This window comes from Stygiolobus azoricus, from assembly GCF_009729035.1.
GTDB lineage: Archaea > Thermoproteota > Thermoprotei_A > Sulfolobales > Sulfolobaceae > Stygiolobus > Stygiolobus azoricus.
Genome location: NZ_CP045483.1, coordinates 452313 through 508582 on the forward strand (window position 1 = coordinate 452313; position 56270 = coordinate 508582).

A 56270-nucleotide genomic window follows, 5' to 3' on the forward strand; every position below is an offset into this window, starting at 1 on the left:
TTTTCTTTAAATGATATACTATTAAGTTAGTGGATTTTCCTAATTTCTTCGCGATCTTATATATTGGCTCTCCGCGCTTATACATATCTTCGATCATCTTTATTTCACTGTCCTTTAGTTTTCTCACTCTCCTACCTAAATTGTGTTTTTGTAGTATCCTCAGAACCGTTGATTCACTAATTTTCAGTTCCTTACTAATAGCTCTCGCACTCTTTCCTTGTTTTGCAAGTTCAATAACCTTATTTTCGTCCGCTTTGTTACTTCTAAGTTTTATCCCAGATTTAATAAGTAAATTCCTTACCTTACCGTAACTGAGACCAGTAAGTGATGCAATATTCCTTATTGAATATCCTCGCTCGTAAAGAGACCTAACTTTTTCCTCCATTTCATTTTGCATGATGATTACAAAATCATCACTTAAAATAAACTTTTTCCAGATTTACCGTATATTATCTAAGGTGAGAAAAGATTACGTTAAGGTGAAAAACTGAATTGATTGTGTCCCTTTGGCATAGTTCAACTTTAAAGCGTGTTTCAGTTTAATTAAATTGATGGACATTTTTTACATTATATTGATAGGTGCTGTTATGGGCCTTTCAATCGCCGCACCACCTGGTCCCATAAATGCTATGATGGCACACGAATCTTTAAGATCCTCGTTACATGGAACCAGTGTAGGGGCCGGGGCAATGACTGCTGACTTCATATTTTTCTTATTAACGTTCTTTTTTAAATCTCTAATACCTCAGAACGTCTTATTTATCTTTTACATAATCGGAGGAATTTACATGTTATATCTCGCCTACGGTGTTTGGAAAGCGAAGACTTTTAACACGAGCATTAAGGGCAGTTACGTTAAAGGTCTTACCACAGCCCTCGTTAATCCTTACCAGATAGGATGGTGGCTAACCTTTGGGATATCTATGCTCGATCAGTTTTCCATCTATATAGCGCCAGGCTTTTTCCTTAGGTATACTCATCTGGATATTTTCATTTCCTATGGTTATCAGTAAATACGGAAAGGATTACATCTTATATGTTAAGATATTTTCTTTAATTGTCCTAACGGTATTTGGAGTGTATTTTCTTTATCAGGGGGTAAGTTATGTTATCAAAATGTGAAATTAGAAAAAAGTTTGGAGTCTATTGGAGGAAACTAATATAGCCGCATTTCCTAGGCCAGTATTTGGTAGAATCCCTAATTTCAAGGGGGCAGAGAAAGCGGCGGAAAAGCTTTTAAGTACTCCTGAATTCCAAAAAGCTAAATTCATCAAGGTAAATCCAGACTCACCGCAAAGATATGTAAGAGAGCTAGCTTTACGCCAAGGTAAAATTGTTCTAGTACCGACTCCTAGGCTTAAAGGGGACTTCTATCTATTAGATCCCTCCAAAATTAGAGACTTCAGGGAAGCATCTAAAATCTCAGGGTTTGCCAAGTATGGAGAGGTCGCAGATATATATTCTATTCCAAATATAGATTTAGTTGTAGTTGGTAGTGTAGCGGTTACACTATCAGGAGACAGAGTAGGTAAAGGAGAAGGGTATAGTGAGTTAGAATTTGCAATACTGAGAGAATTAAATAAGGTTAATGAAAAAACTCCAGTTGTTACGACAGTCCATGATATTCAGATAGTGGAAAGTATACCCGTAGAGCCTTACGATGTGCCCTTAGATATAATTGCAACTCCGACTAGGGTTATAAGAGTAAATAGGACTAGAGAAAAACCACCTGGTCTTTTACTGGAATATTTAACTAAGGAAAAGATCGAAGACACTCCCTTTCTGAAAAAATATTTAGGCCAGAGAAAGCGAAATAACACCCTTTAATTCTCTGCAAAGTTCTTCAGCTTTTCTGGCTAATTTCTCCTTAAGCTCTTCTCTATTTACATTGTAAATATACTTAGGTCTTCCTCCTTTGCTATTTCCTCCCTTCTCTTTTTCTATCAATCCCGCGTCAGCTAATTTCTTTAACACGAGGCTTGTCCTACTTTTGCTTATTCCTAGTTCAGTAGATATTGTGTCAACGTCCTTTCCTCCTTTACTTTCAAGGATTTTCAGGAATGCATCTATTTCGGCTTCAGATAGACCGTAAGCTACGGCGAGAAATCTTTTGAAAATTGTAATTTTTTCATTAATTTCAATGCTCATTTTTTCACACCTTACATCTTTTATATTTAATATTCATTTTTTTAAACTTAACTACTAATTCACCTTTACACTTATTATTTTTAAATTATTGTATAATCCGATAGTATGAACAAGGATGAGTTAAGGGAAGTAATACTTCAAATACTTGAAGAAAAGAAAGGTGAAGGTTTAACTTCAACTGAAATCAGAAATATTCTAATTGAGAAAGGTGTGGAGTTTAACATGATAGAATTTAGAGAAGCACTAGCTGATTTAGTAAGGGAAGGGAAAGTTAAAAAAACTCCTGATTATAACGTTAGAAAGTTTAAGTTTTCTTTACCCTGATTGGGGCGTTTCTTGTTGGCTGTTCTCTACAATATGAATAACTTTTTCTGCTATTTTTATAAACTCCTTCGATGCAGGATCATCTGGATACTTTAAGAAGAAGGGTTCTCCTAAATCATTGGCCTGAGCCACTACTGGGTCTAGAGGTATTTGTCCCAATAGAGGTACTCCCATCTCCTCTGCCATTTTCTTTCCTTTACCCTCTCCGAATATATAGTAAGGTTTGTTGTCACTCGGGCATAGGAAGTAGCTCATGTTTTCAATTACACCTAGGATCCTAGCGTTTATAGTCTTAGCAAAGGTTATAGATCTTTTGACTGCTAGTGTAGAGACTTCTGAAGGTATTGTAACTATGATCATACCAGTTAAGTTAGGGACTAGCTGTGCTACTGAGAGAGCCTCATCACCGGTCCCGGGCGGCATATCTATTATTAAGTAGTCTAACTCTCCCCATTTGACGTCTCCTAAGAATTGTTTAATTGCAGTGTGTTTTATTGCTCCTCTCCAGGCTACAGGTGTATCGTCCCTTGGTAACAAGAAGTCTATTGAGACCACCTTTATACCAAAAGGACCTACTACCGGGTTTATATCGCCCTTATCGTCAGCTGTCAAGTATTGTCCCCTTACTCCTAACATCTTAGGGACCGAAGGACCGTGGAAATCTACATCAACTATTCCTACACTTCTTCCTGCTGCCGCTAATGCCATGGCTAAGTTAGATGATACAAAAGATTTTCCTACCCCTCCCTTTCCGCTAAGCACGGCAATTTTATATTTGACGGTCTTCATTTTCATTTGAATTTTCAAGTCTGCAGCTTGAGGGGCTTGAGGGGCTACTTTTCTCAAGTCTCTTGGTTGTTTGCTTGGCTGAGGAGATGAAATTCTGAATGGATTATTCCCAGTACTCAAAATTTATTCCCTATTCTCATAATCCTCGTATTCACTAATAATCTTATCTAATTCAAATAATAATGACTGAACTCTCTCATCCCCTAACCAGTCCACTCTCTCGCATACATAATTCTCTACCATCTCCAGTATGCGATCTATAGTCTTATCAGTGACGTCAATTTCACACACATTACTGAAATTCTCATATGCTTCTGAACTTACCACACCTAATATTTCAGCTTCAACGTTCTCAGCTACCTTTAGCTCGTTCCATCCCCTCTTTTTCAATTCTTCATAAAGGGATAAGGGGTGGCGTCGTAAGACTATAACCTTATCGGCTTTGCTTACTAGCGCTGGATATACCGTCTCTATTACTAAGTTATTCTCAGCACTCAGGAGCTCTCTAATTGCACTCTCTGCTTTCTCTTCATCTAAAATGTAAGTTTTTCTATTCTCGTCATATTCAGAATAAGCCTTCTTTTCTATAAGAAAAGAAGATAGATTAATTAGCTTAAAGTTAAGCTTTTCCGATAATGCCTTCGCAACTGTAGACTTGCCTACTCCCGGAGTACCAGAGATTACTATAATCAATGTGATAAGAAAATCACCAGAAGGCTAAAACTGTTTCTATCACGTATAAAGCTATTGATAAGCCTATAAGCAAGAGTTTGATATCTCTATCACCACTACCTTTCCATATTTCATATACTCCATAAGGAAACATGGCAAGCCCTATAAAGAATAGAACAAGTTCTATTATGTTCATATAATAGATCTTTGTTCGTGTCTTACCTTAAAAAGCAAAAGGGAAAGTAGTAATCCACCTATGGTACCACCTATGTGGGCTAGAACGTTTACTTGGAGGAATGGAATAAAATCACTTAGAATTAGTGCTACTACAAGGAGTATTAAACCACCTTTTTCGTTCTTCTTTAGATATTCATAAACTGCATAGAACGATAGAAGCCCAAAGATACCGCCAGAGGCTCCAGCAGAAGGTAAACCGTTAGGGTAAACGAGTAGGTACAATATGTTACCGAAAACGCCGGTGATAAAGAAAATAGCGATCTCTACAACTCCTTCTTTCGACCTGAATAAATAGTACACTATATACAAGGCAATTTCATTGAATGCAAAGTCAATGAAACTCGGTGTAATCAATATAGACGTTATTAATTCCCAATAGAAATGATAGTAAATTATTAACGGGTTATATTGTACGACAAAGAGGAGGTAATAAGGGTTCAATAACTCTAGAACTTGTCCTATAATATAACCCGACCCAACAAGTATCATAATCAAAACGGTAATTGGTATTCTCTTCATTATTGATTTTTCCTCCTAAGGAGAATTAAGATCTCCTCACTAGGAATGTTAGGAGGAAGGAGATAAGTATTGCAACACCCCATGCCAGTTTGTTCCACCTTAACACTTTGATTCCATCTAGCGGTGGTATCGGGATCAAGTTAAAGAAAGCTACATAACTATTAAATGCAAATATTTCTAGAAGAATTGTATTTACAAGAGGGTTCCCGAATAAGAAGGCTCTTGTAAACAAGGAGATTATTGCAATTATTATATTTGTAACTGGACCAGCAAAAGCTGTTTTACCCGTTAATTCTTCTCCCATTAGACCGAATCTACAAAGTATGGCTGTATATCCTGAGACAAAGATTAGAATGCCAAGTTTGAAATATCCGCTAAGGAAGTTTATTAGGAATGTTACAAGAAAGCCTTTAAAACTTAACACAAACCTGGAATTACATCCGTAATTTCTTGCCGTCTGTCTGTGAGCCAATTCGTGAGGGACAACTGCTGTAGTTGCTGCTAAAACTGTTATTCCTAAATAAAGTGGATTAAAAGATATGAAAGCTACCGCAAGAGAAAGTATTGCTAGAACGAAAGAAAGAGCCTCATTTAATTCTCTGAATTTCATTTCAAGTTCATTAATAAAGCTCAATGTTATCTTCCAAGTTATCTCGGCTATTGGCTAAAAACTTTATTGAATGCTTATATCAGTGGAATAATCAAAATTTGGAGACTCAATACGCCAAACTAATCCTCTCTTTTTATCATCTATCGATATCATCTTCTCTCTAACTATTCCCTCAAAGCTTACGTTTGATAATTTTCTGAAAGCATTAAACGCTTCGAATACCGCAAACTTGTATGGATAAGGCATTTTTATTTTTACACAATCTAGAGACAATATATTTCTCATTGTGGTGAGCATAGCGTCGTTGAAAAATTCAGGTTTACTAAAAGTAACTTGTGCAGTACCATTGTAGTTCACGATGGTTACAAAAGTGTGGAGCTCTTCGCTCCCCTTTATAATCCAAAGCTCAAATATAGTCCCTAGATTACAGGGTTCCCCAACCTTACTCTCTCCTCCGGTATAGGAGGTAAACAGAGGGGTCTTATCAGTTACGAACTCTGATAAAGAGTTTGCAAAAGCCTTAGGTTTTATACCTACCTTTCCAAGCTCTTCTACAACTGATTTTGTCAAACCGATTACGTTATTATCTTCAGTTAAAAACTTGATATCTCCTTGTATTCTATTTATGTATGCTTCATACTTCACAATATTTATTTATTTAGAGTTTCCGTTTAAATACTTTGCATATAATTCGGCTTCTATGTTCATATTCTTTATAAGTATAAGTTGAATTAGTTCTCTATCCTTCTCACTTATCTCTGAATCTTTTATCATGTGTTCTATTTCTTCTAATTTTTTCACTATTTCACTTAGGCTATGCATGGTAATTATTCAATTATGACTACTACTTAAATGATAACTAATAATAGAACTAGTATTACTAAGGCTTAATTAATTTTCAGTTATCTCTCTATAAGCCCTCCCAATCTCTATAATTTTTTTCACAACCTCTATGGGGTCTCTACCGAAAACGTAGGTGTTAGCCTCAATCCCTTTACCACCAAGGTGTACAACACAATCGAGATCAGGACTATAGACCTTGAGAATGTCATTTATTATCTCGTCGTCACTTACGTAGCAATCTCTCGGTCCTATGTATGCTACTTTAAATCCGAGTTTTCTTAACGCTTTTCCTACACCTTCGTCATATTTTATATTCATCACAGACCTTATTTCACTGTTCTTACCCATAACGTTTAGAAGGATCTTAGATAAGTGTTTACTTGCTCCCCACATGGGCTTTGAGGCAGGAGTTGGTAAACCCATAACTTTGGTTATCCTCCCAGCTACAGCGATTACATCGTTTTCGTTTTTTGCATTCTGTCTCGCGTAAGCTAAATTACTTAGTACCTCCGGAATGAGGGGGGTGATCAAGGGATTTTGGATCATTGAAAGGGCTACCTCCATCTCGTTTTCCTCTTTAGTTCTATATAAGTTCCTACAGATTTCACAATCTGGCGGGACATACTTGTCCTTTTCTTTATGATATTTACAGAACTTAAGTTCGCTCAATTCCTTCAAACCGAAGTCTGTGAGGTAGTAGATAGCCCCCTTTACGTCACTATTGCTTAATAAGTCAACTAATGTGGAGAGTAATGACTCTATGTCGTCTTTAGAGAGACCCATTTCGGTTAATTTTTCGTACCCCTTTTGTTCGTCCTCATCCAAGTATTGTTTCACAGCAGGTTGAGTAACACCTAAAAGGGCAGATATTTTACTTTGGCTCATTCCGTACTCTCTAAGTTTTTTAGCTAGTAACATCCTAATAGTAGGAGTGAGCTCATCCGTAATCAAGGATAAAGGTGTTTTAACCACGATTATCACATTATCAGAATTAATAAAAAATAAACAGTTCACATTTAAAGCTATAGATGGAAGTTTTCACGAGGTAAAAACGAGAGAGGGAATTTTTGCTTACATAACTCTAGGCATAGTAAAAGGGAAGATACTCAACTCTTCTTTCACGATAGACGAATTAAGTTATAAGGAAAAATTATGTGAGAACTGTAACTCGGAAGAGGTAATGAGGGAAATGGAATACGAAGAAGCGTTAAAAAGCCAAAATGATGTAGACTTGATCTTTATGGATAGAAAGCTGAGTTATGATAAATTAAGTTTTCCCGTAAACGTAATTGCAATAGTTAAAGACCCTCAAATAGTTGATCTCAATATAGAGAAAAGCGAACCGTGGTTAGTCGAGGTATATAACGAAGGAAAGATTAGAGGGGCTTACTTTAAGCTCTTTAATTTCTCATGGATATTCCTCGTAGAGACTTCGAGTAACTTACCGTGGGAAGAGATTCTAGCCATCCTCTATATTCTAGGAAGGGAACCGATACCAGAGGCTTTAGGATATAATTATCCCCTCTTCCTTGCTGACAAGGTTGCTAAGTATTACCGCGACAAAGAGGGTAGGATATTAAACTTTGTTACCAGAAACTCAACATATAGGTCTTTCAGGAGTTTGGTGGAAAAAAATAGGAAGGGGGTGTAGGTTACATTATCTTTTCGAATATTGAGGGAAGGTTAAGAGAAATAAGAACGTTTACCAGACCTACTGCTGACGGTAGGGGGACTATAACTTTCAGAGTCTTCGTGATAGAGATGCCATTTTCTAGAGATACTCCGATAGATGCGGGTAAACTTCTAGCTGTTGAAACCATAAGGAAGGAGTATTACTTGCTTCTGGAGGTAACGGACTATTTCCCACAACATTACGGTATGGTCAACCTCGATGGGAGCGTCCCTCCAGAACTTAGAGAGGAGATAATGAAAAGGGTTGAGGAGAAATGGGAGAGTAAGGAGTCGTGGATAGAAGTATATGCTTCATCTGTAGGCTACGTTATGAGAGTCAACGGCGGGGTGGAATTCAAACGCGGATATATCCCACCGCTACCTGGTTCTAAAGTCAAGCTCTTTACGGACGAGACTTTCGAGAAATTTGTTTTCTACGAAAACGGGGTTAAAATAGGTAAAGTAGTTAATGAGAACATCGACCTAAAACTGAACATTGAGAAGGCTATAAAGTATCATATAGGTGTTTTCGCATATACGGGCTCTGGTAAATCAAACCTTACTTCAATGTTAATAAGAAAATCCTTAGAGAAGATGAAAGATCTGAAAGTCATAGTCATAGACGTTTCAATGGAGTACGGGATTCTCCTTCTCGATCAGCTCCTAACTTACGAGTCCAGGCTGGTGACACTGGATAGGCTACCCGATAACCAAATAGATGCGGGTAGGAGGCTCCTTAGGACCCACGTTATTCCTGAGGAACTTAACGAAGACCGAGATCTTATCAGAAAAGCCTTCGAGACTCTCTATAACCAAGGTAAGCTAAGAAAGCTCTACATACCTCCACAAGGAATTAGTTTCCTTACATACGGTATGCTAATTGATATGGTTAGAAGCCAGACCGAAGACAAGTATGTAGCAACTGCGCAAAAGCCGTTTTTCATGATGTTACTTCACGAACTCGATAGATTAATGAGGGAAAACAAGTTAAGTAAGGACGATGTAGTTGATGAGGCTGTACTACACTCACTTGACGAAGTTGAGATGAAGGCTAGAGAGGCTGGAATTAAGGAGAACGCTACAATATTTTCGTTTATTTCTGCAATAAAGCAATATATTGAGCTTAAGCCGATAGAAAGTGAGGAGTACGATGTCGAAAACTTAGCTATTGAGTTGTTGGATCAAGATCCAGCATCTCCAAGGTTATTTATAGTTGAAACACCTAACATGGATGACGCAAGGCTGGTAATTTCCTTGCTTATAGACCAAGTCTTTATGAGGAGGAAAAGGTCGTATTCGTCTATTCCCGTAGTTCTTTTCGTTTTGGATGAGGCACAAGAGTTCATACCTTTCGAGTCGAGGCAAAAGGACTATTCAGAATATTCCTCTATAGCTGTGGAGAAACTTTTGAGACATGGAAGAAAATATCACCTTCACGCACTGATAAGCACTCAGAGATTAGCTTACTTGAACACTAACGTCCTTCAGCAAATTCACACCTACTTTGTGAGTACATTACCCAGACCATACGATAGGCAGTTAATATCTGAGACTTTTGGTATTTCGGACTCGCTAGTAGACAGAACCCTTAACTTTGACATAGGTCAATGGCTCCTCATAAGTTTCAAAGCAGCCCTCAAGGAGGATATTCCAATTATGTTCTACGCTGATAATAATATAAGTGAGCTTAAAGAAAATCTACTTAAGATCTTAAAGTGAGTGAAAAAGAGGAAGTTATAAGTTATTTATCAAAGTCGATAACTTCAAAGGAGCTCTTAGATGCACTGAGGAAAATCGATAGGAAAAAATTTCTCCCAGATCCTTATAAACATCTAGCTTATTCTAAGGATTATGTTGATAAAGCTATTCCGATAACTAGGAATTACAATACTACGGCATTGTCATTGGGTATACTAATGTTAGATTTACTGGAATTAAAGAAAGGAGAAAAAGTCCTCGAAATAGGGACGGGGAGTGGATATTATACTGCTTTAATCGCTGAAATTGTAGGGTGCGAAAACGTATATTCAATAGAATTCGACCCAGAGGCTTATTCTCTAGCAAGGAAGAACCTTACCGAATGTTCTGTCAACCTTGTTTTTGGGGACGGAAGTCTAGGATATGAGAAAGCACAGCCATACGATAAAATAGTTGTATGGGCTGCAGCTCCGACTTTTCCTTATGCTTTGTACTCTCAACTGAAAAAGCGTGGTATAATGGTGGTTCCTATTGCTGACAGTGGTGATAAGCAAGGTTTGTACAAAATAGTTAAAGGGGAAGAACCCTTTATATTCAGAGTTACTGACGTAATCTTCTCTAAGCTAAAGGGTTTGTGCGGCTTCTGGTATTAAGCTTCTAACTTTTAATTTTCGATTTTAATTAACTACACAATGGTTTCAGTAAAAGAAATTAAAGAAATGTTCAAGCCTAAGCTAAAGCCCATAATATGGGATAACAATCAGAATAAGTTAACAGTTCTTGACCAATCCCTCTTACCTTTTGAGAAGGTCTTTGTTGAACTCAGAACTCCAGAGGAGGTGGCTGACGCAATAAGGCTAATGAAAGTTAGGGGCGCCCCAGCTATAGGTATAACTGCCTCATACGGAATGGTATTATCAGTGCTGAAAGCCAGTAGTATTGATGATGCCTTAAAACTGCTTCACAACGCTAAACAAGTTATGGATAAGGCTAGACCCACAGCGGTAAACCTTTCTTGGGCTACTTCTCATATGCTCAATAGAGCTAAACAATATGTAGAGTCAGGTGAAGCTAAGAACGTTAAAGAACTCGTAGAGTTGCTCAAGAAGGACGCTAACAAAGTCTTCGACGACGAAATGGAAGCTGAAATTCAAATGGGTTTATACGGTCTCGAAAAACTTAACTCAGGGGATACTGTTCTAACACAGTGTAACGCTGGTGGATTAGCTACTGGAACCGGTTTGGGTACAGCCCTAGCTCCCGTGAAAATAGCACATTTGCTAGGGATGAATGTATCTGTCATAGCTCCGGAGACGAGACCTTGGTTACAAGGAAGTAGGCTCACAGTTTATGAATTAATGGAGGAAGGAATACCCGTTACGTTGATCACAGATACCGCAGTGGGTTTAGTCATGTTTAAAAAGATGGTTAGCAGCGTAATGGTCGGAGCGGATAGAATACTCTCAGATGGTCATGTTTACAATAAGATAGGCACGTTTAAAGAAGCCGTCATTGCTCACGAGATGGGCATTCCGTTTTACGTTCTCGCACCAGTATCTACCTTTGACCTTAAAAGTTCTGTGAACGACGTGAAGATCGAAGAAAGAGATCCTAATGAAGTCAGGACGGTAAGGGGTGTACCCATAGCTCCTGAGAACGTTAAGGTTTTTAATCCAGTATTTGACGTTACACCTCCCAAGTACATTACAGCTATAATCACTGAAAAAGGTGTGATATACCCACCCTTCGATAAGAATGTGAGGAAAATAGTTGAGAGGTAAGGAATCCATTATTTGATATTACTGGGCTTTCTACCCTATTTTTTAAAAAGCTTATGCATAGAAGAAGTTCCTTGATGAAGCTTCAGCTTGGCACTGCTGATCCTTATACACAAGACCCGCTTAACGACTTCATTAACGCTTTGACAATATCCGGTGCCACTGAAAACACCATTAGGATCTACTCTATAGCTATAAAGGACTTCCTAGATTATGTAAGGAAGGACCCGAGAGAAGTGACGGTTTCCGATGTTAACAACTGGATAATGAACATATTAAGACGGGACACAAGGGATAAGAATAATGACGTAAATGACAAAAGGAGGAAGAAAACTGTTACGGCAAGGCTCTATACGATTGCTGTTATTAGGTTCTTAAAATGGCTCGGAAAAGATGTCAGACCTACGATACCGAGGGCTAGGAGGCGTGAAGTAAGGGCTCTTACCGAGGAACAAGTAAATGTCCTTATGAACAGCCTCAGGAAGACTCGGGATAAGCTCATAGTCTCCTTACTACTCGATACTGGGTTACGTGCAAAGGAGTTACTATCAGTAACGGTGTCTGATATAAACCTCAATAACAGAAGTATAATAGTGAGGAACACTAAGAATGGAGAGGCTAGAGTTGTCTTCTTTACGGAGAAGACTGCCAAGCTCCTATCTGCTTATCTCCAGAGGAATAACTTGAAGCCGGAAGATAAACTATTTAAAATTACATACCACGCGTTGTATCGCAAGTTAAAAAGAATAGGTAAAAAACTAGGTATAGACCTTAGACCTCACGTGTTGAGGCATACTTTTGCCACTAACGCAATAAGGAAAGGAGTTCAATTACCGATAGTACAGAGATTACTTGGGCATAAGGACATTAGAACGACTCAAATATACACTCATTTAGTGAACGAAGACGTTGAGCAAATCTACAAAAAGATTTTGGGTTAACTAGCTTCTCCCTAAGAACCTCCACTTAGCTATCTCAGCGGCATAACTTAACAAGTCTCTAAAGCTGTTAAAAGTTGATGTTTGTAAATGTAAATACTCGAATTTAGCTTGATTTGCAAGCATGTGTTGTTGTAAATCTTTGACAATAGGCTTTTTCAATATGTCATTAAGTTTTTCTTTTGCTAAATTTCCTACTACTTTTCCGTTAATATCATCAGGATACGGTAAGTCCCCATTCGGATATACTGTAATAGCGTAGCTCGTTACTCTACTAGACACTTGTTCACCTTTTAGCGCTTTTATGAACCCCCAAGAATTGTTTAATGTAGATCCATATTTCCTCTTAAGGTCTGACAAAACCTTGTATAGCTCTTCCGGGTCTGGAGCGAGTTTAACTTTAGATGTTGGGTAGTCAATAGCTGGTAACACGACAATTTTATACTTACACTCGTGTACTTTTCTTACCTTCTCCTCGAGTTTATTTATATTAAAGCGTGTAACAACTGTCTGGACGTTAACTTTCAATCCGTATTGCCTGAACTTGCACAGGGTATTAAAAGCTTTTACGTTCCAATGGTATTCATCAATAGAATAATGTAGAAAGTCTATTCTATCCGCTAACTTAGTCAGAAAATTCTCGTCGTTCAGCCTATAGCCGTTAGTGGTTAACATTACATAAAAGGAACCATCGTGTGCGTACTCAAGAAGCTCTAAAATATCCGGTCTCAAAGTAGGTTCTCCTCCCTCGAAAGACAATACCACAATTGATGAATCCTTCATGTTGTCTATTATCTTCTTAACTACTTCAGTCGGGGCCTCCCCGAGCTCTCCTGAATAATAAGCTGGTGAGCAAAAAGTACAGTGAAGGTTACAGCGGGACGTAACCTTGAACGTCGCGTATATAGGTTTAAAAGGGTCTCTCAATATCTGAGTGTCGAAAAACCACTTTAGAGCTTTTACATCCCTATTCAATTTTTAAAAACCTCCTTGTGTGTCTTAAATACTCTTCAGCATTATCACTAATTAACTTTATTTCGTCTTCCCTTACCTTCCTAATCACTTTCGCCGGTACACCAACTGCAACACTATACGGTGGAATTTCCGTACCTTGTGTAACTACCGAACCAGCACCTATTATCGAATACTCTCCTACCTTAGAACCATTAAGCAGAATAGCGCCTATTCCTATTATAACGTTGGAACCTATTTTAGCTCCGTGTATTACTGCGTTATGTCCTATACTCACTCTGTTACCGATCTCTACTTTAAAACTTGGATCTGTGTGAATAGAGGAGTTCTCCTGAATATTAGTCTCCCTACCTATGCGTATTGAGTCATTATCTCCCCTAATAACGACGTAATGCCACACACTTGTTAAATCGTCAATCTCTACATCTCCTATTATGTAAGCTGTAGGATGTATATAAGAACGGGGAGATATCCTCGGTTTCACTCCATTATATTCTTCAACGGGCATTTCATTCTCTCTTTCTTAATTTGGCTATAAAAAATCCAGTCATGTCATGGATTATCGGGTGAAATCTTATAATCTCTTCTACCTCAAACTTGGAGTCGTTTATAATTTCTTCATTCTCGATTTCCGTCATGGTACACGTGGAGTATATGACTATTCCTCCCCTTTTCAGAATCTTATACGCAGAGTTAAGGAATTGTCTCTGATATGCACTTAAATTCAGAAGGTCAGTCTTTGTCTTCTTATCGTAAATTTTAGGCCTCAAACCCAAAGCTGAACATGGAGGGTCTATTAACACCTTATCCACGTTTTGTATATGGAAGTCCTCGTAAAGATAACGGGAGTCTGCCTTGTACACCTCTATTTCTCTCATATTGAGCATTTCCAGTCTCCTTTTTAGATCCTCTACCTTTTTTACGGTATGGTCAAACCCGATTACTCTACTCTTTGGCTGTAGTTGATATACGTGAGTTAACTTACCACCCGGGTAAGCAGTCATGTCTACTATGATCTCGCCCGGCTGAGGATCTAGTAGATGGGCCACGTGCATCGATGCCTTTCCTTGTAGTATAAAATAACCTTTTCTAAGTTCTTCATATTCGGAAATTTGGGGAGCTGAATATAACGATACCGTAACTTTTACCATTCCCTCTTGGGTTAGAATACCCTCAGCCACCGGTATCCCGTTTTCGCTTATAACCGTAACTTCTTTCCCGCTCCCAATAACTCTTTTAATCCCCGGTTTGTATGCGTTTGCTCCCGTCATGACACTCTCCGCAGTCCTCTTGTCAACGATAACTTTCGTATCATGTTCTGCTATTTTATTGGGCCCTCTTACTTCAACGTACATAGCCTCTTCAAAGTCTTCATCTCTTTTCACGAAGGGTAGTTCTTTCTCTAGCTCTTCTGGTGAGATCTTTAGTGTATTTACTCTTAAGTAAAGTCTAGAATTCGGGACTAACAAAGAGTTTAATAGTTCGTTTAGTCTAGTTCCGTAAACCTTCCTCAACTCTTCAATTACAAATTCATCGTAGTCTAATCTTTCGACCAAACTACTTTTGCCCCCTCGTTATTTGGTTCGGTGAGGAAACCCCCGAAATAAGAGACCAATTCTTCTCCTTCTGATCTAGAGCTTACGAACGTATATACAGCAGGTCCGAAGGACGAAATTCCTGCAGGAAATCCTTTTAGCTCCAACTTTTTCATTAATTCCCTTACCTCATCAGTTTGTAAAGATACTTCTATTCTCTTAAAGCCTAGGTTCTGGATAAGCTTGATACTATCTAAAACTTCGCTTAAGTCCCTTTCGGCTACAGATGGAACGAGCTTCATAAACACTACTCTGACTAGTTCATCAATTCCTTTGACTTCCCTCTTAAATGCATCAAGTTCTTCCTTTCCGAAGATTTTTCTCCCTTTATTCGGTATATTCACGTAAATGTACCAAGGAAAGTCAAATCTCGCGATAAGCGGAGGAGGAGGAGCGGTAGAAAAGTCGGATGGAGCAACTTGTTTTTTTATCTTTACTGAATGTCCACCGTCCACGATGAACCCGCCGTACTTAAATGCGTAAACTCCTATGCCAGATGTACCACCTCTTCCAACAGCTTTTGCAAGGTCTACAACATCAACGTTTTTCAGGTTGTATTCAGCGGATAATTTAGCTAAAGCTAGTCTGAACTGTGTGGTATGTCCTAAACCTACATGCTCTTCGTAATCCTCATCTATACAATATCCCGGGATGGGATATGGTAAAGTAAAATCTGTTTTCTGGTAGCAATTTCCGTCCCTAACTACTATTTTTGGGTGTTTTAAAGCGACTCCAACTCCTCCATCTATTCTTCCATACTTTCCCTCTAAGTCCAGAAGAGTTACATGTATTCTGGATAACCCAATAATTTTTATCATTCGTGATCACTTAATATCTGACAGTTATGAGCATAGCTCAGCTAGTTTATAAATGGTATAAAGAAAAACCAAGTCAAGTATTTCTGATCGAGGGGGATAATAAATTAACCTATGAACAAGCCGGAAAAGAGATAGCTAAAAGGGCTTCCTCACTCCACGTAGGAGATACGGTAGTCCATCTGATGTTCAATTCAGTGGAATCAACCTTAACATATTTAGCAGCGTTTTGGGCTGGAGCTAAAGTAGTATCTGTAGATCCATTAACTTCCGCTGAAGACTTAAGGTTTATACTGGAGGACACAAACCCAGACGTAATTGTAGCTGATAAGGAGATTATTGAAAGAGAGAAAAAGGTGTTAGAAGGGTACAAGGTCATAGAATCGCTTCAGAAAAACGAGGTGTTTAACCAGCCCTATGAATACAGAGAGGATGAAGTAGGTTTAGTCTACTATTATGCAGGGATAGCAGGTAGGACGATGCAGGTCTTACACAGTGCTAAAAGGATGGAACTTAACGCATTGTCCTTATATAAGGCTTCGAAACTTAAGGAGATTAGAGGTGTTTTATCAGTACCCTTAGCTCATGTTTTGGGCAATAGTGTCTTAGGTGTAGTTCTGGAAGCTGGAGGTAACTTGTATATAATGCGTAAGTTTAACGCAAACGAGATGGTGGAAGCTATTCACAAATACTCTATAAATTACTTATCAACAGTCCCTATGGTTTATGATGCATTGAACGAGCTAGAAAGAGCCGATTTAAGTAGCCTTGAGCTCTGTGTAAGCACTGCTGCCCCATTATTCCCTACTACCGTCAATAAGTTCAAGGAAAAGTACGGAAAAAAGATAGTACAGCAATACGGATTTACCGAAGGGTTCGTGTTGACATTTCAACCTCAGGAATACGCTGACGTAATCAGTATAGGAAAGCCTCTGCCTGAGGTGGACATTAAAATAGTTAAAGACGACGGTAAGGATGCTAAACCCGGTGAAGTAGGAGAACTTTGGGTCAAAGCCCCTTGGCTAATGCTAGGGTATAAAAACCCTGAAGAGACTGCAAAAGTGTTCGTGGATGGTTGGTTAAAGACCGGGGATTTAGTGACCTCCGATGAAAAAGGTCTACTCTACTTCAGGGGAGTTAAGAAGAGGATGATCAAGTATAAGGGTTATCCGATATTCCCGAGGGATCTAGAGCTCATTTTGAAATCTCATCCCTTGGTGATAGACGCTAAGGTGGTTGGTGAAGATGCTGGAAATGCTGGACAACAGCCGGTAGGAAAAGTCATAGTAAAGGAAAAGAGGCCAGGCATTGAGGACGAATTACTTAATTACGTTAATACTAAAGTAGCATTTTATAAGAGACTCAAAAGAATAGATATAGTGGATAGCCTTGAGTGAGATTGAAGATTTAGTAAAAGAACTTTCAAAGAGACTAGAAGAAAGAGCTAAGAACGTTATTAATCCACAAGAGGTTACAGTCACTATTACGGACACAAACATCGATGACGTGATTGCTAAAAATAACGTAGTCTTCATAGACTGCTGGGCACCTTGGTGTGCTCCTTGTCATTTATACGAGCCTATATTCAAGAAGATTGCTGAAAAATACAAGGATAAAGCAGTGTTCGGCAGGCTAAATGTAGACGAGAACCCCAAGACTGCGGATAAGTACGGGGTTATGAATATACCTACTACACTGATTTTCGTGAAAGGTAAATTAGTAGATCAAATAGTAGGTGCTGTAGAGGAGGAGATGTTAGAGGAGTATGTGAGGAAATATACCAATGCTTGAAGCTAAGGTAAGGAAAAAAATTCAAAATTTTACTCTAGATAGCGAGATAAAAGATGATAGTAGGGTCATAGCTATATTCGGAAAAAACGGGAGCGGCAAATCTACTTTTTTAAAAATAATTGCAGGATTTCTAGAACCTGATAACGGTTATGTGAAGGTTGATGGAGAAGATATAACTAAATATCCACCGTGGAAAAGGAAAATGGTTCTAGTCACACCTGAAAGTTTTCTGCCCAACACTAGGGTGAAAAACCATTTACTTTGGGGTATAAAAGATAAGAAAAAGTTAGATGAGGCACTAGAAGACGAGAGAATTAAGTTTTTACTGTCTTTTAACGACCACGTATACAAGCAAAAAACTAAGGAGTTAAGTCTCGGGATGAGGCAGAGACTCTCCTTAGTTACCGCGATTTTATCAAATCCAAGATATATATTAGTGGACGAGGCATTTTCTAATATTAATAATAAAAGGGATTTTATACAAGAATATTTTCAGTTGGCGAGGGAGAGAAATATAAATATTGTTTTTGTTTCCCAAGATCTTTCTGATGCGGATTTCGCGGAGAGAAGTTATAAAATGGAAAACGGTGTTTTAAAAATGATGAGCTAATTTTTAACATTCATCTAATTTGTAATTGACAAATATATATAAACTTTTAAAAAGTTTTAATAAATTGACGCAATATCTTTTTTAACAGATTTATTGAATATGTCCTTAACATGCCAGAACTACCAAAAACACCCTCCGAAGCACTTGAATTCTTAAAGAAGAATAATATAAAATGGGTAGACCTACAGTTTACAGATCTACCTGGAAGACTACAGCATATAACCATTCCTGCATCAGAGTTTACTGAGGAGTCCTTCAAGACTGGATTCGGTAAGCTAGATGGAAGTAGTATAAAAGGCTTTACTACAATTTACGAAAGTGATATGGTTTTGAGGCCGGTTGCTTCTACAATGGCACTAATACCGTGGACACCTGGTGTAGCTAGAGTTATTACTGAAGTTCATTGGGGTGGCGGTAGGGGAAGATTTGAAAGAGATCCGAGAAATATTGCTGAAACTGCTGAGAAACACCAAGAGAACGAGGGATATGTAAGCTTCTTTGGTCCTGAGCTAGAATTTTTCATATTTGATAAAGTAGAGCTTGATGCTGCGTTACCTCAGAGTGGAACAGGTTACAAAGTATATGCTAGAGAAGCTCCTTGGTCTAAAAACGGAAGTTTTATAATAAGGTATAAAGAAGGATATTACCCAGCTCCACCGGTTGATCAAGTAATGGATATAAGGCTAGAAGCTATAAACACGTTAGTAGATTACTTCGGATTCTATATCGAGGCTACACATCATGAAGTAGCTACAGCTGGACAAGGAGAAATAGATTTCAGATTCTCTACAATGGTAGATACAGCTGACAAAGTACAAACACTAAAGTACGTCCTTAAGAACGTAGCTGCTAAGCACGGCATGGTAGCAACATTCATGCCCAAACCCATTTATGGTGATAACGGAACCGGAATGCACACACACTTTAGCCTATGGACTAAGGATGGAAAGAAGAATTTGATGTATGATCCTAATGACGAGTATGCAGAATTAAGCCAGATAGGTAGGTATATTGTAGGTGGATTATTAGAACATGGAAGAGCGTTATCGGCAATAGTGTCTCCTACAACTAATAGTTACAGAAGACTAATCCCAGGCTTTGAAGCTCCAGTATACTTAGTGTGGAGCAAGTCTAATAGAAGCGCAGCAATTAGAATTCCAGCTTACTATAAAGGAATGGAGAAGGCAAAGAGACTCGAATACAGACCTCCAGATCCGTCCTCTAATCCTTACTTAGGATTTGCTGCTATGTTGATGGCTGCTTTAGATGGGATCAAGAAGAAGACTGACCCAGGTGATCCAATAGACGAGAACATATACCATATGAGCGAGGAAAAGAAGAAGCAGTTGAAGATTAAAGAACTACCTAGATCATTAGATGAAGCATTAGATGAGTTAGAGAGTGATAATGAATTCCTTAAGCCTGTATTTAATTCATCAATACTTAGTGCTTACATAGATCTAAAGAGAGAAGAAGCAAGGGTACTGCAACAATATCCACACCCAATGGAAATATACTATTACTTAGATGTCTAAGGCAATAATATACCACTTTTTCTCATATTTCTTCTTATCTCATTTAAGTCTAAATAAGGGTCGAATACGTAATTTTCTACAGATTTCTTTAGTACTGGATAGTCAATGTTAACTATCGAGGAGTAATCTTGTATCCATCTGTCCTTATTGTGCAAGAAAGAGGTAAAAGCTTGCTCATATATCTCTTTGAAATATTCCGAGTCTAATCCGTTTCTAATAGCTAACGTACAGCAATGAAGTGGTTCAAATCTATGAATTATCCTGAAACCTTCATTGGAAAGGATTGTTACGTAAGGCTCCCAAATAGACAACTTTTTAACTTCCTTCTTTCTCATAGCGTTTATCATATCTTCAGGACTAGAGAACTCTATGAGAGAAGCTTCAGGATCATATAATAGAGACCAGAACTCCATGCTTGATAACGATGTTGTTGCTATGTAATTGCAAGAGGGCTCCCCCAATATAGCTCCTCCGCCTTTAGCACCTCCTGCAATGATCTTGAAGTTATTGAAAATTTTCTGAAATAGGAGTTGCGTCACTACGGGTGACAATGCCATATCGAGCTTTCCCATAGAAAGGTCTTTAGTCACTTCCAATCCATTATTGTAGACTTTGACATCTACGCTATAACCTCTGTCTTTTAAAAGTTTTATGAAGGGGATGATGAAGGGGTATTCAGCAGCCTTTATGATACCTAATGTTAGAAATTTTCTGGAGGAGAGTCTGACTATAAGGTTTCTTCCAGCTAGCTTCTTTCTTTCTATTATTCCTTTTTTCTCAAGTTCTGTTAATATTTCCGAGACCCTGCTTTTTGAAATACCTGATAAATTAACAAGGTCAGATTGTTTTAACTCTCCGTATTTTCTTATAAGCTCTAGAATTAATGAGTAACTATTATTGTTATGAGTAGTAATTTTATTATCGTTACTCATTCAATATAAAAAAATTGTCTTTTCCTATAATAAAGTTGATCTCTTTGGCGTTTCTAATAGCCTGAATACGTAGTTTCTTAACGAAGCGTTGTTCTTAAACACTCCTCTAGTGGCTACTGATGTTAAGGTCGCTTCTTTATCCTTTACCCCCCTCACGTAAGCACACATATGTATTGCATCTCCTATAACCATCACTCCCTTAGGCTCTATATCACTGGACATAATCGCATCTGCAACTTGCTCAACTAATCTCTCTTGAATCTGTAGTCTCGACGCGTAATAATTAACTATCCTTATGATTTTGCTGAATCCGGCAACTTTTCTGCTCTGCCCTACAATATACGCTACATGAATTTTACCTATGAAAGGTAACATATGATGTTCGCATAATGAAGAAAAAGACACGTTCTTTACCAATACTATTTGATCCTCTTCGCTACTTCCTCCGTTTTCTTTTAGTGAAAAGACTTTAATGTTAGGTTGAGGAGATCTAATGCCGGAAGTCATTTCTAGCAACGCCTTAGCTACTCTTATAGGCGTTTCCCTAAGTCCTTCCCTATCCGGGTTTTCGCCTAATAACTCTATTATTTCTCTAACTCTTTTTGCAATTTCTTCAACTAATTTCTCTTGGTCAAGTGTTTCTTCCATAACAATAGACTGATTGCGTATGTTAAAATAAAAAGTTTGGTTCAAAAAAATTTGTTACACTATAAAAAGTTCAATTTACAAATACTTATAAACAGTTTCTAAGACTATTGCTTTCTTTTTAGTAACTATTACAGTGTCTTCAATTCTCACTCCGAACTTCCCTTTCAAGTAAATACCCGGCTCTACTGTGATTACCATATTCTCCTTTAAAACGTCGTTAGAAGTAGGGGAGACAGCAGGGAATTCATGAACTTCTATCCCAACTCCGTGTCCCGTAGAATGAATGAAATACTTTCCGAACCCCGCTTTCTCAATTACCCTTCTCGCTGCTAGATCTACTTCTGAAGCCTTTACCCCCTCCTTAATTGTATCTATAGCTTCTAATTGCGCTTGTAGCACAATTTCGTAGATCTTCTTAACCTCCTCAGAATTCCCTTTAATGAACGTTCTGGTGCTATCAAAGCAATAGTTGCGGTACCTAGCCCCTATATCAACTACAGCGTTATCGTTTTCCCTTATTGTTTTATCACTTGGTACGTGATGAGGGAATGCGGAATTTTCACCGAAAGCCACTATTGAAGGAAACGCATAATCTTCTGCTCCTTCATTCCTCATTGTCATATCTATTAGCCCTGCAACTTCTCTCTCTGTAATACCCATGTTCTGGATTTTTTCGCTACCTATTCTCATTGCTGATGTAGTTATATTCCCTGCCTTCTTTATGAGTTCTAATTCCTCTTCCTCCTTTATCGCTCTCATCATAGCTAGTTTTTTCGATATATCTATATAATCTCCAACCTTTTCCTTGAAAGAGAGGTAAAAAGAACTGGAAGAATTTTGCATATCTATTCCTACTTTCTTAGGTGGATTTATTTTATTGACAATAGCGTCAATTAGTCCTCCTTTAAAAACCCTCTCTCCTATCAATGAGTAACTGTAAGATAGTACCTCTATTTTATCACCCACTTTAGCCTCAGCTCTGTTTTTTTCGAGAACAGGTACTATCAAAGTGGGAACCCTGTCACAATATACTAACGCTACGGCATTTCCTATATCGGTCGTGATGTAATCGTAACCGGTAAGGTAGAAGATTGCAGCACCACTTAATACCACACTACACTGTATTCCTTCTTCTTCCATAATCTTATCCAACTTGTTTAATCTCATACTTGTTCACTCCGAATAGGAAATTAGGCTCTCTTATTGATATAGCTAACCTATAAGCATCTCTCAGCGCGGATATTCTCTCCTCCTCTGTATAATTACCTCTTAATATATCTATTATGTCTACACTTCTGTCCTCCTTATACAAACATGTCTTCAGCTTACCGTCTACTGTCAATCTAATTCTATTACATCCTGCACAGAAGAAGGGATTAGCATAAGGTTTGACTACCTCAACTTTAACCTTGCCGTATTGATATCTCGGTCTGTTATGTTTATTCCTAGTACCTAGGAATTTTCCTTTTTCCTTAAGAGTTTTCTTGATCTCGTCAAGGGATACATAGTAATTAAAGGACTCTTTACCCAGCCCTACTGGGTGTAGCTCAATCAAGTGTATCTCGTCTACTCCCAGATTCTCAGCGAGTTCAATAACTTTGAAAACCTCACTAATGTTTTTCCTCGTAACGACAAAGTTCAACTTTATTGGCTTTAAACCTACTTTGTTACATTCTTCTATACCCTTCACAACTTTCTCGAAGCCATTAACTGCAGTTATTTCCTTGAAAAGTTGCGAGGAAGTCGAGTGCAAACTTATATTAACTCTGTCCAATCCGGCATCTTTGAGTTTTCTGGCGATCTTATCTAAGAGAAATCCGTTAGTAGTCATTGAAACTTCTTCTATTCCTACATCTTTTAACTTTCGTATAATCTCTACAATGTCCCTTCTGAGAGTGGGTTCTCCTCCGGTGAGTTTCACGGCTTTTATACCGAATTCTTTCCCGACTTTGGCAACTAAGGATATTTCCTCAGCTGTTAACTCACCACCGTCATTTCCCTCACCTTCCATATGGCAGAAAAAGCATGAGAAGTTACATACGTGTGTAACCGTAACCCTTAAGTCCTCGATCGGCCTCCCGTATTTGTCCTTCATTACTTTTTTATTCTAATTCTGTCCTAATAAGTCAGGATGAAAGAGCTTCTTTGTCCAAAATGCAATATTAGAATGGATTTTATAGGTGAAGCTGAAAGTACTAGCGACGGCAAAAAAGTAGTAAGGTATTTTTACAGATGTCCTGCATGTGGAACAAGAATAAACGACGAAGAAATAGTGATCTCTAAGGATGAGAGAAACGGAGTGACTATAAGTATTTCTCAACAACTTTTCTGAACATAGAAAAATGGAGGAAAGGTATCAAACTTATAAGTCCGATAGCTTTTATTCCTAGAAGTTCTTCAGCTTGTTCCTTAGACAGTTCGTAATTAGAGAATAAAGTCTCAATCGCTTTTCCGAAAGTAAGAGGTTCCTTTATAAAAGTATAAGCTGTGGAAAAAGATATGACAAGCAAGTCCCAACTTCTAAGAGAAATATCCGTGGAAATAATCGCTTGTTCAGCGTCGATAACTGCAATTTTTCCTTGAACTGTAATAAAATTTTCCAACTTTGTATCACCCATAACAAAACCCTCATTGTGTATGTGGCGTAAAGCCTTTCCAAGTTTTTCGAAATGATCTAAATTCCTAATTTCTTCTCCTTCTAGGAACTCTCTGTAAAGGCATATCTGTTCCATATCGAAGTCTATTACTTCAGGTGTTATTATCTCCCTCCATCTATACGTAAAGAAATTTAACTCTCTGTTCATTCTCTCTTCTGGGTCTGAGCTGTAAGGATAATTCCTGAATGATGGTGAGATAAGATACCACTTGAAACTAGTGGATGAACTATAACACTTAATTACCAACTTCTGATTGTCTACCGTAACTATCTTCGTCTGCACGTAAATGTCTTTGAAGAAATCTTCCAGTCGCATTATATTTTAAACTACAGCTTTTATTCTTATTAATTCGCCATCGTCATATACCTCTTCTTGTTTCAGCTTAGAAATTTCTCTTATATCTATATTTCTTGGAGAAAAATCCAATATATCTCCATTTTTGTTTAAAATTATTATGACCTCGGTCACGGGATTAAACTTTAGGGGTATTTCCTTAAAAAACTAATTACACATACTGTGAGAGCTCGTTAGTGTATCTAAACGCATCATCAGGGAATATAAGAACGGTCGCCCCGGTATCGTCTATTAACCCTAATTTCTTAAAAGCCGCAACTGTAGCTCCAGCACTCAAACCTATCAGAATACCGCTCTTTCTAGCTACATCCTTAACCCCCTCTACAGCCTCTTTTAAAGTAACGTCAACTAGCCTATCTATTTTGACCATTTTCAGGAATTTATTATCAGGGGTAACTCTCTTTATTCCCGGAATTCTTTCTCCTTCTGCAGGGTTAACCCCTATTATCTCTATTTGATCACCTCTCTTTTCCTTAAAATACTTCGCTATACCGACCAAATGTCCAGCTGTTCCAGCCGTGGCTATAATTCTCCTCAAGTTGATCCCGGCATTGTTGCACTGTTCTTCAATTTCTTTAGCCGTAGTCTCGTAGTGAGCTAACACATTAACTTCATTATTGAACTGGTCTAGATGCGTATACCCTCCGAAGGAGCTAAGTCTTTTTACTAAAGGCAGTAAATCGTTGGTTGAAGAACCTGCTGAGATTACTTCTGACCCCAGTAACTTCATCAGTACCGGAAACGCTGAAGGTGCAGTAGAAGGGACGAATACAGTAAACTTCACGTTGTAGATAGCTGATAACGCCGATAACGCTATACCGGTATTGCCAGACGTAGCTTCAACAAGGTGCTCTGTTTTCCTTTTTAGTGCTTCTTTGAAGAGAAAGAGCGCAGTCCTATCCTTTATGCTTTGACTTAATGGGTTATAGAATTCGAGTTTGGCCCAGACGTTATTTCCTATATTTAACTTAAGAAGGGGAGTAGGCCACATCCCTTCCATTAGTTCTATTGCATTTGTGAATACGTGGAACTCCTTTGACACAATATTGACCGCCAATTATGTTTAATTTTACTATCAAATTTAAGCATTATTATCTCTCTTTACAACTTTCATCCTTATTACGAATTTGCTACCCTCCTTACTCCATCCCAAATACTGATTGTTCGTCTCTCTACACCACTTCTCTAATTCTGTCACAGCAGCTTCCCACTTAGTTTTGACTATTATTTCCTCACCGTCTTTAGCCTCTCTGAAAGCCCTCAAGACGTTTACAAGAACTACTGGGCAAACGTCCTCACTATCGATTATCATAGGGACAACACCACATCTGATTCTCTTGCCTGGGTTAAAAACGTAATACTTCCTGAAAGTTTTACACCATCTTTAAGCTCTTCCTTACTAGCCCCTATAACCTTAAGACCTACTTCATCTACGTAAAACTCCACACCCTCTTTTATAGCATCGTCAAGCATTTTCTCAGCATCGGTTATCTTAAGCCTTCGCATCTGAAACTTTATGTAGAACCTAGCAAGAAAAGGCATATCTAACTTAGGTTTTGAGGACTTTAAAAAGAGAGCTACTGCTTGAGAAACCACAAAGACTTTAACTTCCCAGTTTAAAGCCCTAGCTGATAAAGCTAGAGTCAAAGCATGATATAGTGCATCTAAATTGTTGTTAGACAGCAAAATTGTAAGCTTAGGCATTCTAATTGATCATTTTCCCAGTAAACTAAAATATTTGTCAAGCATAGATGGACAGTATGAAAATAAGAGCCATCACTATTTTCTTCGTTTCAGAAGATATGGACAAGTTAGCTAGATATACAGATCAGCTCCAGAACATAAAAGACGAAGTAGTATGGACAAAAAGAATAGCGTTTCCCCCAGAGCTAAAGGACTTAGACCGTAAAGTAAATCAAATACCTACGGGAAAAGGTGTAATTTATTCAATCATACACAGAAGAGCTAAAGGTGAACTGAGAAGTATTGCGGACTTTTTATCTACGGATAAATCGTTCTATGCTTCCGTATTACTTAATGATAGTAAGTATATTGACGACGTTGCAAAATTAGTATATTCATTAGACCCCGAAATTGCAACAAGAGTAGCAATACTCGTAAACGAGGAATTCCTAACCACTCCTTACTTTCCAGTTGGTAGCGCTAACACGATAAATGACTCTTTATCTTCCTCGCTAATTTATGTTAGAGAATTCGAGGAGAACAGAGCGGAGAGAGTTCTAGCATTTGCTGACGAATACAGCAAAAAAATAAGCAAGGAAATAGGAATAAGGTATCTAGGTATAGATGCTTCTCTGTCCCCATGGATGGAAGAGAGCACTGGAAGACTAATAGAAAATCATTCCGGAGAGAAGATGTTCTCTTTCGGACAGTTGTACACGGTTGCGAGTATAAATAAGAGGATATTCGAGCTAGTCTGGAGGCTAAAAATAACTCCGATAGGTTTTTCTGAACTCATGTTACCCGTAGCTGAAGACAACGTTTTGATGGAAAGAGTTAGAGAAGGTTCTTTAACCCTATCTCAGCTAATGGCATTGACTTCTGTTTGTGTTGCTGGATTAGATATGATAGCGGTGAAACGAGACATAGAATTATACAAAAAGATCTTAAGGGATTCCATGGCAATCCAGTTTACTAAAAGAAGACCTTACGGAATTAGAATTATTCCGTCTACTGGTGAAGGAGAAATTTACCTTAAAGAGTATGGCAAAATACCCGAGATTAAAATAATCTGATACACATTTAAACTACTTTTATAAACTTTACAAATATATATAACATAGACTAGTGAGTAAAAATGGAGGTTCGTAGAGTTCAGAAATTCGGTAAATCGACACTTATGGTATCATTACCTGCTGAATGGGTAAAAGAGGTAGGATTATCACCAGGGGAGAGTGTATACTTGGAGGTAGATGAAGACGGAAGCCTAAAAGTATATCCACCAAATATGAAACTACAAAACGCAACTAAAGAGGTGAAAGTACTTCTTTCAAACAATATAATGCCCGAAATAGTTACGAGGATAATTTACGGTTTATACATTCTTGGCTTTGACAAGATCGAGATAGAGAGCAAAGACAAGCTGTTTAGTGAAGACATACTGAGAAAGGTGAAAGAAGCAGTAAGAAGTCTAATAGGATATGAAATTACGGTTCAGAACGTGGATTATATTCAAATACAGTCCTTCTTAGATCCCACAAAATACACGATGACAAGCTTACTTAACAGGCTAATTAATAATCTGAAGCAAATGCTCCATTACTTAAGCTTGGGTATAAAAGAGGGTAGTAGGACATTCCTGCAAGAAACAATAGAGTTAGAAAAGGAGGTTGATAGACTTTATTATCTAGCTTTAAGGCAGTTGCTCCTTTCACAATCTAATCGTAGCTTGGCTTACATGATAGGTGTTAAAAGGATACAGCTGATAGGAAATAGAATATTAATAAAGGCGATTGAGGAGTCTGCTGATGAAATAAGTGAAGCTGCTACTGACTTGTTGACTCTCACACCCCAAGAACTTGAAGAAGTCAAAAATTACTGGAACAACATGTTCGATTTAATAGAGCAGTCTACAGCAATAATAGACCATACTATGAAAGTCCTTGCCAAAGAAGACGCTAAATTGATAAACGAGACTATGGAAGAACTCAGAACCCTCAGGAGGGTTTTAATAAGCGAAGCCACAAACATAGAGAATTCAACTTCTAATATAAAGAACTACAGGATACTAATAGCTATAAGGACAGTTAATCTGAGATTATATAACGCTATCAGAAGAATGGAACCCATAGTTGAAATAGCATTTAATAGAAGCTTAGAAAATACTAAGGAAATAGTTATAGACTAATTAGGAAGCTTCTTTAACTGTTCTAGAACATATTCTCTTATTTCTTTTGCAGACGGTAGATCAGTAATTATCTTACCCCTTTCCATTACTTTTTTCAACAGTGGTTTACACTCTGGTCTTGGAGGTTGTACGTCGAGTAATGTAATTACGTCTGTATCTGGAGTATCTCCGCATCTGTACACTTGTTTTGCTCCAGGCCATTTTCCTCTTTTAGTGAAGGGTATCCACTTGCCGTTTTCGAACTTTTCTACAATATCGGCACTGAAATCAACACCTTCAGATGGAGTAGCTATACTTGTTCCGACACCGAAGCCATCAACTACATCCCTTAATTGTATAATATCATCTTCATCTATTCCACCGCTAACGTATATCTTAACGTTAGTAAAACCGTGAATATTGAGAGTCCACCTAACCTCTTGAATTATCTTCCTAAAATTCCCTCTTCTACTTGACGGTGTATCTAACCTGATTCCGTACAACTTATCCTTGAGTAACTGAGCTGCCTTTAGTGCTTCGGTTCTCTCGTCTTCAAAAGTGTCCACAAGCATTATTCTCGCTACATCAGGTGGCATGGCTTCGTCAAAGGCTTTCCACGCCTTTACGTTATCACCTACAGACAGCATTAACGCATGAGGCATAGTTCCCGACGGCTTTACGCCTATAGTTTTTTCATTAAAGGCTCCCGATACGCCATCACAACCTCCTATATAAGCAGCTCTATCCACCATCGGAGCTATAGCCGGGTGAAGCGCTCTTAATCCGAAGAATAAAACTGTCTTGTCTAATGCCAGTCTCTTTATCCTAGCTGCCTTTGTAGATATACTTGAGTAATGTCTTAAAATCCCGAGAAAAGCCGTTTCATAGACACCGAAATCTAAGTAGTTACCTTCTATTATCATAACTGGTTCAATTTCCTTAAAGAGCGTACCTTCAGGCATCGCGTATACTGTTACATCTTTTCCTTCCAGGAGATTTAACACTTCTTCTAGCCCAGTAAAAACTGCCCATTTGTAGTCTTTAGGGAGGCCGTAGGAGTGTATTTCCATTCTAACTTTGACTTCCTTAAGTCCTAAATGCTCTAAAGTTCTTATTGTTCTATCGAAATAAACGTCCGTTATTTCTCCCTTTAGTATCGAAGCCTCATTGGCTATGTAAAATCTCATTATCCATCGAAATTAGAAAGTCAGATTAACTTTTAAACCTTAAATGAGTGATTAGTAGGCGTATGATAACTGTAAATATGGTTCCAGCCGACGAGCTGATCAAAAAGCTCAGCGAGTACTTAAAGGAGAACGTTAAGGAGTTACAACCTCCAGATTGGGCTCTATATGCAAAAACAGCTAGCTTCAAAGAAAGGGTTCCAGATAACTCAGAAAACTGGTGGTATATAAGGGCTGCTTCATTGCTCAGGAGAGTTTATATGCAACAGCCTTTAGGAGTAGGTGAGACGAGAAGGATTTATGGAGGATTAAAGAGGAGAGGGACTAGACCACCTATATCAGTAAGAGCTCCTGGTCACGCTAACCGCCTTATATTCCGTCAGCTTGAGAAAGCCGGGTTAATTGTTAAGACAAAACAAGGTAGAGTTCTCTCTCCTAAAGGAAGGTCGCTTTTGGACAAATTATCATACGAAATATTTAAAGAGCTGGCTGACAAAAGAACTGATTTGAAAAAGTATTTAGAGTAATTAGGTGATTATTATGAGTGACGAGTACGATGAAGAACTTCAAGAGTTATTAAGAAGGAAAGCAGTAGAACAGCAGAGAAGAGCCTTAGAAGAACAACAAAGAAAAGCCGAACTTGAAGCTAAGAAAGAAGCAATTTTACGAGTTATACTAACACCAGAAGCTAGGCAAAGGTTAGCAAATGTAAAGCTCGTTAAGCCAGAAATAGCTGAAGCTATTGAGAATCAACTAATAGCCTTAGCACAAGCAGGGAGAATTCAAGCTCCTATAACTGATGAGGAGTTAAAGGAAATTTTAGCACAACTCACCTCTCAAACTAAAAAAGATTTCAAAATAACAATTAAGGAAAGGGGATGGAAATGAGTAAGCATAAACCTTTAGGCAAAAAACTGAGACTCGCAAAAGCGATTAAAAGTAACTCAGCAATTCCAGCTTGGGTAGTTTTAAAAACTAATGCTAAAATCAGATTTAACCCTCTCAAAAGGAATTGGAGAAGGAGTAGCCTGAAGGTGTAATGAGATGTCTGAACAAAACAAGCAGGAAGTACAAGAAGTTCAAAACCAACAAACTAGTACTCAACAACAAGTAGAACAACAACCCCAAAAGCAGACCGAAGTTAATCAAGAGGCACAACAAGAGAAGAAGAGCGAGAAGAGGGAGCAAAAAACTGCTGAGAAAAAGAGGGCTAAGAAAGAAAAGGACAATTTCGAGATGGTAGTAAACTTCAGAAGAGCATTCATGGGTAGAAGAACCGTGAGAACTAGAAGGGCACTTAACATGATCAGAAACATTGTCAAAAGACATTTTGATGCAGAGAGAGTTATAATCGATCCAATATTGGCTAGAGCAGTATCTACTAACGGTAAGGATAAGATTGTGAGGAAAGTAAGGATAAATGTTAGAAAGGTAGGGGAAAAGATATATTTAGTTACTCTCGCACTTAAGAGTGAATGAATTTAGACAAGCTTTCAATATTCGGGACGGATAATATAGGAATATATGTTTTTACTAATGATAAGTATACTATTTTACCTAAGATAGAAGACAAGCTAGTTCTAGATAAGATTCAGGAAGTTTTGAAGACCGAGATAATCCAGACTACAGTGGCTAAGAGTGTTCTTGTAGGTATTTTGGTCTCTGGTAACAACGATGTGATCGTTCTGCCTAAGACTGTTACAGACGACGAATACCAAAGCATAAAGCAACAAGCCAAAGATGTGAGAGTTGAGATCTTAGATATTAAGCCTACAGCATTAGGTAACATAATACTCATGAACTCACATGCTGCTTTATTGTATAAAGAACTGACAGACGTAGAGGTAGAGAAGATTAGAAAGGTTATTCCTGTTGAAGCCGTGAAGAGGGGTAGCATAGCTAATATAATCACTGTGGGTTCTGTAGGAGTCGTGACTGACAAAGCAGGGTTAGTTCATGTAGACGTTACAGAAGAGGAGCTAACTGAACTGTCTGAATTCTTCAAGGTAAAATTAGATACGGGCACTGTTAATTTCGGAAGCGTCTTTATAAGGAGTGGGCTAGTTGCAAACAAGAACGGAGTCCTTGTTGGTTCGTCCACTACTGGACCAGAGATTTTAAGAATCCAAAGAGCATTTAATGATTGATGTCCGAGATCAAAATTTTCATGGTCAGAGGAACGGCATTATTTAACGAGTCTAGATTTCCCACAAGGCAAAAATTCGTTAAGTACATTAGGGCATTAAATGAGAAACAAGCACTAGAAAAAATATGCAGTGATTTCGGAAGCAAAAACAAGATTAAGAGGTATAACATTAAAATTGAGGAAATGAGGGAGGTCAAACCTGAAGAGATAAACGATAAGACAATAAGAGATTTAGTAAAGTTAGAAAAGATAATATTGTGAGTAGCATGAGTGAGAGAGAACAAAGCGGACAAATAGCCATAGATGTAGGGGCTCTTTACCAGCAGGCAGTGGAACTTAAAGAGTATATAGATACTCTCCAGAAAACCTTAACTGAGGTCTTAGACTCAATTGAGTCAGTTAAATCCTCAAAAAGTGCAATAGATGAGATAGGTAAAGGTAATCAGGAGTATATAATGATCGGAGATAGGAAAGGCAATGTCATGTTTAAGGTGAGTAATATAAACAACGTGAAAGTAATAGTCCACTTAGGAATGCAGTACTTTATAGAAGTAGATCCACAGACTGCAAAGAAAATACTAGACGATAAAGAAAAAGAACTAAACGATTATTCTAAGGCTTTACAAGCCGAACTGGCTAAATCAATAGAGGCTTATAACCAGCTGGCACAAGTTCTATCCGCTATCCAAGCCCAAGCTCAAACAGGTGAATAATTTTGTTTCGATAAATTAAAGAAAGCACTTTCTAATTTTTTAGGTAAAGTAACAGGAAAAGAGGAAGAGGAGAAAAAACCCGATCAGGAGGAAAAAGTTGGAATCCAACAAAATGTTCAAATCCCCCAAGAAACAACTCAACAGAAAGCGAAAGAAGATCAAAAACCTCTACAAGAACCGAAACCTCAACCTCTTCCTCCTCAACCCACTGACCAAATCTCTCAACCTAATACTCAGTCTCCTCCGCAATCCGTAACGGAAAAACTTAAAGAGGAAAAGAAGGCTGAGGAGAAGTCTAAATCACGTTTCTCTTTCTTCGATTTCCTCAAATATAAGACTATAAAGGAGGATGACATAACAGAATTAATTGAAGAATTTAGATACCAACTTCTCGAGGCTGACGTCTCCTATGAAGTGTCGGAAAAGATACTAGAAGACCTTAAAAACTCCCTAGTAGGAAAGAAGGTTAGTAGAAGCGAGGAGATAGAGAAAATAATAACAGATTCTCTAAAAAAATCTATAGAAGAGATCCTTACAAAAAACAGAGGCTTCGATCTAGTAAAAGAAATAAAAAGCAAAGGTAAGAAGCCTTACGTGATTGTCTTCTTCGGCGTAAACGGTGTTGGAAAAACCACGACAATAGCTAAAGTAGCGTACATGCTGAAGAAAAACGGTATCAGTTCCATTATAGCTGCGTCCGACACCTTCAGGGCAGCTGCTCAAGAACAACTGGCTTATCACGCCCAAAAGCTCGAAATACCCCTAGTTAGGGGGAAATACGGTGGGGATCCTGCTGCAGTCGCATTTGACGCCATAAATTCTGCAAAAAGCAGAAACATAGACGTGGTGCTAATTGACACTGCGGGAAGGATGCACGTTGACGCTGACTTAGTTGAAGAGCTCAAGAGAGTTGTAAGAATAACAAAGCCGGACTTAAGGATATTAGTCCTAGATTCACTTGCTGGTAACGACGCTCTTGAACAAGCTAGATATTTCGAGAATAATATCGGCTATGACGCAGTAATACTCACTAAAGTGGACGCTGACGCAAAAGGAGGAATAGTTTTGTCATTAGCTTACGATATTAAGAAACCCGTGATCTACTTGGGAGTAGGACAAGAATATGACAGTTTAGTCCCCTTCGATCCGGACTGGTTTATAAAGAGAATATTTCAGTAGTTAAAGTTAAAATTATGGTCAAAAACTATCTACATATGGCATTGTTAGAGTCCCTTAAAAAACTCAAGGACGATTGGAAACTGATAACCAGCGTAGCTAAAAAACCTGACAAGGATATGTTAAACTACAACATTAAGCTTACACTACTTGTAATCGGAGTTGTCGGGATCCTCGCGTATATAATACAACTTACCGTTACCCTAATTATAAAATAGGTGAATATGGTGGAAGCACCAAAATTCAGGAACTATTACGCAGTAAGAGTTACGGCTGGTCAGGAAATAAACGTAGCCTTGATGATCGAAGAGAGGATCAAAACAAATAGCGTTAAAGAGATTTATTCAATTATTGTCCCGCCCAACGTCAAGGGTTATGTCATTGTAGAAGCCTCTGGTCCACATGTAGTAAAACTGGTAGCTACTGGTATAAGACACGTAAAAGGAGTAGCCCATGGATTAGTCCAAAAAGAAGATGTAGTCAAATTCGTCTCTAAGACCATCGCAATACCTACTGTGAAAGAGGGCGATATAGTAGAGATTGTGAGCGGCCCTTTTAGAGGTATGCAAGCGGAAGTAAAGAGATTAGATAGTGCAAAGAATGAAGTAGTTTTAAATATTTTGGAATCATCATTTCCTCTTCAGGTTACAGTCCCCCTTGACCAGGTTAAACCCGTTAAAAAGTAAGGTGATAAGCTTATGCCCACAAAGTCAATAAAAATCGTAGTTGAAGGAGGAAACGCAAAGCCAGGCCCACCACTGGGTCCTACGCTCTCACAACTAGGACTAAATGTAGGTGAAGTGGTAAAGAAAATAAATGAGGCAACATCTCAATTTAAAGGCATGACAGTACCTATAACTATAGAAATTGACACTTCCACCAAGAAGTACGAGATAAAGGTAGGTGTTCCAACCACCACATCCTTACTTCTCAAAACTGTAGGTGCTGAAGCACCTTCTGGTGACCCCGAGCACAAGAAGATAGGGAACTTAAAGATGGAGCAGATAATTGACGTAGCAATAAAGAAAAAGCCGCAGTTAACAGCTAAAACCCTAAAGGCTGCAGTAAAGAGCATTCTAGGGACTGCGAGATCAATAGGAATTACAGTAGAGGGTAAAGACCCAAAGATGGTCGTAAAAGAGGTAGAACAAGGTAAATATGATGATTTATTAACCAAATATGAGCAAAAATGGAATGAGGTAGAAGGGTGAAATTATGATCGCCGACAGAAATAGTCTAGTGGAAGCGTTGAAACAAGCACTAGACCCTTCAAACAATCCTAAGAGGAACTTCACTCAGAGCGTTGACATAATAGTAACCTTTAAAGGAGTGGATATGAAAAAAGGAGAAATAAAACTAAGGGAGATAGTCCCATTACCTAAGGCTCCTACAAAGGCTAGGAAAGTTCTCGTAGTACCTTCCTTTGAGCAGTTAGAATCAGTTAAGAAAGCCCAACCTAACGTCATCCTAACTAAAGAAGAGTTACAAAAGTTACAAGGACAGAAGAGGCCAGTGAAGAAACTCGCGAGACAGAACGACTGGTTCTTGATATCTCAGGACTCCATGGCATTAGCCGGTAGGATAATAGGACCCGCACTGGGTCCTAGAGGAAAGTTCCCGGTTCCCCTTCCAAACTCTTCTGACGTCTCAGAGTATGTTAATAGATTTAAGAGATCAACACTAGTTAAGACAAAAGACCAGCCCCATGTTCAAGCTTTCATAGGAACTGAAGATATGAAGCCTGAAGATCTAGCAGACAATGCCTTAGCTGTACTTAACGCTATCGAAAATAAGACTAGAGTTGAAGGTATTTTGAGAGCGATATATGTAAAAACCACTATGGGTAAAGTAGTAAAAGTTAATGTGAAGTGATTAAGATGGCCTTAGTAACTCAACACAAAATTCCGAAATGGAAGATAGAGGAAGTAGAAGAACTAACCCAAAAACTTAAGGAGTACCCTACAATAATAATCGCAGATATACAAGGTTTCCCAGCTGACAAGTTGCACGATATTAGAAAGAAATTGAGAGGGAAAGCTGAGATAAAAGTAACTAGGAATAGTTTGTTCGAACTAGCTCTTAAGAAAGCTGGTATTGACGCGTCTAAATTCGAACCTTATCTCACTGGTTCAAACGCTTATATCTTCACCAAGTCAAACCCGTTCGAACTCCACTTATTCCTCTCCAAGTTTAGACTAAAGAGGTATGCAATGCCTGGTGACAAGGCAGATGAAGAAGTAGTAATACCAGCTGGAGACACTGGAATGCCTGCAGGTCCTATACTGAGCACTTTCGGTAAGCTTAAGGTTAAGACCAAGGTTCAAGACGGTAAAGTCCACGTATTACAAGATACCGTGATAGCAAAGCCTGGTGATCCAATTCCTCCTGATGCTATACCTATACTACAAAAGTTAGGGATAATGCCCGTCTATATAAAACTCAGCATAAAAGTCGCATACGAAGGAGGCATACTAATACCCGGTGAACAACTGGCTATTAACTTAGACGAGTACAAGGATCAAGTAATGAAAGCTCACTTTAACGCCTTCAACTTAGCTGTAGAAATAGCCTATCCAGTGCCAGAAGTACTGAAGGTCACAGCACAGAAAGCTGCAAGAAATGCCATTTCCTTAGCTGCTGAAATAGGCTACATAACTCCTGAAACAGCACAAGCAGTAATATCAAGAGCTATGGCTAAGGCATATGCACTTGCCGGAGCAATCAGTGGTAAAGTAGACTTAGGTATACAAGTACCAGCTTCTGCTCCTGCTCAGGCTGCTGCTCCTGCTGAGAAGAAGGAGGAGAAGAAGGAGGAAGAGGAGAAGAAGGGACCTAGTGAAGAGGAGATTGGTGGCGGTTTAGCCTCACTATTCGGTTAATGAAAATTTTATATATTGCTTTGTCGGTTAAAGAGGATTGATACAGTATGGAATACATCTACGCGAGCCTCTTATTACATTCGGCTAAAAAAGAGATAAATGAAGATAACCTCAAAAACGTACTCTCTGCTGCAGGTATAACCGTAGACGAAGTTAGGTTAAAGGCTGTAGTAGCTGCCCTAAAAGAAGTAAACATTGACGAAGTCCTCAAGAACGCCACTGCAATGCCAGTAGCTGTAGCAGCTGCTCCTGCTCAGGCTGCTGCTCCTGCTGAGAAGAAGGAGGAGAAGAAGGAGGAAGAGGAGAAGAAGGGACCTAGTGAAGAGGAGATTGGTGGCGGTTTAGCCTCACTATTCGGATAAGAAAACTCTTTTTAACACCCCTCCACGCATTTTAATCTATGAAAGTAAGTGAAAGCGAATACAGACTTAATTTCTTTTTATCAAATAATTACGAAAGAAAAATATGTAAGTCTTGTTCAACCCCTTTCTGGGCTAAAGACAAATCCCGTGAAGTTTGTAGTGACGTACCTTGTACGGACTACTACTTCTTTGATTTAGATATAAAGTCCCCTCCCCTCACCGTAAGAGAAGCGAGAAATAAGTTCCTAAAGTTCTTTGAGAGGAAAGGACATACCATAATCCCGCCCAAACCGGTGTTAGCTAGGTGGAGGGAGGACTTATACCTAACTATAGCGAGCATTGTAGATTTTCAGCCTTTCGTCACAAGTGGCGTAGTCCCACCTCCCGCAAACCCCTTAGTTATCTCCCAACCTTGTATAAGGCTTGAAGATGTAGACAACGTAGGTATCACCTTCGGCAGGCACTTGACAACTTTCGAAATGGCAGCTCACCACGCCTTTAACTATCCTGACAAACAAGTATATTGGAAAGAAGAGACTGTATCTCTCGCAAAGGAGTTCTTCACAGAAGAACTGGGGATACCGGAAGAACAGCTCAACTTCAAGGAGTCTTGGTGGGAAGGTGGAGGTAATGCAGGACCATCTTTTGAGGTGACAGTAGGGGGACTAGAGCTGGCAACACTAGTATTCATGCAATATGAAATCAAAGGAGACCAATACGTACCTTTGAAGCTGAAAATCGTGGATACAGGCTACGGAGTAGAGAGAATGGCGTGGTTTACTCAGAAGACTCCCACAGCATTCCATGCGATTTACGGTAACCTTGTTTACAAGTTCTTCGATAAGATTGGGGTGAATAAAGTAGACGACGAATTGTTAAAGACTGCCGCAATTTTAGCAGGTAGGATCGACCCGGATAAACCAGAAACAATAGTAAGGCATAGGGAAGAAGTAGCTAAAAAGATGGGGGTTAAATTCGACTTCGTCAATGAGGAGTTAACAAGGGCTGCAAGGGTGTTCCAAGTACTAGACCACACAAAGACCATAGCTATGATGTTAGCAGATGGTTTAGTCCCATCTAATTCAGGTGAGGGTTATTTAGGTAGGCTCTTAATAAGGCGTGCACTGAGAGTCCTCAAACTACTGGGCAGTGACGTAAAACTTTACGAGTTAATCAAAGAGCAAATAGATTACTGGAAGGAAGACTTTCCACAGATGTTGAAAAACAAGGACTATATACTTGACGTGGTTCAACTCGAGCAGGAGAGGTTTGAAGAGACAATGAGCAAAGCGACTTCAGCAATCTCCTCTTTGGTAAAGAAAAGCAAGGAGATAACGGCTGAGGACTTAGTAAAACTATACGACTCTAACGGTATCCCCCCAGACATTGTGGCAGAAGAAGCCCGCAAGATTAACCCCAACGTAAAGGTAGAAGTCCCCCATAATTTTTACGCTTTAGTCGCTAAAAGACATCAGTCAGCACCTATAAAAGGAGGAAAGAAAGAAAAACTACCCCAAGACCTCATAAAGATCATAGAGGAGAAAGCATTACCACCTACTAACAAACTCTATTACAAAGATCAGTACCAGAGGTCTTTTCAAGGTAAAGTACTCCTATCTTACAAAAATTACCTAGTCTTAGACCAGACCGCCTTTTATCCAGAGGGAGGAGGACAAATAGGTGATACCGGAGTAATCAAGGTTGGCGATACTGAATATAGGGTAGTCGACACGCAGAAAATCAAGGATTACGTAATCCACATACTGGATAGAGAGGCGAAAATACCGGAAGGTACTATCGTTTACGGCGAGATAGACTGGCAGAGGAGGTATAGGATAATGAAGCATCACACAGGCACCCACGTGATCTTGGCCGCAGCAAGAAAAGTTTTGGGCGAACACGTATGGCAAGCCGGTGCGGAAAAAACCCCGCAGAAAGCGAGGCTCGACATTACTCATTATAAAATGCCTACAGAAGAGGAGATAAAGAAAATCGAAGACCTCGCCAATTACGTGATTAACGACCGCAGACCGGTTAGACCGTTCAACATCAATAGGATAGAGGCTGAGATGAAGTACGGAGTGTCAATATATGCTGGAGGTGTCCCTGAAGGGGCTGAGGTGAGGCTAATCGAGATAAAAGACTGGGACATTGAAGGTTGTGGAGGTACCCACTTAAGCAACACCAGCGAGATCGGTGCTTTAAAAATCATTAACGTAGAGAAACTACAAGACGGTATAATAAGACTTGAGTATGTAGCTGGGGATGTAGTATCACAATACGCAAGGGCGCAGGAGGAGAAGATCAAAGAAGTGTCAAAGAGCCTTAACACGTCCCCCTCCCAATTAGAGGCTAGGGTCAAGAGATTGTTAGAGGAAGAGGAGAAGAAAGAACAATTACTTTCCAGCTACAGAAGGATGGTACTTAGCGAGATAGAGAGGATAGCCAGAAACGACGTCGTAAGTGACGTCACTCTATACGTAATTAAGGACATCTATGATGACGAGCTCATCAAAGAGGCTATGAGAAAGTTGACTTCATCACCTAAAAAGGTAGTACTGTCAATCACAGTGAGGGAAGCGAATAGAGTCGTGGAAATAGGAGTCAGTAAAGACCTCAAGGTGGATAAGATAATAGAGAAGTTGAGGAGTTTAGGAGGTAAGGGAGGAGGTAAAGGGACTTACGGTAACGTGACTATTAACGCCTCAGAGGAGAACGTAATAAATGCTGTTAAGTCAGCAATTGCTGAGGGCTTATGAGGACTACAAATATCTTATAAATAGGGGTTATAATAGGAAGCCCGCACTGGACTTAGTGTCAGCTAGATACAACCTCAAATCGAAGGAAAGGCTACTCCTCTACCGCTGTACCCATAGTGACGAGGAAATAAAGGCTGTTAAAGAGAAGAAGGTAAAAGACGCGGAAGAAGTAATTGTAGACGGATATAATATAGGGCTCACGTTACTTTCCGTGATCCATGATGATGAAGTCTTTATATGTGACGACGGCTTTATTAGAGATCTTGGACTGGGAAAGAGGAAGGAAAAGGAAGAAGTTTTTGATTCCTTACTATACGTTTCAGAGTTTTTATCGTTGAAGGGTGTGAGGTTCCAGTTGATTTTAGACGCCCAGATAAGTAAGAGTGGTGAAATAGCTGGGAAATTGAGAGCCCGAGGGATCCCTGCTGTTACAGTGAAGAAAGCTGATATAGAAGTAATTGTTAGCGGTAAGGTGGTAGTATCTAACGACTTCGTGGTGGTCATGAGGGCGGGTAAGGTTTACGACTTGTTGAGCGAGTTAGTGAGCTATAGTGGGATCAATGTGGTTCCTTTTCCTCCTAATCCGAAAAACCTTTAAGTGGAATAAGTGATTATAAGATTGGACCCGTAGCTCAGCCAGGATAGAGCGCCGGCCTCCTAACGGGGCCGGAAGACAGCCGGTGGTCGTGGGTTCGAATCCCACCGGGTCCGCTATACCCTCTTGTAGGTTAAGTCACGATTCACTCTGTAATTCTTCTAGATGATATGTGAACTATTACACTCTCACTTAGAAATTAGTACAAACATAATCAAATAAATGTGTGAGGCTTTACCTCAACTCTTCTCTGAGTCAATAATTCCTTAACAAGATAGTTGTTTCCACCTAGTCTGTTTATTAACTCCATGGAAAGCAACTTGATCTTTCTCTTTCTCACATTTTCCATTTCCTCGAGTAAGTGTTTAAACTCTGTCACATAAGTCGGACTTACAACCTCTAATATACTCTTCTCCTCTCTTAACTCTTTGATCTCCTTTTCTAATTCAGCAGCTATTTTCATTACCTCTTCGTCGTCTTTATCTCTAACTATTTCAAGTAACTTAGAAGCAGCGTCAATTATTCTGTCTTGGTCGATATAATGAATAATTTGTAAGAGTTGGTCAAACACAATTATATTTCGGATTTGTAAATTAAAAGCATTTCCAATGCTTTTAAACCACGTAAAGTGAGTGGGGAGTATCCCCCACAAAGGTAGCCGGGCCCGGATTCGAACCGGGGTCCCAGGGGCCAGAGCCCTGGATCCTTGGCCGCTAGACTACCCGGCTAAGATTTATCTTTAAAAAATAATCTAAAAAACTTTCCGTCTAGTGCTCAGTGTGATTAGCATAAAAAACCATTCCAGTTAAGTTACATGGTTAGATTAGAAAACTGTGTAACCAGTGTAATGAACAGCCACTTGTATGGTAGTACTGTCACTCAGGCTAATTCTTACCTAATAAATGGTTCCAGGTTGAGGAGTGAAACTGGAGTTGGGCGGAAAGATCAGTGTAACTGTGGTAAGTCCAGCAGATAAGGAAATGGGGGAAATGTTACTTGCTGATTCTGTGGTTCCTACTATCGTTGCAGACACTATTTGTACATTACCAGTAGAGTGTAAAGTAACATTAGCTGCGTAATAGAGTATTGTGCCGTTACTAGCAGTAACTGCACTCAATGTTGCTGTTCCTACTTGTGTTACTGTGGGTGTATTGCCTACTGTGCCTAATAAACTGAAAGTGAAACCTACAACTACTAAAGCAATTATTACACTAGCAATTACTAGGACTATTGCAGTTACAGCACCACTTAAACCCTTCTTACTCCTCATAATACTAGATTCCTTAAATAACTCACTTACGATTATCGTTTTCACTAAAAAATAAAAGGTACAATGTCTATATAAAATTAACTCAAGTAATATCATAGATTCAACTAAAATTGTCAAAGTTAATCATATGGATATAATAAGTACTAAGAAAAAGGAGTTGTAACATTTAAACAAATAGAAGGTTTGTAATTGACTATAAAAGTAGGATTATTCTATCGTCTTATAATACTAATGTGGCAGATTTTGGGAATAAGGTTTTTAAATTAGGTATATAATTCTGATCTTAGCCGGGTAGTCTAGCGGCCAAGGATCCAGGGCTTTGGCCCCTGGGACCCCGGTTCGAATCCGGGCCCGGCTACCTTTGTTAAAATACTCCTAACACCCCCAATGCTAATTCGATTATCTTCTCTAAAGGTCGATATAATGATGTCTCTGCTACCCTTCGCTATAACAATCTTAGCTACCCTTCTAACATCGTTAACTACCTCAGCAATAACGGCAAGTCAGATAGGGCAAACTCCATAGTATGCAGATACAAAACCCGTTAATAGCCGGAGTATGGGTATTCAGACGAATGGTTCAGCTTTACCCACTGTTGGAATCCAATAATAGGTGAGGAAGAAATACATATACGTGGCTAACGCGTCATATGGCGTATACGCGGGACAGACCATAACATAGTCTTTGTAGGTGTTGGATTAAGTCCTAAGGCTATAGGATATTATGGTGATCAACTAGGGGACAAGGCACTGCAAGTAATGTGTTAGAGCCGGTTATCTCATTGAAGTTTCAAACCCAAACTACCCACCACAGTTTGGCCTTTACTATAATAACGAGATCATAAATAACAAATCTTCGCCCTATATATCGCCCTTACCATAAGGCTATCCATATACTAACTTGTTCATATATTTACAGAATTTCGGCAATGGTACCGCTGAAATAATATGGATTGTATATTATGTTGATGGAGCGTTGGTATATACTTAATATATACCTTGGGAATATCCGGTACCCTTTGGTGCCCCTGGTCCCTATACTTATTCCTCCTATAGTCGTGTTGGCGTTGTTAAAGAGATAACATTATACAATAGCTTTAAAGCTAGTTCCCGACGCGGGATTACCGGGACCTATGTATACGTTATTATTAGATTCATATGTGAACTGGAAGGAGTGAACTAACCCACCATTAACTGTCGGTATAGTATACATAAGAAAAGTACCATAACCAAGGTATAACGCTATCTTTTTACAATCCGACCACCGTAACACTATATAATACATGGATTGAATCTAGAAGTCCCATGACACACCTATCGTTAAGCCTGGTAGGTGGTTGAGGTCTAAGTCCCTACACTTGATCATGAACATAAAATGAGTGAAATGAAAGTGTAGGGACTAACGGTAGCTTCTCCATTTAAGCCTTAAAGTACAGCTGTCCCTTCCTCTACTAAGGGAATCCCAAACTCTTTCCCTAAAAATAATGTCGTTCATAACGTGTGACACTTTATAATTACCCCGGTAATTGATGCGTGAAATCCTGAGTTATTAAACGCGCCTATGTTAGCGGGGACAGTACTCTCAGTTATGAAAAGTTGTGACCTCAAGTCTGGGCTCTACTTCTTTAATTACCTCGATGTCTTTATCATTAGAAACTACTATCATATTTCTCTGGACAGCGATAGATGCTATCATTAGATCTACAATTCCGACTGGTTTTCCTAACTCCCTAAGTTTTACCATCATTTTTAATGCTAAAGCATAATCATCCTTTGTAGGGTATAAAATTACGAGTTTACTCGCGTATTTCAGTATTGGAGGAAATTCAATTACGTTAAATATTGACGTTATTATGTAATCTAACTCCTTTATCTTTGAGGTCTTAAAGAGGTCTATTAGTACGTTCGTGTCATAGATTTTCTCCTTAATTCCTCCTGAAATTTACGTTCACCTTGCGGTGGTTCTGCCAATATTTCTTCAACCCTTATCCCAAGCCTTTCCAACTCCCGAATTAAATCCTCACCATTTCTCACGTTCTCAAGCTCGTTAATTTTCTTTTCAATAGCTTGCCTAATCACCTCGCTCCAATTTATCTCCTTATGTGCCTTCATCTTCTCATACAACTCATCTGGCACCTTTACAGTTATCACTTGCATAAGATATACTTGTATATACGAGTATATAAAATGTCATTCAAAAGAGTCAACAAGGGAACGACATGACGGGAGCTAGTAAAAGTTTAATTGACCTTCAAATGGGCACAATAATGTATGTTTAGATACGTTAGAAGAGGACGACCTAGTTTCTAAAGGTGTCGTAAAATTCCTTTTGTACCAATAATGGTTGAGAAATTACGTTTTCTAAAGCTTTTTGCCGTTCTCAAGAACAATCATGTCATTAAGTTCTGAGATCGTAATAGTAAGAGTCATAAAACCTGATCATGTTTAATTAAAAATACAAAATGCTCTAAGGAGAGGTTAAAAAACTTGTTATTAATTAAAAAAATTAAAAAATACCTTACTTAGAGTAATATTTATCCAGTATAGGTTGCTGCTACTTGTACCGTAGTAGCGTCGCCGAGACCAATACTTATCTGATAAACACTACCTGGCTTTGGAGTAAAACTTGTCGTTATATAGCTGTACTTAGTGTTCCTGTTTCTATATTAAAGCAATTATGACAATAGCCCTAATAATAGCTGTACTAAATCATTTAATATAGTTTCTAGTAGACTAGTTAGATCTGAGAGTAGCACAGTCAAACCACCTTCACTTTAATATATAGGTAAATAGTCATATAAAATTTTTGTTAAGTTCTTAAAGTTGCATCATCTATTTATCTGATAATAATTTAATAGTACTCTGATAATAATTTAACAATTTTAACACAAGCTCAGAATTCAATCAAAATTTATTAATAAAAATCTATATATAGAGTATTGACATTTTAAAGATCTAATCATTGAACATTATCACCGGAATGCTACGTTTCTCCCTACTCCCGTAAGACGACATATACCTTATTAGTTTCTACTAGCATTATAATGTCGTGGAGAAGTCGCTTTTTGACATCTTTATAGAGAATTACACTTACGGTAAAAATTATCTGATTACAGCCCCTACCGGCACGGGGAAAACACATATAGCTAAGCACTTGTTGACCAACACTCAAGAGATAGTAGTCTACATATCACCGTTAAAAGCTCTCTCACGCGAAGTCTACAGAGCGGTGAAAGAGAAAAGGAAGGCTAAGTACGTAGATTCAGACGTATACGAAGACGACTTATCTAAAGTAGACGCGGAAGTACTCCTCACCACTTACGAAAAGTTCGACTCTACGGTTAGGCACAACTACCGCTGGTTAAGGAGAGTTAGTACAGTGATAATAGACGAGGTACACAACGTAGAAAGTGATAGGGGATTAGCTATAGAAAATGTAGTATTATGGGCTAAGGCAAACAATGTACCAATTATCGCGTTGAGTGCGACAGTCCCAGATGTAGAAAAGTACAGAGAGTGGTTATCTGCAGTGTTAGTAAAATACGAAAAGCGAAATGTACCCTTACACGAGTGTATAGTATACCCTTACGTCATGAGGTGCTATGATGATAATAGGGTCTTCTCTATAGCTAGGAGGGGGCTAAAGAACGTTAAGTTAGACCTCCTCCTTGGCGTGTTGGACTGGGTACTCTCCATAGGCAAGAACGCGTTGGTCTTTGTAAAGAGTAGAGCTTCAGCAGAACACTTAGCCGACACGCTAGTTAAGTTTAATATACCAGCACAGCCCTACCACTCCGGTCTGCCTTACGAGACGAGGGAGAAGATAATTAACGATTTCACGGGAAACAAGGTCAAGGTATTAGTCTCCACTACAGCCTTAGGTCAGGGTGTTAACTTACCCGTATACACTACTATATTCTACGACTTGTCCCTGCCTGAAAGTGATGAGAGAGGTGAGTTCAAGGGTTGGAGGGACTTAGACCCCTCAGAGTTCAAACAGATCGCGGGAAGGGCTGGTAGGAGGGGGTTCGACAACGAAGGTTATGCGATAGTGATAGCGGAAACAGCTAGGGAGATGGAAAGGATAAGGAAAAAGTACTTTACACGAGGTGAGGACGGAAGTACTACAAACGGGAATACACTCTCTACCCCTTACACTCTTGAAAACCTCACGTTAGGTGTAGTCTCGTGGGCTGAAGGGTTTGTTAGAGAGGAGATAGATAAGGTGATCAAAGGTAGTTTGAGATTCCACTACAGCAATGTAGACCCGGCGTTATCTACACTAGAAAAGGAGAATTTAGTCAGGGAAGAAGCAGGTAGTATTTACCTGACGGAGCTAGGTAGAGCTGTTGCTCTGAGTTACATAGACGTGACTAGTCTTAAGGGCTTTCCCGTGAACGTAGACGACTTTGACGCGTTATCCGTAGTTTCGTCTTCTCCCGAAGTATTACAAGCTTTGAGGGGGTGTAATGAAGGTAAAGAACTTCTCAGGAGATGGATTAACGGTGAGGACATCTTAGACGTGTGTAAGAAGCTGACAGCTAAGGACATTGAGGAAGTATTGTCTAATTCCAGATGGATAGCATTTGCACTTTACAGGGTGCTAAAAGCGTTAAAGCACAAGAAGAGTCAAGAGGCGTGGAACTTCTACGTCAGTTTGAAATACGGTGTACCAATAAGTGGTGTTGAACTGGCTGCAAGGAAGTTGCATAGGGGTGTGGTCATGAAACTTCTTTTCATGGGAGTGCAAAAGCCCGAGGAGTTATGTGTGGTGTCAAAGTTGCATGAAATCGAGAAAGTATTGGTCTCAATGGGTGTAGGGGAATTAGAGTTCTGTAACCCTTACTTAGTGAGGTTAGCGGACTTCGTGAAAGAAAACTATGGAAAGGAGGTAGAGGACGTCACTGCTGCCATAAGGGCTTTAATTAACATAGGTGTAATAAAGAGGGAGGAGGGCAAACTCAAGTGGAAGGAGTATAAAGTGATGAGCTCGGGAAATAAATGATCGGTGATTAGGGTCTTGAGTGCTGAGACTTTCGTTACAATATTGTGTCGAGACTTTGTACCTAGGGAATAAATAGTAAGTTAAACGTATGTTATTACAACACTAAGTGATTGTGAGTTTGAGATCGTTGGACTCTTACCCTAGATCAGAAAAGGTAACTTTAAAAAAGACTAAGGAAAAGCCCATGTTAGAATAATGAAGCTAGAAATGTAAAAGTTTCTATTGTTACCTCAGTTAACATAAACAAGTTCCTGAGCTCATAAGATAGTTATAATGAAGAAAGATAAAAAAACAATTAAGAGGAAAAACACAAAATAATATAGTTGGTATGTTTTACTTGAGACTTTATACTCGACGCTTATCTGAGCATTGAATCTTCTAGACTGTATATTGTAAAAGTCTTTTTATAACGTCGAAAATAAGTGAAATTTATAATGTTTTTATAATACGTCCTAAAGTTTTGGCTTCTTAATCTAAAAATATAAATGCCTAAACTAATTTACTTCTTCTCATTTCTTATGTCGAACAAGACCTAACCTTAATTGTTGTTCCTTTCATAAAATTAAAAGCTCGAAAGTAGCTAAATAGCTTCAAGTTGGTATTTTCTTTTTGGTAGATTCTATGTTAAAAATATAATTTGCATGAGTTAATTTGGTTGAATTCTGAACTGTCACGTTAAAGTTATTAAAATTATTATACAAGATGGATAGATGATACGACCTAAAAAATAAGTGAAAACTTTATATAGATATTTACCCATTATATTTTTGAACTAAAATGATGTCCCTAAAGCTAAAGGCTAAGAGGAGCAAGAAGGGTATAAGTGGTGCTGTAACTGCGTTAATCTTAGTAATTGCTAGTGTTATAATTGCTTTAGTAGTTGTAGGATTTGCCTTTGGGCTATTCGGCGCAATAGGTGGTACACCAACAGTAACACAAGTAGGAACAGGAGCACTATATAACAGTACCAGCCAAAAGGGCTACTACGAAGCTATTATTACTTTACACTCTACTGGTAATGTACAAATAGTTTCTGCAACGATAGTAGGGACTAGTATACAAGTAGGTACTAGTGACATCACCGGTGCTGCATTGTCCGCTGGTGCTAATACAGTTACAATATACTTCCCAACAGCAGCAGGTTTTACTCCGCAGCCAGGTAGTGTTTACCAGATAAGTCTTGGTCTAAGTGACGGTACTACAGTACAGGTAGCAGTAACCTATACTGGAACAACATAGCGGGGTGTAAGTTTATTTTAAAGCAATTTTTCTTTTTTCTCCTCCTAATTCTTCTATTCTTTTCCTTAAGCTTACATTCCAAATCATCTACATTTAATTTCTCCTCAGGTAGTTTTCTACTATATAACGAAACTGTAATAGGTTATTTTCCCAATGGTTCGCATTATATCCTTTATGAGTTCTATTTCCAAAATATAACGTCAATAAATGAGAACGGTACAATGGAGGTCGAAACCATAGTTTATAACAAAAATTCAACCAGTTATTTACCACCTGCTTATAGTCTAGACTACGCATCACACCCAACCGTATTTATGTTTGTTAATCCTAATGACTTAGGAAAACCGGAGGTAAGGGATGGTTTAGTTTATAATGGGACTGTAAACGGTTTATATGAATACTATCAACTTAATGAGATAAATGACGTTAAGATACTCTACACTATATGGGTGGAACCGAACGGTATAATAAAAGAGTTTCAGACTATTCAAATTGGTGCTAACGGAGCTATAGTAGGTAATGCTACAGCAGTGCTCTGGTTAACGAATATAGGTAACTCTTCAGTGAAGTTTCCATCTTTTCTCTCCACGTATACGGAGGCAAGTGTTATGACTGTGAGTAACTTCAACCTCTTGACCCTGGCTCAGACCGAAGCTTCGAAAGTTATGAAATATATAATTTTTACCTCAATACTTCTCATAGTAATTATACTTTTGTTTAGAAAATAAATTAGAGAACCCCAGCTGATAAAATTCGTTCAGAAAGTCTTATTTTCTTGTTTAACTTTCTAAAAATAATATGTTAATTCTGATCCACCTAGTAGTTGCTGCAGCGTTTTTGTTCTCTAACTCTTCCCACCCGTTCCTAGAGTACATGATGATTTCCCATTTTTACACTACAAACCAAACACTCGTTGGCTTAGTCATAGAAAATGTGACTAAGGTCTATCCGAATGGTTCTGTAGAGTTTGAGTATTATTTGATAGACCTAAATAACTCGGAGTATATAGGTCCTATAATTGAGGTCAACAATTTATCTAATCCTACATTACTTTACGTGTTTACTGACGTGGGAAGCAAGGTAGTCTATAGGGGAGGGCCGTTTAACCTAGTAGGCGTGGAGGACGGTGTGTATATCTACGAGAATATACAGAACCTAGATGGAGTTGAGGTCATCACTTATTATTACGTAAACTCCTCCGGCGTCCCCTCCAAGATCGTTTTTCTACAATATGGGGTTAACGGTGAGTTGGTTGGTAATACCACTTATGTACTCTATTCTTCAAATCTGCTAAATCCTAATGCGAAACTGTATTTCCCGAGCGGTTTGACTAGGGTTCAAGGAGAGGTAAACGTTCAATTCAGTAACACTATTGAGTATCCTCTAATAGAAAACGTCTTTACGTCAGCATTAATTCTCTTTGTTGTTATACTAGTCTCTCTTAAAGTACTCAAAAAGTACGGTAATAAAAACGGCTAGGTTTACTAAGATGAATGGGAGTAAATTAGGATTTGTGGGAGTCTCCACCTCCCCTATTACTATGTTGTAATTCACGCTCGGAATCACATTCCCTGTGACCGGGTAGTAAACGACTGTGACGTTTTTAGGGTCTAAGTGTATATCTGAACTCAGGAGTTGCATAGGTATCGCCTCCATTCCTACAATATAGACCGGAAGGTCGTCTACGTGGCTTAAAATAATTTCCTCGTGTACGAACATCTTCATACCTACTTCAACTATCCGCAATTCCCCGTTGGTATTAAACGCTACGGAGTACGAGCCATTACTGACTTTAATTATCCCTCCTCCAGGGTGCTGAACATATGACAAGATTATGTAATAATACCCTTCACCCCAAGGGACTTTTACGCTCTCTGACGCGGGGTTGAAAACTTGAATTAACGGTGCACCGGGGAAGGTAGAAAGGATCTGGTTCGCTGTCGATGTAGGAATAATAGTGCATGAGAAGTTGGTTGGATATGGTAACCTCTGTGCCGGTATGCTGAGACTGTAGTTTTGGTATATGTCGTAAAGGAGATAAGTGCTATTCCCGCCTATTACACCCGCGAGGTACTGTTCTGGGACGTGTACATAAGGTGGGACTACGGCTACTCCTTTCGGTAATAAGGTGAGGTTCTGTGGGTAAGTAGCTAGGATATAAACTCCTTTCGAGGTGAAGGAGGTCTTGAAATCTAAGTCCTCAAAGACGTAAATTCCGTCTACGCAATATGTCTGGTTAAACCCTCCTACAGACTTTAAAAAGGACACAACATCTGGTTCGTTAGTAACTACATACTGAACACCGTAAAAGGCTAGGATTGTGCTTATATTCGTTGAGTTGTAGAACGGGAGAAGGGTAACGTTAGGAAGACCTACAAACCCTTCAGCTGAGTATTCTCTACCGTCGTATTGTATGGGTTGTACGTAAATAACTACTTTCCCTATGTCGTGGTGATCCAGATAGTAAGCTACGTCGTAGAGTGGTTTAGGTATAGGTGTAGGCATATAATTACCTGAGTAATCTCCACCTGCAAGCGAGGTGTAGGAAGACGTTAATTGTGCTGTAACTAAGAAAACCGCGAGGAGAAGGAAAACTACGTACTTTTCCTTGAACCTATTGCTCACGTCAGCGAGAAAAACGCCTAACAAAACTCCGAACATGAGGAAGAGACTCGGTGGGATTACTTCTTCTACATAAGTGGGGAGGATAAGCCACATGTACGGGAAGAAAGGTGACTCTTTCAGGACGTCGTTTAGATAGTAAATAAGGTTTAGGGTGAATACGTGGTTGAATAGTGTAATAGTAGAGGACTCCATGATCACTGTGATGATGTACACTGCGAAAACAAACGGCAAGTTTGTCACTTTCCTGACTTTCTCGAAATATAGTATGAAGGCTAAGATCACGAACGCGGGAAGTAGGAGTGAGAGTGTATAAATGAAGGCGTTGGAGTAAAAATCTAATAACGGTCTAAACAGTCCTACCCCTCTTATCTCGTCTAAAAACGGGTAATTTTGATAGTTCAACCATAATTGTTGGATCTCGATTGAAGTTCCTAAACCGTTGTAAACTTTTCCTTGTATTAGGAGGGACGCGAAAGTTCTTATGTTTAAGCCTATGTATATGGGGATCGCTGTAGCAAATGTCTTCAGGAATTCCTTATCCTTTACGTTATATAATGTGAATGCTAATACTGTGAGTATAGTATATAGGAACCCTCTGGGGTCGGTAGTAGTTAAAGTAGACATAAGGGCTAGTATGATAGCCCCTTTTAACCCCGGTCTTCCCTTAACGTAGTCTAGGGTTGCTAGGAGCGAGGGATAAAGGGCTACGAACGTTGCGTAGTTAGTCCAGTAAGTGAAGTACATGAAGGGGGGAGAGGTTGTAAAGAGGAAGGCTGTAATCACTGGGACTCCGTATAAGATTATTCTTTCTCTTCTCGTTTGCACTTTTATGAGCTTCTTTAAGAAGTATTTTGATGAAAAGTACATGGATATAAAGCCTAAGAATATGGGATAGGCGTAATAAAGCTTGTCTACTACCTCACTTGGGAGGAAATAGGAAGAGAGATAAACTGGTAGGTCAGGAGTGTCCATGACGAATAGTATGTTAATGACCCCGTTAGAGACAGGTTCAGGTGGGCTCATGAATATTGGAGGGTATGTGTCCCTTACGTAGATTAACCCCGGCGTAATTATAGTCCTCCAGAGGAGTATAAACACGTTAAAAAGAGAGAGGAGTATAACGGCCATTACCTCAAAGGTTCTCCTTCTGTCCACATTCACAGATGATTATTAAAGACTATTCTATTTAAAATTAATAGAAGCATACTTTTTCTGAGATTGACGGTAGATAGAGTTCGGGTGGAGGGAATCTTTGGCCGGGTATTGTCGGCTCGTGATATGACTCTCTTCTCACCTCAGTAGGATGCATGATTCTTCATGCTAATCCCTTAACTAGTCGGTAGTGGGAGTGCAGAACTTCCATTCGAGGAGGGAACTTTCATTCCTTAATAGGGAAGAGAGACGAGAGTTCCCCACAGTCTTATTCAGGATAAGGAGGATTTTGTTATCGCCACAAAAGAAATAGAAAATAGTGTTTCAACTTTCTATAAGGGATTAATAATCATACTGGTGAGTTTTCCCCATGTAAACGGTGATGGGCTTGATGGCAGTTTAGGCATTTTTCCTAATGGACGATGAGTCCTCAGGAAGGGCGAGGAGATTCCAACTAATAGTTTAATAATTGAATTTTATAAAATCAAAGGCAGACTTATTCAGGGTAATAAAGTTAGTGGATGATGAAAATTTTCTTTTTAACATTTTATATGGTGTTTTTAATTACTTCTCATAACACAATTTTAAATTCAGCTACACTAATTGTAAAATTATGCCAAGCAATAAATCAATTATGGATAGGAGGACAATAATTTACGGAGTTGTCTTCTCTATAGCGTCTTATGCCTCGGCAGCTGTTTTAGCCCTTAGTATAGGGGCATATGCACTCAGCTCATTTTTAGACCCTATAGTGACTTTAACAATTCCGCTAATACTTATTTCTATTGGTTTACAAGCTATGAACAAGAAGTTCAGCGTAATCTTCCTTACGCTGTTTAACGCACTACTTTACGCAGTTTCTGGTCTATTATTTATGGTACCTACATTAGTCATAGCCGGTATTATAGACGAGTTAGTATCGTGGGTGGTGGGCTATAGGGGGTTGAGAGCGGTGTTGGTGAACACTACTATTGTAGGGGGCTTAGTAGGAATCCTGAGCGTTGTTTTCGGTATACTAATGGTGGGGCTGTATGGGGCAATTCCGTTCCACGACTTAGTTTTGGCTTATGTAATATTTACCGTGATATACTTCGTGGAGAGTGCTATAATGGGGTTGATATCATTCAAGATAGGAGATTATCTGATTAAGTCTGGTGTAATAAAGTCTTGACTGTTGAATCTTTTTTTAACATTTTTGTCGGATTCCTTTCTTTTCCACATGAGGAAAATACATTCGATACGCATGAGACGGGTAGTCATAAAGAGAATCTGCTTCTCCAGTAACAAGCGTTAAAATGATATAAAGTAATTATTATTAAGTGATGAATGACTTTGCTCCTGATGCGTGAAGAAAACAGCAGGGCTGACAAGGCATTACAATTTACCACTTTCTGTTTTTAAACTCCTCGTAAACCTTGATCTGCTCTGGAGATACACTTGGCTTCACTTGGGATAAGACCTTTACGAAATCGTTAAACGTTACTTGAGTCCTTAATACACCGGTAGATGCCCCCTCTTTCAACAGTTCTCTCTTCACTTCTTCTACTACGAGTTTCAAATCTGCCGGTGTGTAACCCTCAGTTATCCTAGCTACGTTATAAAGCGTTTGATCATCTACGTTAAGTCCTCTGCATAACACTTTTAACACGCTTATTCTCCCCTCTAAGTTAGGTGGGGGGACATAGATTATCTTATCAAACCTTCCTGGTCTAAGTATTGCAGGGTCTAAATCCCAAGGTCTGTTTGTGGCCCCCACGACAATGATATCTTCGTTGTCCCTTATTCCATCCATTTGGTTCAAAAGCTCAGTCAGGGCTGTCCTCCACTCGTTTTCGCCACGTATTCTCGCTATCATGTCGATCTCGTCTATGAAGATGACAGCAGGTGCGTTATCCCTAGCTATGTGGAACTTTTCAGCTATAACCTCCCCTGCTTGAAAAGGTCCTACTGAAGAGATCTCCTCACCTGATAGGATTATAAAAGAGGCGTTCAATTCGTTTGCTAGTGCTTTTGCTATACTGGTCTTACCGGTACCCGGTGGTCCGTAAAGTAAGATCCCTTTTACGGGTTTTATCCCGAGCATCTCAGCCATTTTCTTATTCTTTATAGGTAACTCTACAGATTCCCTTATCACCTTTTTAACCTCTTCTAAATCGCCTAAATCGTCCCATCTTACTTCCGGTACTCCATAGGGCTTTTCGCCAATCTTATGCCTCGTGTATTTCTTCGCCAAATTTTCGAATTTTATTACTGTCGATATGGGTACTGACGGTTTGTAGTTATCGAGAGCGTTGAGAAAGTCTTGAGTAGTTGGAATTCTTCCTTCCTTTTCAGCCTTCATTTTTACCTCCTCTACTATTTCCTTTATGTCTGCAGGGGAGAGCCTATTACTCTTCTTAGCTAAGGCTTTGCAGTCCACGTTAAGCCCTGAGGTATAACCGCACCAGATCTCCTCCCTCGCGTTTTCGTCCGGTAAAGGTACGTAAATTACCTCGTCGAACCTCCCGGGTCGTAATAACGCTTCGTCAATTTCTTGGGGTAGGTTCGTAGTCCCTATAATCAGAACTGGAATGTTATTGTCGTGGAGCTCTTGTAACCTCATTAATAGTATGTTTATTAGCCTATGAGTTACCTCATGTACGTCTCCTTCCCTCTTCAACGTAAACCCGTCTATCTCGTCTATCATAACTACTGCAGGAGCGTAAAGCTCAACAGTGTCAAAGAAATTATTTATGAGGTATTCACTTTCACCGTACCACTTGCTTAACACGTCGGTAGCCTTAAGCTCAAAGTAGTTCCACCTAAGCTTGTTTGCCAACGCTTTTGCTATACTGGTCTTACCAGTACCAGGCGGTCCGAAGAGGATCACCCCGTAAGCCTTCTTTTTCTCGATTACATATTTTGAAATCTCCTCCAGTCGTTGTTTGACTTCTTTCATATCATATATCTGCTCCCATTTTACTGAAGGTATGAGTGTCATCCTCTTGGTCAACTGTTTTGTGTTAGAAGTCCCAACCCTCATCATCCTGAGGTAGTATAGGAAGATTATTAGCGGGATTACAAAGAACAAGATTTGTATACCCAATTCCAAGAGGTTTATGTAGGAAGACAAAAGTGATGGTTGTGAAGAGGAGGCTGTGGCATTGCTATTCATAATACAATTATTTGTGAAGAGGGGTAAAAAATAGATTTCTAATCAGCGAGTAACCGCCTCTTCACTTTTCAGGCTCCCCTAAAACTCATCACATGATCTTTTTTAGTTTTGCTGTCACCTCTGGATAAACGTTTTCCGGAACGATTAAAATAGTAACGTTTATTTCGTCAGTGTATTTATATATCTCATTAAGGACTTGTTCCACTATCCTCGAGTTATTCTTACAATTAGGAACTCCTACCCCTATTAGAAAATAAGCACCATCTTCGTCTATGAAAAGACCCGCTTTCTCTACCAACTCAGAGAATTTCTTAAACCCTTCTTCGATCGCCTTATCCATAATACCAATTACACCTTCATAGTATTTATTCCTAAAAAGTAGTAAGAGTATACATATATTATCTACATATACACTACTATGCTGCTGGTAATAATAGTCACTCTATATCACTGGACAAAACTCCACAACACTACGCTAACACTGTTCATGGACATTGCTAGGGCTGCATATTCTGGTGGTAAATACAACGGGTAGAGGAGACCAGAGGCTATAGGTACCAGAATAGAATTATATGTTAATGCCCAAGCAATATTTTCCTTTATCTTCCTCACAGTCCTCTTACTTTGCGCTATTAAGTCCAATAACGACTCGAGGGAAGGGATGATGACGTCCCCAGCATACTTTGCTATATCCGTCCCGGTAGAGATGGCAATTCCCACGTAAGCCTCTTTAAGTGCCATAGCGTCGTTAACTCCGTCACCTACAAACGCCACTTTCTTCCCTAAGTTCCTTACCAATTCCACTTTGTCCTCAGGTGAAAGCCCTTTATACACTTTTACCTTTAGTATCTCACCCACTCTATCAGCAAATTTGCTCGAGTCACCAGTAGCTATGATTACCTCGTAACCACGACTCTTTAACCAATCCACTACTTTAATCGCCTCTTCCTTTATCTCGTCCTCTAACCAAATGTACCCTGTGACCTTTCCTTCTACACACACTAGCACGTCTGCATCTTTGCCTTCCCCTTCACAGTTCCTCAATACGAACTCCCTCTTTCCTACTAATACTTTTCTCCCATCTACCTTTCCATATACCCCTTCTCCCTTAAATTCAGTGAAGCCCTCAACGTGCCTTTTACCTTTAGCTAAAGAAGCTATTGCCTGGGCTACAGGGTGGTTACTTAGCTTTTCTAGATGTGAAGCCAGATCCACGTCTCCCTCGTATCTTGCGACTCTGATTTTACCCTTTGTTACTGTCCCGGTCTTATCGAAGACGAACACTTGAACCTCCTTAAGCCTTTCTAATGCCTCACCGTTCCTTACTACGATACCCTTCTTTATCAACTTCCTTAGCCCAACGATTATAGCCATAGGAGTTGCGAGACCGAAGCCACAAGGACATGCTGAGGCCAGAACAGCAACTGCTATCAGTACGGAAAAAGAGAGGGGGAAGTGTAATATGAAAAACCAAACGGCAAAGGCTATTACTGAGATCGCGATAATCGTGGGCACAAAAACTGCTGAGATCTTGTCTACTAACTGTTGTATTGGTAGTCTGGTTGTTTCAGCCTCTCTTATAGCCTCTACTACTTGGGACAGGTAAGTCCTCTCTCCAGTCCTCGTTACGAAGACCTTTAGGTAGCCCGAATTGAGGATCGAACCACCGATCACGGGATCTCCTTTGATTTTTCTTGTAGGTACTGACTCTCCAGTGTATATCGACTCATCAACGTAGCCTTCTCCTTCTTCAACTACTCCGTCAGCGGGTATAACTTCACCGCTTTTTACGATTACTATGTCGTTTACCTTCAGTTCCGAGGCGTTTACCTCTATTATTCCGGAGTCCGTTATTTTCTTCGCCTTCACGTTAATTAGTGAGAGGACTTGTTCGCTAGCTCTTTCCTTTAAATAAGCCTCTAGTGTCTTACCGATTAAAATAAACGTAATTAGTAGGGAGGAGGCTGAGAAAAAGGGGTTAGAGAGTGAAAATAGGCTGTAGAACCATGCTATATTAGACGAAAGTGAG

68 protein-coding genes and 3 tRNA genes (2 of these 71 cut by a window edge) are annotated in these 56270 nt (G+C 39.1%); 38 read left to right on the plus strand and 33 right to left on the minus strand.

What is annotated here, in order from left to right; genetic code table 11:
* Nucleotides 1–400: the 5' portion of a CRISPR DNA repeat-binding protein Cbp1 gene (cbp1, locus tag D1868_RS02760; RefSeq protein ID WP_156005322.1), read on the minus strand. 47 nt of this gene lie to the left of the window's left edge; the window shows 400 of its 447 coding nt (coding positions 1–400); it begins with the start codon at nucleotides 398–400; the stop codon falls past the left edge of the window.
* A gap of 151 nt (nucleotides 401–551) precedes the next feature.
* Between cbp1 and D1868_RS02765 the strand changes: the two genes are divergently transcribed.
* A complete protein-coding gene (locus tag D1868_RS02765; RefSeq protein WP_231112432.1) occupies nucleotides 552–1013 on the plus strand; it encodes a LysE family transporter in 462 nt (153 codons plus the stop codon).
* Nucleotides 1014–1146: 133 nt separating this feature from the next.
* On the plus strand, nucleotides 1147–1827 hold the full coding sequence (locus D1868_RS02770) for a 5-formyltetrahydrofolate cyclo-ligase (RefSeq protein ID WP_156005325.1): 681 nt from the start codon (nucleotides 1147–1149) through the stop codon (nucleotides 1825–1827).
* On the opposite strand, the gene D1868_RS02775 is transcribed toward D1868_RS02770, so the two are convergent.
* Nucleotides 1795–2148 (minus strand): helix-turn-helix domain-containing protein, encoded by a 354-nt coding sequence (locus tag D1868_RS02775; protein WP_156005328.1) that lies wholly within the window; start codon nucleotides 2146–2148, stop codon nucleotides 1795–1797. The genes D1868_RS02770 and D1868_RS02775 overlap by 33 nt on opposite strands.
* A gap of 105 nt (nucleotides 2149–2253) precedes the next feature.
* Between D1868_RS02775 and D1868_RS02780 the strand changes: the two genes are divergently transcribed.
* Nucleotides 2254–2472 carry a hypothetical protein gene (locus tag D1868_RS02780; protein WP_156005331.1) on the plus strand — a complete coding sequence of 73 codons (219 nt, stop codon included), beginning with the start codon at nucleotides 2254–2256 and terminating at the stop codon, nucleotides 2470–2472.
* Here D1868_RS02780 and D1868_RS02785 read toward each other — a convergent pair.
* The 8 genes from D1868_RS02785 to D1868_RS02810 all read right to left on the minus strand — a co-directional run bounded on the left by D1868_RS02785 (nucleotide 2464) and on the right by D1868_RS02810 (nucleotide 7114).
* On the minus strand, nucleotides 2464–3381 hold the full coding sequence (locus D1868_RS02785; RefSeq protein WP_196770259.1) for an Mrp/NBP35 family ATP-binding protein: 918 nt from the start codon (nucleotides 3379–3381) through the stop codon (nucleotides 2464–2466). The genes D1868_RS02780 and D1868_RS02785 overlap by 9 nt on opposite strands.
* A 3-nt stretch (nucleotides 3382–3384) precedes the next feature.
* Nucleotides 3385–3954 carry an adenylate kinase family protein gene (locus D1868_RS02790; protein ID WP_156005334.1) on the minus strand — a complete coding sequence of 190 codons (570 nt, stop codon included), beginning with the start codon at nucleotides 3952–3954 and terminating at the stop codon, nucleotides 3385–3387.
* A gap of 13 nt (nucleotides 3955–3967) precedes the next feature.
* The gene (locus D1868_RS10895; protein WP_196770260.1) at nucleotides 3968–4129 is read right to left on the minus strand and encodes a hypothetical protein; all 162 of its coding nucleotides are present in this window, start codon (nucleotides 4127–4129) and stop codon (nucleotides 3968–3970) included.
* Entirely contained in the window at nucleotides 4126–4689 is a 564-nt protein-coding gene (locus D1868_RS02795) for a rhomboid family intramembrane serine protease (RefSeq protein WP_156005337.1), read from the minus strand. The genes D1868_RS10895 and D1868_RS02795 overlap by 4 nt, the downstream gene beginning before the upstream one ends.
* Before the next feature lie 25 nt (nucleotides 4690–4714).
* On the minus strand, nucleotides 4715–5299 hold the full coding sequence (locus D1868_RS02800; protein ID WP_156007931.1) for a zinc metalloprotease: 585 nt from the start codon (nucleotides 5297–5299) through the stop codon (nucleotides 4715–4717).
* 63 nt (nucleotides 5300–5362) lie between these two features.
* Entirely contained in the window at nucleotides 5363–5944 is a 582-nt protein-coding gene (locus tag D1868_RS02805) for a hypothetical protein (RefSeq protein WP_156005340.1), read from the minus strand.
* A gap of 9 nt (nucleotides 5945–5953) precedes the next feature.
* Nucleotides 5954–6121 carry a hypothetical protein gene (locus tag D1868_RS10900; protein WP_196770261.1) on the minus strand — a complete coding sequence of 56 codons (168 nt, stop codon included), beginning with the start codon at nucleotides 6119–6121 and terminating at the stop codon, nucleotides 5954–5956.
* A 69-nt stretch (nucleotides 6122–6190) separates the two neighbouring features.
* A complete protein-coding gene (locus tag D1868_RS02810; RefSeq protein ID WP_196770262.1) occupies nucleotides 6191–7114 on the minus strand; it encodes a thiamine-phosphate synthase family protein in 924 nt (307 codons plus the stop codon).
* Between D1868_RS02810 and D1868_RS02815 the strand changes: the two genes are divergently transcribed.
* From D1868_RS02815 to xerA, 5 genes are all read left to right on the plus strand, one after another.
* Entirely contained in the window at nucleotides 7074–7793 is a 720-nt protein-coding gene (locus D1868_RS02815; RefSeq protein WP_231112435.1) for a DNA double-strand break repair nuclease NurA, read from the plus strand. The two genes, D1868_RS02810 and D1868_RS02815, sit on opposite strands and share 41 nt — an antisense overlap.
* 110 nt (nucleotides 7794–7903) lie before the next feature.
* On the plus strand, nucleotides 7904–9532 hold the full coding sequence (locus D1868_RS02820; protein WP_196770263.1) for an ATP-binding protein: 1629 nt from the start codon (nucleotides 7904–7906) through the stop codon (nucleotides 9530–9532).
* The gene (locus tag D1868_RS02825) at nucleotides 9529–10164 is read left to right on the plus strand and encodes a protein-L-isoaspartate O-methyltransferase family protein (RefSeq protein ID WP_156005346.1); all 636 of its coding nucleotides are present in this window, start codon (nucleotides 9529–9531) and stop codon (nucleotides 10162–10164) included. The genes D1868_RS02820 and D1868_RS02825 overlap by 4 nt, the downstream gene beginning before the upstream one ends.
* A gap of 39 nt (nucleotides 10165–10203) precedes the next feature.
* A complete protein-coding gene (locus D1868_RS02830) occupies nucleotides 10204–11292 on the plus strand; it encodes an S-methyl-5-thioribose-1-phosphate isomerase (protein WP_156005349.1) in 1089 nt (362 codons plus the stop codon).
* A 74-nt stretch (nucleotides 11293–11366) separates the two neighbouring features.
* Nucleotides 11367–12230 (plus strand): site-specific tyrosine recombinase/integron integrase, encoded by an 864-nt coding sequence (xerA, locus tag D1868_RS02835; protein WP_156005352.1) that lies wholly within the window; start codon nucleotides 11367–11369, stop codon nucleotides 12228–12230.
* Here xerA and D1868_RS02840 read toward each other — a convergent pair whose 3' ends face one another.
* Genes D1868_RS02840 through D1868_RS02855 form a run of 4 tightly spaced genes read right to left on the minus strand, consistent with a single transcriptional unit; the run spans nucleotide 12231 to nucleotide 15612 of the window.
* Complete coding sequence (locus D1868_RS02840; protein ID WP_156005354.1) at nucleotides 12231–13202, minus strand: radical SAM protein; 972 nt, start codon at nucleotides 13200–13202, stop codon at nucleotides 12231–12233.
* The gene (locus D1868_RS02845) at nucleotides 13195–13707 is read right to left on the minus strand and encodes a gamma carbonic anhydrase family protein (protein ID WP_156005357.1); all 513 of its coding nucleotides are present in this window, start codon (nucleotides 13705–13707) and stop codon (nucleotides 13195–13197) included. Before D1868_RS02845 ends, D1868_RS02840 begins: the two co-directional genes overlap by 8 nt.
* A gap of 1 nt (nucleotide 13708) precedes the next feature.
* The gene (locus D1868_RS02850; RefSeq protein ID WP_196770294.1) at nucleotides 13709–14713 is read right to left on the minus strand and encodes an RsmB/NOP family class I SAM-dependent RNA methyltransferase; all 1005 of its coding nucleotides are present in this window, start codon (nucleotides 14711–14713) and stop codon (nucleotides 13709–13711) included.
* 26 nt (nucleotides 14714–14739) lie between these two features.
* Nucleotides 14740–15612, minus strand: coding sequence for a beta-ribofuranosylaminobenzene 5'-phosphate synthase family protein (locus D1868_RS02855; RefSeq protein WP_156005363.1), 873 nt, complete (start codon nucleotides 15610–15612; stop codon nucleotides 14740–14742).
* Between the two features lie 26 nt (nucleotides 15613–15638).
* Between D1868_RS02855 and D1868_RS02860 the strand changes: the two genes are divergently transcribed.
* The 4 genes from D1868_RS02860 to glnA all read left to right on the plus strand — a co-directional run bounded on the left by D1868_RS02860 (nucleotide 15639) and on the right by glnA (nucleotide 19545).
* A complete protein-coding gene (locus tag D1868_RS02860; RefSeq protein ID WP_156005366.1) occupies nucleotides 15639–17006 on the plus strand; it encodes a class I adenylate-forming enzyme family protein in 1368 nt (455 codons plus the stop codon).
* Nucleotides 16999–17400, plus strand: coding sequence for a thioredoxin (gene trxA, locus D1868_RS02865; RefSeq protein ID WP_156005369.1), 402 nt, complete (start codon nucleotides 16999–17001; stop codon nucleotides 17398–17400). Before D1868_RS02860 ends, trxA begins: the two co-directional genes overlap by 8 nt.
* Complete coding sequence (locus D1868_RS02870; RefSeq protein WP_231112437.1) at nucleotides 17393–18010, plus strand: ATP-binding cassette domain-containing protein; 618 nt, start codon at nucleotides 17393–17395, stop codon at nucleotides 18008–18010. The genes trxA and D1868_RS02870 overlap by 8 nt, the downstream gene beginning before the upstream one ends.
* A 110-nt stretch (nucleotides 18011–18120) precedes the next feature.
* A complete protein-coding gene (gene glnA / locus D1868_RS02875) occupies nucleotides 18121–19545 on the plus strand; it encodes a type I glutamate--ammonia ligase (RefSeq protein ID WP_156005376.1) in 1425 nt (474 codons plus the stop codon).
* On the opposite strand, the gene D1868_RS02880 is transcribed toward glnA, so the two are convergent.
* The 4 genes from D1868_RS02880 to moaA form a co-directional block, all read right to left on the minus strand.
* Nucleotides 19542–20477, minus strand: coding sequence for a MarR family transcriptional regulator (locus tag D1868_RS02880; RefSeq protein ID WP_156005379.1), 936 nt, complete (start codon nucleotides 20475–20477; stop codon nucleotides 19542–19544). The two genes, glnA and D1868_RS02880, sit on opposite strands and share 4 nt — an antisense overlap.
* Nucleotides 20478–20501: 24 nt before the next feature.
* Complete coding sequence (gene folE, locus D1868_RS02885) at nucleotides 20502–21125, minus strand: GTP cyclohydrolase I (RefSeq protein ID WP_156005381.1); 624 nt, start codon at nucleotides 21123–21125, stop codon at nucleotides 20502–20504.
* A 75-nt stretch (nucleotides 21126–21200) separates the two neighbouring features.
* Nucleotides 21201–22292 carry an aminopeptidase P family protein gene (locus D1868_RS02890; protein WP_156005383.1) on the minus strand — a complete coding sequence of 364 codons (1092 nt, stop codon included), beginning with the start codon at nucleotides 22290–22292 and terminating at the stop codon, nucleotides 21201–21203.
* Complete coding sequence (gene moaA / locus D1868_RS02895) at nucleotides 22270–23220, minus strand: GTP 3',8-cyclase MoaA (RefSeq protein ID WP_156005385.1); 951 nt, start codon at nucleotides 23218–23220, stop codon at nucleotides 22270–22272. The genes D1868_RS02890 and moaA overlap by 23 nt, the downstream gene beginning before the upstream one ends.
* Before the next feature lie 36 nt (nucleotides 23221–23256).
* Here moaA and D1868_RS02900 point away from each other — a divergent pair, with 36 nt between their 5' ends.
* Nucleotides 23257–23457 (plus strand): hypothetical protein, encoded by a 201-nt coding sequence (locus tag D1868_RS02900; RefSeq protein WP_156005387.1) that lies wholly within the window; start codon nucleotides 23257–23259, stop codon nucleotides 23455–23457.
* Here the strand turns inward: D1868_RS02900 and D1868_RS02905 are convergent.
* From D1868_RS02905 to D1868_RS02920, 5 genes are read right to left on the minus strand one after another with little or no spacing between them, the layout of a single operon-like run.
* The gene (locus tag D1868_RS02905; protein ID WP_156005389.1) at nucleotides 23429–24097 is read right to left on the minus strand and encodes a BUD32 family EKC/KEOPS complex subunit; all 669 of its coding nucleotides are present in this window, start codon (nucleotides 24095–24097) and stop codon (nucleotides 23429–23431) included. The two genes, D1868_RS02900 and D1868_RS02905, sit on opposite strands and share 29 nt — an antisense overlap.
* A gap of 6 nt (nucleotides 24098–24103) precedes the next feature.
* On the minus strand, nucleotides 24104–24250 hold the full coding sequence (locus D1868_RS10905) for a hypothetical protein (RefSeq protein WP_196770264.1): 147 nt from the start codon (nucleotides 24248–24250) through the stop codon (nucleotides 24104–24106).
* A gap of 37 nt (nucleotides 24251–24287) precedes the next feature.
* Entirely contained in the window at nucleotides 24288–25178 is an 891-nt protein-coding gene (locus D1868_RS02910; protein ID WP_196770295.1) for a cysteine synthase family protein, read from the minus strand.
* A 39-nt stretch (nucleotides 25179–25217) separates the two neighbouring features.
* Nucleotides 25218–25448, minus strand: a complete 231-nt coding sequence (locus D1868_RS02915) for a sulfurtransferase TusA family protein (RefSeq protein WP_156005391.1) — start codon at nucleotides 25446–25448, stop codon at nucleotides 25218–25220.
* A complete protein-coding gene (locus D1868_RS02920; RefSeq protein WP_156005394.1) occupies nucleotides 25445–25840 on the minus strand; it encodes a DsrE family protein in 396 nt (131 codons plus the stop codon). The genes D1868_RS02915 and D1868_RS02920 overlap by 4 nt, the downstream gene beginning before the upstream one ends.
* A 56-nt stretch (nucleotides 25841–25896) precedes the next feature.
* Here D1868_RS02920 and D1868_RS02925 point away from each other — a divergent pair, with 56 nt between their 5' ends.
* Both D1868_RS02925 and D1868_RS02930 read left to right on the plus strand, forming a co-directional pair.
* Nucleotides 25897–26892 carry a DUF711 family protein gene (locus D1868_RS02925; protein WP_156005396.1) on the plus strand — a complete coding sequence of 332 codons (996 nt, stop codon included), beginning with the start codon at nucleotides 25897–25899 and terminating at the stop codon, nucleotides 26890–26892.
* 62 nt (nucleotides 26893–26954) lie between these two features.
* A complete protein-coding gene (locus D1868_RS02930; protein ID WP_156005398.1) occupies nucleotides 26955–28004 on the plus strand; it encodes a phosphate signaling complex PhoU family protein in 1050 nt (349 codons plus the stop codon).
* Here the strand turns inward: D1868_RS02930 and D1868_RS02935 are convergent.
* Nucleotides 28001–29170, minus strand: a complete 1170-nt coding sequence (locus D1868_RS02935; RefSeq protein WP_156005400.1) for a nicotinate phosphoribosyltransferase — start codon at nucleotides 29168–29170, stop codon at nucleotides 28001–28003. The two genes, D1868_RS02930 and D1868_RS02935, sit on opposite strands and share 4 nt — an antisense overlap.
* A gap of 62 nt (nucleotides 29171–29232) precedes the next feature.
* Between D1868_RS02935 and D1868_RS02940 the strand changes: the two genes are divergently transcribed.
* From D1868_RS02940 to D1868_RS03020, 17 genes are all read left to right on the plus strand, one after another.
* Nucleotides 29233–29694, plus strand: a complete 462-nt coding sequence (locus tag D1868_RS02940) for a 30S ribosomal protein S19e (protein ID WP_156005402.1) — start codon at nucleotides 29233–29235, stop codon at nucleotides 29692–29694.
* Nucleotides 29695–29707: 13 nt separating this feature from the next.
* On the plus strand, nucleotides 29708–30055 hold the full coding sequence (locus D1868_RS02945; protein WP_156005404.1) for a DNA-binding protein: 348 nt from the start codon (nucleotides 29708–29710) through the stop codon (nucleotides 30053–30055).
* The gene (locus tag D1868_RS02950) at nucleotides 30052–30207 is read left to right on the plus strand and encodes a 50S ribosomal protein L39e (protein WP_196770265.1); all 156 of its coding nucleotides are present in this window, start codon (nucleotides 30052–30054) and stop codon (nucleotides 30205–30207) included. Before D1868_RS02945 ends, D1868_RS02950 begins: the two co-directional genes overlap by 4 nt.
* A gap of 196 nt (nucleotides 30208–30403) precedes the next feature.
* Nucleotides 30404–30646, plus strand: coding sequence for a 50S ribosomal protein L31e (locus D1868_RS11015; protein ID WP_231112486.1), 243 nt, complete (start codon nucleotides 30404–30406; stop codon nucleotides 30644–30646).
* The gene (locus D1868_RS02960) at nucleotides 30643–31314 is read left to right on the plus strand and encodes a translation initiation factor IF-6 (protein ID WP_156005410.1); all 672 of its coding nucleotides are present in this window, start codon (nucleotides 30643–30645) and stop codon (nucleotides 31312–31314) included. The genes D1868_RS11015 and D1868_RS02960 overlap by 4 nt, the downstream gene beginning before the upstream one ends.
* Nucleotides 31314–31574 carry a 50S ribosomal protein L18Ae gene (gene rpl18a, locus D1868_RS02965; RefSeq protein WP_156005412.1) on the plus strand — a complete coding sequence of 87 codons (261 nt, stop codon included), beginning with the start codon at nucleotides 31314–31316 and terminating at the stop codon, nucleotides 31572–31574. Before D1868_RS02960 ends, rpl18a begins: the two co-directional genes overlap by 1 nt.
* A 5-nt stretch (nucleotides 31575–31579) precedes the next feature.
* On the plus strand, nucleotides 31580–32026 hold the full coding sequence (pfdA, locus tag D1868_RS02970; protein WP_156005414.1) for a prefoldin subunit alpha: 447 nt from the start codon (nucleotides 31580–31582) through the stop codon (nucleotides 32024–32026).
* A gap of 216 nt (nucleotides 32027–32242) precedes the next feature.
* The gene (ftsY, locus tag D1868_RS02975) at nucleotides 32243–33205 is read left to right on the plus strand and encodes a signal recognition particle-docking protein FtsY (RefSeq protein ID WP_231112487.1); all 963 of its coding nucleotides are present in this window, start codon (nucleotides 32243–32245) and stop codon (nucleotides 33203–33205) included.
* A gap of 35 nt (nucleotides 33206–33240) precedes the next feature.
* Entirely contained in the window at nucleotides 33241–33420 is a 180-nt protein-coding gene (locus tag D1868_RS02980; RefSeq protein WP_156005416.1) for a SecE/sec61-gamma family protein translocase subunit, read from the plus strand.
* A gap of 9 nt (nucleotides 33421–33429) precedes the next feature.
* Nucleotides 33430–33888 carry a transcription elongation factor Spt5 gene (locus D1868_RS02985; RefSeq protein ID WP_156005418.1) on the plus strand — a complete coding sequence of 153 codons (459 nt, stop codon included), beginning with the start codon at nucleotides 33430–33432 and terminating at the stop codon, nucleotides 33886–33888.
* A 12-nt stretch (nucleotides 33889–33900) separates the two neighbouring features.
* Nucleotides 33901–34413 (plus strand): 50S ribosomal protein L11, encoded by a 513-nt coding sequence (locus D1868_RS02990; RefSeq protein WP_156005420.1) that lies wholly within the window; start codon nucleotides 33901–33903, stop codon nucleotides 34411–34413.
* A 4-nt stretch (nucleotides 34414–34417) separates the two neighbouring features.
* Nucleotides 34418–35074, plus strand: coding sequence for a 50S ribosomal protein L1 (locus tag D1868_RS02995; RefSeq protein ID WP_156005422.1), 657 nt, complete (start codon nucleotides 34418–34420; stop codon nucleotides 35072–35074).
* Nucleotides 35075–35079: 5 nt separating this feature from the next.
* Nucleotides 35080–36081, plus strand: a complete 1002-nt coding sequence (locus D1868_RS03000) for a 50S ribosomal protein L10 (RefSeq protein WP_420824480.1) — start codon at nucleotides 35080–35082, stop codon at nucleotides 36079–36081.
* A 47-nt stretch (nucleotides 36082–36128) separates the two neighbouring features.
* The gene (gene rpl12p / locus D1868_RS03005) at nucleotides 36129–36443 is read left to right on the plus strand and encodes a 50S ribosomal protein P1 (RefSeq protein WP_156005426.1); all 315 of its coding nucleotides are present in this window, start codon (nucleotides 36129–36131) and stop codon (nucleotides 36441–36443) included.
* 38 nt (nucleotides 36444–36481) lie between these two features.
* Entirely contained in the window at nucleotides 36482–39202 is a 2721-nt protein-coding gene (gene alaS, locus D1868_RS03010) for an alanine--tRNA ligase (protein WP_156005428.1), read from the plus strand.
* Nucleotides 39168–39800 carry a DUF434 domain-containing protein gene (locus D1868_RS03015; protein ID WP_156005430.1) on the plus strand — a complete coding sequence of 211 codons (633 nt, stop codon included), beginning with the start codon at nucleotides 39168–39170 and terminating at the stop codon, nucleotides 39798–39800. The genes alaS and D1868_RS03015 overlap by 35 nt, the downstream gene beginning before the upstream one ends.
* Before the next feature lie 23 nt (nucleotides 39801–39823).
* Nucleotides 39824–39913, plus strand: a tRNA-Arg gene (locus D1868_RS03020).
* 98 nt (nucleotides 39914–40011) lie between these two features.
* Here D1868_RS03020 and D1868_RS03025 read toward each other — a convergent pair.
* From D1868_RS03025 to D1868_RS03035, 3 genes are all read right to left on the minus strand, one after another.
* A complete protein-coding gene (locus D1868_RS03025) occupies nucleotides 40012–40368 on the minus strand; it encodes a hypothetical protein (protein WP_156005432.1) in 357 nt (118 codons plus the stop codon).
* Between the two features lie 84 nt (nucleotides 40369–40452).
* Nucleotides 40453–40525: transfer RNA gene (locus D1868_RS03030), tRNA-Gln, on the minus strand.
* Nucleotides 40526–40692: 167 nt separating this feature from the next.
* A complete protein-coding gene (locus tag D1868_RS03035; protein ID WP_231112438.1) occupies nucleotides 40693–41112 on the minus strand; it encodes a DUF973 family protein in 420 nt (139 codons plus the stop codon).
* Nucleotides 41113–41352: 240 nt separating this feature from the next.
* Between D1868_RS03035 and D1868_RS03040 the strand changes: the two genes are divergently transcribed.
* Nucleotides 41353–41425, plus strand: a tRNA-Gln gene (locus D1868_RS03040).
* A gap of 1223 nt (nucleotides 41426–42648) precedes the next feature.
* Here D1868_RS03040 and D1868_RS03045 read toward each other — a convergent pair.
* Nucleotides 42649–43008: a type II toxin-antitoxin system VapC family toxin gene (locus D1868_RS03045; RefSeq protein WP_338055771.1), complete on the minus strand. Its 360-nt coding sequence runs from the start codon at nucleotides 43006–43008 to the stop codon at nucleotides 42649–42651.
* On the minus strand, nucleotides 42963–43223 hold the full coding sequence (locus D1868_RS03050; RefSeq protein WP_156005436.1) for a ribbon-helix-helix domain-containing protein: 261 nt from the start codon (nucleotides 43221–43223) through the stop codon (nucleotides 42963–42965). Before D1868_RS03050 ends, D1868_RS03045 begins: the two co-directional genes overlap by 46 nt.
* A gap of 892 nt (nucleotides 43224–44115) precedes the next feature.
* Here D1868_RS03050 and D1868_RS03055 point away from each other — a divergent pair.
* From D1868_RS03055 to D1868_RS03070, 4 genes are all read left to right on the plus strand, one after another.
* On the plus strand, nucleotides 44116–46071 hold the full coding sequence (locus D1868_RS03055) for a DEAD/DEAH box helicase (protein ID WP_231112440.1): 1956 nt from the start codon (nucleotides 44116–44118) through the stop codon (nucleotides 46069–46071).
* A gap of 780 nt (nucleotides 46072–46851) precedes the next feature.
* Nucleotides 46852–47310 carry a DUF973 family protein gene (locus D1868_RS03060; protein ID WP_156007937.1) on the plus strand — a complete coding sequence of 153 codons (459 nt, stop codon included), beginning with the start codon at nucleotides 46852–46854 and terminating at the stop codon, nucleotides 47308–47310.
* A 221-nt stretch (nucleotides 47311–47531) separates the two neighbouring features.
* A complete protein-coding gene (locus D1868_RS03065; protein WP_156005438.1) occupies nucleotides 47532–48038 on the plus strand; it encodes a hypothetical protein in 507 nt (168 codons plus the stop codon).
* Nucleotides 48039–48108: 70 nt separating this feature from the next.
* Nucleotides 48109–48789: a hypothetical protein gene (locus D1868_RS03070; protein ID WP_156005440.1), complete on the plus strand. Its 681-nt coding sequence runs from the start codon at nucleotides 48109–48111 to the stop codon at nucleotides 48787–48789.
* Here D1868_RS03070 and D1868_RS03075 read toward each other — a convergent pair.
* Nucleotides 48742–51096 (minus strand): hypothetical protein, encoded by a 2355-nt coding sequence (locus tag D1868_RS03075; RefSeq protein WP_156005442.1) that lies wholly within the window; start codon nucleotides 51094–51096, stop codon nucleotides 48742–48744. The genes D1868_RS03070 and D1868_RS03075 overlap by 48 nt on opposite strands.
* 604 nt (nucleotides 51097–51700) lie before the next feature.
* Between D1868_RS03075 and D1868_RS03080 the strand changes: the two genes are divergently transcribed.
* Nucleotides 51701–52258, plus strand: coding sequence for an SPW repeat protein (locus D1868_RS03080; protein WP_156005444.1), 558 nt, complete (start codon nucleotides 51701–51703; stop codon nucleotides 52256–52258).
* Nucleotides 52259–52468: 210 nt separating this feature from the next.
* Here D1868_RS03080 and D1868_RS03085 read toward each other — a convergent pair whose 3' ends face one another.
* The 3 genes from D1868_RS03085 to D1868_RS03095 all read right to left on the minus strand — a co-directional run.
* Entirely contained in the window at nucleotides 52469–54241 is a 1773-nt protein-coding gene (locus D1868_RS03085; RefSeq protein WP_196770266.1) for an AAA family ATPase, read from the minus strand.
* 88 nt (nucleotides 54242–54329) lie between these two features.
* Nucleotides 54330–54581 (minus strand): hypothetical protein, encoded by a 252-nt coding sequence (locus D1868_RS03090; RefSeq protein ID WP_231112441.1) that lies wholly within the window; start codon nucleotides 54579–54581, stop codon nucleotides 54330–54332.
* A 107-nt stretch (nucleotides 54582–54688) separates the two neighbouring features.
* Nucleotides 54689–56270: the 3' portion of a heavy metal translocating P-type ATPase gene (locus D1868_RS03095; RefSeq protein WP_156005448.1), read on the minus strand. 620 nt of this gene lie beyond the right edge of the window; only the last 1582 of its 2202 coding nucleotides appear in the window; its start codon lies beyond the right edge, outside the window; the stop codon is at nucleotides 54689–54691.

Bases quoted from the DNA above. Each gene is read 5' to 3' on its own strand.
- moaA (WP_156005385.1), bottom strand. From the start codon at position 23,220: ATGAAGGACAAATACGGGAGGCCGATCGAGGACTTAAGGGTTACGGTT.
- pfdA (WP_156005414.1), top strand. From the start codon at position 31,580: ATGAGTGAGAGAGAACAAAGCGGACAAATAGCCATAGATGTAGGGGCT.
- D1868_RS02845 (WP_156005357.1), bottom strand. From the start codon at position 13,707: ATGCCCGTTGAAGAATATAATGGAGTGAAACCGAGGATATCTCCCCGT.
- D1868_RS11015 (WP_231112486.1), top strand. From the start codon at position 30,404: ATGGTAGTAAACTTCAGAAGAGCATTCATGGGTAGAAGAACCGTGAGA.
- D1868_RS02945 (WP_156005404.1), top strand. From the start codon at position 29,708: ATGAGTGACGAGTACGATGAAGAACTTCAAGAGTTATTAAGAAGGAAA.
- rpl12p (WP_156005426.1), top strand. From the start codon at position 36,129: ATGGAATACATCTACGCGAGCCTCTTATTACATTCGGCTAAAAAAGAG.
- D1868_RS03015 (WP_156005430.1), top strand. From the start codon at position 39,168: ATGCTGTTAAGTCAGCAATTGCTGAGGGCTTATGAGGACTACAAATAT.
- D1868_RS02920 (WP_156005394.1), bottom strand. From the start codon at position 25,840: ATGCCTAAGCTTACAATTTTGCTGTCTAACAACAATTTAGATGCACTA.
- D1868_RS02980 (WP_156005416.1), top strand. From the start codon at position 33,241: ATGGCATTGTTAGAGTCCCTTAAAAAACTCAAGGACGATTGGAAACTG.
- glnA (WP_156005376.1), top strand. From the start codon at position 18,121: ATGCCAGAACTACCAAAAACACCCTCCGAAGCACTTGAATTCTTAAAG.
- D1868_RS03080 (WP_156005444.1), top strand. From the start codon at position 51,701: ATGCCAAGCAATAAATCAATTATGGATAGGAGGACAATAATTTACGGA.
- D1868_RS03085 (WP_196770266.1), bottom strand. From the start codon at position 54,241: ATGAATAGCAATGCCACAGCCTCCTCTTCACAACCATCACTTTTGTCT.
- D1868_RS02820 (WP_196770263.1), top strand. From the start codon at position 7,904: ATGCCATTTTCTAGAGATACTCCGATAGATGCGGGTAAACTTCTAGCT.
- D1868_RS02775 (WP_156005328.1), bottom strand. From the start codon at position 2,148: ATGAGCATTGAAATTAATGAAAAAATTACAATTTTCAAAAGATTTCTC.
- D1868_RS02880 (WP_156005379.1), bottom strand. From the start codon at position 20,477: ATGAGTAACGATAATAAAATTACTACTCATAACAATAATAGTTACTCA.
- D1868_RS03060 (WP_156007937.1), top strand. From the start codon at position 46,852: ATGTCCCTAAAGCTAAAGGCTAAGAGGAGCAAGAAGGGTATAAGTGGT.
- D1868_RS03000 (WP_420824480.1), top strand. From the start codon at position 35,080: ATGGCCTTAGTAACTCAACACAAAATTCCGAAATGGAAGATAGAGGAA.
- D1868_RS02940 (WP_156005402.1), top strand. From the start codon at position 29,233: ATGATAACTGTAAATATGGTTCCAGCCGACGAGCTGATCAAAAAGCTC.
- D1868_RS03050 (WP_156005436.1), bottom strand. From the start codon at position 43,223: ATGCAAGTGATAACTGTAAAGGTGCCAGATGAGTTGTATGAGAAGATG.
- D1868_RS02795 (WP_156005337.1), bottom strand. From the start codon at position 4,689: ATGAAGAGAATACCAATTACCGTTTTGATTATGATACTTGTTGGGTCG.
- D1868_RS03070 (WP_156005440.1), top strand. From the start codon at position 48,109: ATGTTAATTCTGATCCACCTAGTAGTTGCTGCAGCGTTTTTGTTCTCT.
- D1868_RS02950 (WP_196770265.1), top strand. From the start codon at position 30,052: ATGAGTAAGCATAAACCTTTAGGCAAAAAACTGAGACTCGCAAAAGCG.
- D1868_RS02915 (WP_156005391.1), bottom strand. From the start codon at position 25,448: ATGATAATCGATAGTGAGGACGTTTGCCCAGTAGTTCTTGTAAACGTC.
- D1868_RS02765 (WP_231112432.1), top strand. From the start codon at position 552: ATGGACATTTTTTACATTATATTGATAGGTGCTGTTATGGGCCTTTCA.
- D1868_RS02930 (WP_156005398.1), top strand. From the start codon at position 26,955: ATGGAGGTTCGTAGAGTTCAGAAATTCGGTAAATCGACACTTATGGTA.
- D1868_RS02870 (WP_231112437.1), top strand. From the start codon at position 17,393: ATGCTTGAAGCTAAGGTAAGGAAAAAAATTCAAAATTTTACTCTAGAT.
- D1868_RS02990 (WP_156005420.1), top strand. From the start codon at position 33,901: ATGCCCACAAAGTCAATAAAAATCGTAGTTGAAGGAGGAAACGCAAAG.
- D1868_RS10895 (WP_196770260.1), bottom strand. From the start codon at position 4,129: ATGAACATAATAGAACTTGTTCTATTCTTTATAGGGCTTGCCATGTTT.
- D1868_RS02860 (WP_156005366.1), top strand. From the start codon at position 15,639: ATGAGCATAGCTCAGCTAGTTTATAAATGGTATAAAGAAAAACCAAGT.
- D1868_RS03090 (WP_231112441.1), bottom strand. From the start codon at position 54,581: ATGGATAAGGCGATCGAAGAAGGGTTTAAGAAATTCTCTGAGTTGGTA.
- D1868_RS02935 (WP_156005400.1), bottom strand. From the start codon at position 29,170: ATGAGATTTTACATAGCCAATGAGGCTTCGATACTAAAGGGAGAAATA.
- xerA (WP_156005352.1), top strand. From the start codon at position 11,367: ATGAAGCTTCAGCTTGGCACTGCTGATCCTTATACACAAGACCCGCTT.
- rpl18a (WP_156005412.1), top strand. From the start codon at position 31,314: ATGTCCGAGATCAAAATTTTCATGGTCAGAGGAACGGCATTATTTAAC.
- D1868_RS02960 (WP_156005410.1), top strand. From the start codon at position 30,643: ATGAATTTAGACAAGCTTTCAATATTCGGGACGGATAATATAGGAATA.
- D1868_RS02800 (WP_156007931.1), bottom strand. From the start codon at position 5,299: ATGAAATTCAGAGAATTAAATGAGGCTCTTTCTTTCGTTCTAGCAATA.
- folE (WP_156005381.1), bottom strand. From the start codon at position 21,125: ATGGAAGAAACACTTGACCAAGAGAAATTAGTTGAAGAAATTGCAAAA.
- D1868_RS02780 (WP_156005331.1), top strand. From the start codon at position 2,254: ATGAACAAGGATGAGTTAAGGGAAGTAATACTTCAAATACTTGAAGAA.
- D1868_RS02905 (WP_156005389.1), bottom strand. From the start codon at position 24,097: ATGCGACTGGAAGATTTCTTCAAAGACATTTACGTGCAGACGAAGATA.
- D1868_RS02855 (WP_156005363.1), bottom strand. From the start codon at position 15,612: ATGATAAAAATTATTGGGTTATCCAGAATACATGTAACTCTTCTGGAC.
- D1868_RS02925 (WP_156005396.1), top strand. From the start codon at position 25,897: ATGAAAATAAGAGCCATCACTATTTTCTTCGTTTCAGAAGATATGGAC.
- D1868_RS02995 (WP_156005422.1), top strand. From the start codon at position 34,418: ATGATCGCCGACAGAAATAGTCTAGTGGAAGCGTTGAAACAAGCACTA.
- D1868_RS02900 (WP_156005387.1), top strand. From the start codon at position 23,257: ATGAAAGAGCTTCTTTGTCCAAAATGCAATATTAGAATGGATTTTATA.
- D1868_RS03065 (WP_156005438.1), top strand. From the start codon at position 47,532: ATGGAGGTCGAAACCATAGTTTATAACAAAAATTCAACCAGTTATTTA.
- D1868_RS10900 (WP_196770261.1), bottom strand. From the start codon at position 6,121: ATGCATAGCCTAAGTGAAATAGTGAAAAAATTAGAAGAAATAGAACAC.
- D1868_RS02890 (WP_156005383.1), bottom strand. From the start codon at position 22,292: ATGAGATTAAACAAGTTGGATAAGATTATGGAAGAAGAAGGAATACAG.
- alaS (WP_156005428.1), top strand. From the start codon at position 36,482: ATGAAAGTAAGTGAAAGCGAATACAGACTTAATTTCTTTTTATCAAAT.
- D1868_RS02830 (WP_156005349.1), top strand. From the start codon at position 10,204: ATGGTTTCAGTAAAAGAAATTAAAGAAATGTTCAAGCCTAAGCTAAAG.